Source organism: Anaerobacillus alkalidiazotrophicus (genome assembly GCF_001866055.1).
On sequence record NZ_MLQS01000031.1, the window covers coordinates 1 to 57,671 of the forward strand.

56 protein-coding genes (1 of these 56 running past the window's edge) are annotated in these 57,671 nt (G+C 34.1%); 45 read left to right on the forward strand and 11 right to left on the reverse strand.

What is annotated here, in order from left to right; all coding sequences use genetic code 11:
* Positions 1 to 128, forward strand: a 128-nt coding sequence (locus tag BKP45_RS21860) for a transposase (protein WP_139193860.1), incomplete at its 5' end; no start/stop codon positions are given.
* A 163-nt stretch (positions 129 to 291) separates the two neighbouring features.
* Here BKP45_RS21860 and BKP45_RS19155 read toward each other — a convergent pair.
* Both BKP45_RS19155 and BKP45_RS19160 read right to left on the reverse strand, forming a co-directional pair.
* The gene (locus tag BKP45_RS19155) at positions 292 to 675 is read right to left on the reverse strand and encodes a hypothetical protein (protein ID WP_071390785.1); all 384 of its coding nucleotides are present in this window, start codon (positions 673 to 675) and stop codon (positions 292 to 294) included.
* Between the two features lie 377 nt (positions 676 to 1,052).
* Positions 1,053 to 2,555 carry a glycine betaine uptake BCCT transporter gene (locus BKP45_RS19160; protein WP_071390786.1) on the reverse strand — a complete coding sequence of 501 codons (1,503 nt, stop codon included), beginning with the start codon at positions 2,553 to 2,555 and terminating at the stop codon, positions 1,053 to 1,055.
* 429 nt (positions 2,556 to 2,984) lie between these two features.
* Here BKP45_RS19160 and BKP45_RS19165 point away from each other — a divergent pair, with 429 nt between their 5' ends.
* The 4 genes from BKP45_RS19165 (at position 2,985) to BKP45_RS19180 (ending at position 6,309) form a co-directional block, all read left to right on the forward strand.
* Complete coding sequence (locus BKP45_RS19165) at positions 2,985 to 3,836, forward strand: polysaccharide deacetylase family protein (RefSeq protein ID WP_071390787.1); 852 nt, start codon at positions 2,985 to 2,987, stop codon at positions 3,834 to 3,836.
* A 133-nt stretch (positions 3,837 to 3,969) separates the two neighbouring features.
* Positions 3,970 to 5,046, forward strand: coding sequence for a M23 family metallopeptidase (locus BKP45_RS19170; protein WP_071390788.1), 1,077 nt, complete (start codon positions 3,970 to 3,972; stop codon positions 5,044 to 5,046).
* A gap of 302 nt (positions 5,047 to 5,348) precedes the next feature.
* The gene (locus tag BKP45_RS19175) at positions 5,349 to 5,813 is read left to right on the forward strand and encodes a hypothetical protein (RefSeq protein WP_071390789.1); all 465 of its coding nucleotides are present in this window, start codon (positions 5,349 to 5,351) and stop codon (positions 5,811 to 5,813) included.
* A 199-nt stretch (positions 5,814 to 6,012) separates the two neighbouring features.
* Entirely contained in the window at positions 6,013 to 6,309 is a 297-nt protein-coding gene (locus BKP45_RS19180; protein ID WP_071390790.1) for a DUF3055 domain-containing protein, read from the forward strand.
* A gap of 86 nt (positions 6,310 to 6,395) precedes the next feature.
* Here BKP45_RS19180 and BKP45_RS19185 read toward each other — a convergent pair whose 3' ends face one another.
* Positions 6,396 to 7,874: an aminotransferase class I/II-fold pyridoxal phosphate-dependent enzyme gene (locus BKP45_RS19185; RefSeq protein WP_071390791.1), complete on the reverse strand. Its 1,479-nt coding sequence runs from the start codon at positions 7,872 to 7,874 to the stop codon at positions 6,396 to 6,398.
* Between the two features lie 245 nt (positions 7,875 to 8,119).
* Between BKP45_RS19185 and BKP45_RS19190 the strand changes: the two genes are divergently transcribed.
* Positions 8,120 to 8,428: a UPF0223 family protein gene (locus tag BKP45_RS19190; protein WP_245747560.1), complete on the forward strand. Its 309-nt coding sequence runs from the start codon at positions 8,120 to 8,122 to the stop codon at positions 8,426 to 8,428.
* A gap of 264 nt (positions 8,429 to 8,692) precedes the next feature.
* Here BKP45_RS19190 and BKP45_RS19195 read toward each other — a convergent pair whose 3' ends face one another.
* Positions 8,693 to 9,322, reverse strand: a complete 630-nt coding sequence (locus tag BKP45_RS19195; protein WP_071390793.1) for a YktB family protein — start codon at positions 9,320 to 9,322, stop codon at positions 8,693 to 8,695.
* Positions 9,323 to 9,827: 505 nt separating this feature from the next.
* On the opposite strand from BKP45_RS19195, the gene BKP45_RS19200 reads away from it, so the two are divergent.
* A complete protein-coding gene (locus tag BKP45_RS19200) occupies positions 9,828 to 10,016 on the forward strand; it encodes a hypothetical protein (protein ID WP_071390794.1) in 189 nt (62 codons plus the stop codon).
* 232 nt (positions 10,017 to 10,248) lie between these two features.
* A complete protein-coding gene (locus BKP45_RS19205; RefSeq protein ID WP_071390795.1) occupies positions 10,249 to 11,043 on the forward strand; it encodes an inositol monophosphatase family protein in 795 nt (264 codons plus the stop codon).
* 168 nt (positions 11,044 to 11,211) lie between these two features.
* Here BKP45_RS19205 and BKP45_RS19210 read toward each other — a convergent pair whose 3' ends face one another.
* Positions 11,212 to 11,397 carry a DUF5325 family protein gene (locus BKP45_RS19210; RefSeq protein WP_071390796.1) on the reverse strand — a complete coding sequence of 62 codons (186 nt, stop codon included), beginning with the start codon at positions 11,395 to 11,397 and terminating at the stop codon, positions 11,212 to 11,214.
* A 347-nt stretch (positions 11,398 to 11,744) separates the two neighbouring features.
* Here BKP45_RS19210 and typA point away from each other — a divergent pair, with 347 nt between their 5' ends.
* Positions 11,745 to 13,589 carry a translational GTPase TypA gene (gene typA, locus BKP45_RS19215; RefSeq protein ID WP_071390797.1) on the forward strand — a complete coding sequence of 615 codons (1,845 nt, stop codon included), beginning with the start codon at positions 11,745 to 11,747 and terminating at the stop codon, positions 13,587 to 13,589.
* A gap of 177 nt (positions 13,590 to 13,766) precedes the next feature.
* Here typA and BKP45_RS19220 read toward each other — a convergent pair whose 3' ends face one another.
* Positions 13,767 to 13,967, reverse strand: a complete 201-nt coding sequence (locus BKP45_RS19220; protein WP_071390798.1) for a YlaI family protein — start codon at positions 13,965 to 13,967, stop codon at positions 13,767 to 13,769.
* A 305-nt stretch (positions 13,968 to 14,272) separates the two neighbouring features.
* On the opposite strand from BKP45_RS19220, the gene BKP45_RS19225 reads away from it, so the two are divergent.
* Entirely contained in the window at positions 14,273 to 14,728 is a 456-nt protein-coding gene (locus BKP45_RS19225; RefSeq protein ID WP_071309896.1) for a pyridoxamine 5'-phosphate oxidase family protein, read from the forward strand.
* A 75-nt stretch (positions 14,729 to 14,803) separates the two neighbouring features.
* Here the strand turns inward: BKP45_RS19225 and BKP45_RS19230 are convergent, their stop codons facing one another.
* Positions 14,804 to 15,451, reverse strand: coding sequence for a YhcN/YlaJ family sporulation lipoprotein (locus BKP45_RS19230; RefSeq protein WP_071390799.1), 648 nt, complete (start codon positions 15,449 to 15,451; stop codon positions 14,804 to 14,806).
* Between the two features lie 397 nt (positions 15,452 to 15,848).
* On the opposite strand from BKP45_RS19230, the gene BKP45_RS19235 reads away from it, so the two are divergent.
* The 6 genes from BKP45_RS19235 to BKP45_RS19260 all read left to right on the forward strand — a co-directional run bounded on the left by BKP45_RS19235 (position 15,849) and on the right by BKP45_RS19260 (position 25,164).
* Positions 15,849 to 17,177: a PhoH family protein gene (locus tag BKP45_RS19235; RefSeq protein ID WP_071390800.1), complete on the forward strand. Its 1,329-nt coding sequence runs from the start codon at positions 15,849 to 15,851 to the stop codon at positions 17,175 to 17,177.
* A gap of 374 nt (positions 17,178 to 17,551) precedes the next feature.
* Entirely contained in the window at positions 17,552 to 18,484 is a 933-nt protein-coding gene (gene glsA, locus BKP45_RS19240) for a glutaminase A (RefSeq protein ID WP_071390801.1), read from the forward strand.
* A gap of 364 nt (positions 18,485 to 18,848) precedes the next feature.
* Positions 18,849 to 19,133 (forward strand): YlaN family protein, encoded by a 285-nt coding sequence (locus BKP45_RS19245; protein ID WP_071390802.1) that lies wholly within the window; start codon positions 18,849 to 18,851, stop codon positions 19,131 to 19,133.
* Between the two features lie 315 nt (positions 19,134 to 19,448).
* A complete protein-coding gene (gene pyc, locus BKP45_RS19250) occupies positions 19,449 to 22,901 on the forward strand; it encodes a pyruvate carboxylase (RefSeq protein ID WP_071390803.1) in 3,453 nt (1,150 codons plus the stop codon).
* Positions 22,902 to 23,381: 480 nt separating this feature from the next.
* Positions 23,382 to 24,323, forward strand: a complete 942-nt coding sequence (gene cyoE / locus BKP45_RS19255; RefSeq protein WP_407639607.1) for a heme o synthase — start codon at positions 23,382 to 23,384, stop codon at positions 24,321 to 24,323.
* Positions 24,324 to 24,711: 388 nt separating this feature from the next.
* Entirely contained in the window at positions 24,712 to 25,164 is a 453-nt protein-coding gene (locus BKP45_RS19260) for a DUF420 domain-containing protein (RefSeq protein ID WP_071390805.1), read from the forward strand.
* 198 nt (positions 25,165 to 25,362) lie between these two features.
* Here the strand turns inward: BKP45_RS19260 and ytvI are convergent, their stop codons facing one another.
* The gene (ytvI, locus tag BKP45_RS19265) at positions 25,363 to 26,421 is read right to left on the reverse strand and encodes a sporulation integral membrane protein YtvI (protein ID WP_071390806.1); all 1,059 of its coding nucleotides are present in this window, start codon (positions 26,419 to 26,421) and stop codon (positions 25,363 to 25,365) included.
* A gap of 141 nt (positions 26,422 to 26,562) precedes the next feature.
* On the opposite strand from ytvI, the gene BKP45_RS19270 reads away from it, so the two are divergent.
* From BKP45_RS19270 to coaD, 15 genes are all read left to right on the forward strand, one after another.
* Positions 26,563 to 26,907 carry an Asp23/Gls24 family envelope stress response protein gene (locus BKP45_RS19270; protein ID WP_071390807.1) on the forward strand — a complete coding sequence of 115 codons (345 nt, stop codon included), beginning with the start codon at positions 26,563 to 26,565 and terminating at the stop codon, positions 26,905 to 26,907.
* 153 nt (positions 26,908 to 27,060) lie between these two features.
* Entirely contained in the window at positions 27,061 to 28,230 is a 1,170-nt protein-coding gene (locus tag BKP45_RS19275) for an alanyl-tRNA editing protein (RefSeq protein ID WP_071390808.1), read from the forward strand.
* 111 nt (positions 28,231 to 28,341) lie between these two features.
* Positions 28,342 to 28,968 (forward strand): CAP domain-containing protein, encoded by a 627-nt coding sequence (locus tag BKP45_RS19280; RefSeq protein WP_071390809.1) that lies wholly within the window; start codon positions 28,342 to 28,344, stop codon positions 28,966 to 28,968.
* A gap of 92 nt (positions 28,969 to 29,060) precedes the next feature.
* A complete protein-coding gene (locus BKP45_RS19285) occupies positions 29,061 to 29,489 on the forward strand; it encodes a CBS domain-containing protein (RefSeq protein WP_071309883.1) in 429 nt (142 codons plus the stop codon).
* 321 nt (positions 29,490 to 29,810) lie between these two features.
* Positions 29,811 to 30,896 carry a CAP domain-containing protein gene (locus tag BKP45_RS19290; RefSeq protein ID WP_245747562.1) on the forward strand — a complete coding sequence of 362 codons (1,086 nt, stop codon included), beginning with the start codon at positions 29,811 to 29,813 and terminating at the stop codon, positions 30,894 to 30,896.
* Between the two features lie 114 nt (positions 30,897 to 31,010).
* Positions 31,011 to 31,490 (forward strand): spore coat protein YlbD, encoded by a 480-nt coding sequence (ylbD, locus tag BKP45_RS19295; protein ID WP_071390810.1) that lies wholly within the window; start codon positions 31,011 to 31,013, stop codon positions 31,488 to 31,490.
* 78 nt (positions 31,491 to 31,568) lie between these two features.
* Complete coding sequence (locus BKP45_RS19300; protein WP_071390811.1) at positions 31,569 to 31,808, forward strand: YlbE-like family protein; 240 nt, start codon at positions 31,569 to 31,571, stop codon at positions 31,806 to 31,808.
* 122 nt (positions 31,809 to 31,930) lie between these two features.
* The gene (locus BKP45_RS19305; RefSeq protein ID WP_071390812.1) at positions 31,931 to 32,344 is read left to right on the forward strand and encodes a hypothetical protein; all 414 of its coding nucleotides are present in this window, start codon (positions 31,931 to 31,933) and stop codon (positions 32,342 to 32,344) included.
* A gap of 24 nt (positions 32,345 to 32,368) precedes the next feature.
* Positions 32,369 to 34,033: a DNA repair helicase XPB gene (locus tag BKP45_RS19310; protein WP_071390813.1), complete on the forward strand. Its 1,665-nt coding sequence runs from the start codon at positions 32,369 to 32,371 to the stop codon at positions 34,031 to 34,033.
* On the forward strand, positions 34,015 to 35,709 hold the full coding sequence (locus BKP45_RS19315; RefSeq protein WP_071390814.1) for a hypothetical protein: 1,695 nt from the start codon (positions 34,015 to 34,017) through the stop codon (positions 35,707 to 35,709). The genes BKP45_RS19310 and BKP45_RS19315 overlap by 19 nt, the downstream gene beginning before the upstream one ends.
* Positions 35,710 to 35,746: 37 nt before the next feature.
* The gene (uvsE, locus tag BKP45_RS19320) at positions 35,747 to 36,709 is read left to right on the forward strand and encodes a UV DNA damage repair endonuclease UvsE (RefSeq protein ID WP_071390815.1); all 963 of its coding nucleotides are present in this window, start codon (positions 35,747 to 35,749) and stop codon (positions 36,707 to 36,709) included.
* 57 nt (positions 36,710 to 36,766) lie between these two features.
* Entirely contained in the window at positions 36,767 to 37,207 is a 441-nt protein-coding gene (locus BKP45_RS19325; RefSeq protein ID WP_071390816.1) for a YlbF family regulator, read from the forward strand.
* An 82-nt stretch (positions 37,208 to 37,289) separates the two neighbouring features.
* Positions 37,290 to 37,565, forward strand: coding sequence for a YlbG family protein (locus BKP45_RS19330; RefSeq protein ID WP_071390817.1), 276 nt, complete (start codon positions 37,290 to 37,292; stop codon positions 37,563 to 37,565).
* Between the two features lie 637 nt (positions 37,566 to 38,202).
* Positions 38,203 to 38,754 carry a 16S rRNA (guanine(966)-N(2))-methyltransferase RsmD gene (gene rsmD, locus BKP45_RS19335; protein ID WP_071390818.1) on the forward strand — a complete coding sequence of 184 codons (552 nt, stop codon included), beginning with the start codon at positions 38,203 to 38,205 and terminating at the stop codon, positions 38,752 to 38,754.
* Between the two features lie 166 nt (positions 38,755 to 38,920).
* Positions 38,921 to 39,409 carry a pantetheine-phosphate adenylyltransferase gene (gene coaD, locus BKP45_RS19340; protein WP_071309873.1) on the forward strand — a complete coding sequence of 163 codons (489 nt, stop codon included), beginning with the start codon at positions 38,921 to 38,923 and terminating at the stop codon, positions 39,407 to 39,409.
* A 358-nt stretch (positions 39,410 to 39,767) separates the two neighbouring features.
* Here the strand turns inward: coaD and ylbJ are convergent, their stop codons facing one another.
* Positions 39,768 to 40,988: a sporulation integral membrane protein YlbJ gene (gene ylbJ, locus BKP45_RS19345; protein WP_139193864.1), complete on the reverse strand. Its 1,221-nt coding sequence runs from the start codon at positions 40,986 to 40,988 to the stop codon at positions 39,768 to 39,770.
* Positions 40,989 to 41,175: 187 nt separating this feature from the next.
* Here ylbJ and BKP45_RS19350 point away from each other — a divergent pair, with 187 nt between their 5' ends.
* Positions 41,176 to 41,958 (forward strand): patatin-like phospholipase family protein, encoded by a 783-nt coding sequence (locus tag BKP45_RS19350; RefSeq protein WP_071390819.1) that lies wholly within the window; start codon positions 41,176 to 41,178, stop codon positions 41,956 to 41,958.
* A gap of 1 nt (position 41,959) precedes the next feature.
* The gene (locus BKP45_RS19355; RefSeq protein ID WP_084788069.1) at positions 41,960 to 43,006 is read left to right on the forward strand and encodes a SepM family pheromone-processing serine protease; all 1,047 of its coding nucleotides are present in this window, start codon (positions 41,960 to 41,962) and stop codon (positions 43,004 to 43,006) included.
* Between the two features lie 256 nt (positions 43,007 to 43,262).
* On the opposite strand, the gene BKP45_RS19360 is transcribed toward BKP45_RS19355, so the two are convergent.
* Entirely contained in the window at positions 43,263 to 44,474 is a 1,212-nt protein-coding gene (locus tag BKP45_RS19360; RefSeq protein ID WP_071390820.1) for a nucleotidyltransferase, read from the reverse strand.
* A 261-nt stretch (positions 44,475 to 44,735) separates the two neighbouring features.
* Here BKP45_RS19360 and BKP45_RS19365 point away from each other — a divergent pair, with 261 nt between their 5' ends.
* From BKP45_RS19365 to BKP45_RS19375, 3 genes are all read left to right on the forward strand, one after another.
* On the forward strand, positions 44,736 to 45,242 hold the full coding sequence (locus tag BKP45_RS19365) for a YceD family protein (protein ID WP_071390821.1): 507 nt from the start codon (positions 44,736 to 44,738) through the stop codon (positions 45,240 to 45,242).
* Between the two features lie 78 nt (positions 45,243 to 45,320).
* A complete protein-coding gene (gene rpmF, locus BKP45_RS19370) occupies positions 45,321 to 45,494 on the forward strand; it encodes a 50S ribosomal protein L32 (protein WP_071309869.1) in 174 nt (57 codons plus the stop codon).
* Between the two features lie 375 nt (positions 45,495 to 45,869).
* A complete protein-coding gene (locus BKP45_RS19375) occupies positions 45,870 to 46,454 on the forward strand; it encodes an RsfA family transcriptional regulator (protein WP_071390822.1) in 585 nt (194 codons plus the stop codon).
* Positions 46,455 to 46,777: 323 nt separating this feature from the next.
* Here BKP45_RS19375 and BKP45_RS19380 read toward each other — a convergent pair whose 3' ends face one another.
* A complete protein-coding gene (locus BKP45_RS19380) occupies positions 46,778 to 47,248 on the reverse strand; it encodes an N-acetyltransferase (protein WP_071390823.1) in 471 nt (156 codons plus the stop codon).
* Between the two features lie 275 nt (positions 47,249 to 47,523).
* On the opposite strand from BKP45_RS19380, the gene BKP45_RS19385 reads away from it, so the two are divergent.
* The 9 genes from BKP45_RS19385 to BKP45_RS19425 all read left to right on the forward strand — a co-directional run.
* Positions 47,524 to 48,441, forward strand: coding sequence for a 2-dehydropantoate 2-reductase (locus BKP45_RS19385; RefSeq protein ID WP_071390824.1), 918 nt, complete (start codon positions 47,524 to 47,526; stop codon positions 48,439 to 48,441).
* Complete coding sequence (locus BKP45_RS19390; RefSeq protein WP_071390825.1) at positions 48,438 to 48,824, forward strand: DUF3397 domain-containing protein; 387 nt, start codon at positions 48,438 to 48,440, stop codon at positions 48,822 to 48,824. Before BKP45_RS19385 ends, BKP45_RS19390 begins: the two co-directional genes overlap by 4 nt.
* Positions 48,825 to 48,915: 91 nt before the next feature.
* Positions 48,916 to 50,544 (forward strand): bacillithiol biosynthesis cysteine-adding enzyme BshC, encoded by a 1,629-nt coding sequence (bshC, locus tag BKP45_RS19395; protein WP_071390826.1) that lies wholly within the window; start codon positions 48,916 to 48,918, stop codon positions 50,542 to 50,544.
* 163 nt (positions 50,545 to 50,707) lie between these two features.
* Positions 50,708 to 51,139, forward strand: a complete 432-nt coding sequence (gene mraZ, locus BKP45_RS19400; protein WP_071309946.1) for a division/cell wall cluster transcriptional repressor MraZ — start codon at positions 50,708 to 50,710, stop codon at positions 51,137 to 51,139.
* 102 nt (positions 51,140 to 51,241) lie between these two features.
* Positions 51,242 to 52,195 carry a 16S rRNA (cytosine(1402)-N(4))-methyltransferase RsmH gene (gene rsmH, locus BKP45_RS19405; protein WP_071390827.1) on the forward strand — a complete coding sequence of 318 codons (954 nt, stop codon included), beginning with the start codon at positions 51,242 to 51,244 and terminating at the stop codon, positions 52,193 to 52,195.
* Complete coding sequence (gene ftsL / locus BKP45_RS19410; protein WP_071390828.1) at positions 52,188 to 52,553, forward strand: cell division protein FtsL; 366 nt, start codon at positions 52,188 to 52,190, stop codon at positions 52,551 to 52,553. Before rsmH ends, ftsL begins: the two co-directional genes overlap by 8 nt.
* A gap of 290 nt (positions 52,554 to 52,843) precedes the next feature.
* The gene (locus BKP45_RS19415) at positions 52,844 to 55,054 is read left to right on the forward strand and encodes a penicillin-binding protein (protein WP_245747565.1); all 2,211 of its coding nucleotides are present in this window, start codon (positions 52,844 to 52,846) and stop codon (positions 55,052 to 55,054) included.
* An 80-nt stretch (positions 55,055 to 55,134) separates the two neighbouring features.
* Complete coding sequence (locus tag BKP45_RS19420; RefSeq protein WP_071390829.1) at positions 55,135 to 57,069, forward strand: stage V sporulation protein D; 1,935 nt, start codon at positions 55,135 to 55,137, stop codon at positions 57,067 to 57,069.
* A 359-nt stretch (positions 57,070 to 57,428) separates the two neighbouring features.
* Positions 57,429 to 57,671: the 5' end (the start) of a UDP-N-acetylmuramoyl-L-alanyl-D-glutamate--2,6-diaminopimelate ligase gene (locus BKP45_RS19425; protein WP_071391041.1), read on the forward strand. The gene runs 1,236 nt beyond the window's last position; the window shows 243 of its 1,479 coding nt (coding positions 1-243); it begins with the start codon at positions 57,429 to 57,431; its stop codon lies off the right edge, out of view.

Below are 57,671 nucleotides of genomic sequence, written 5' to 3' on the forward strand. Positions count from 1 at the left end.
GGGAAGGGATAAATAATTCTACAAAAGTCTTAAAAAGAAATGCTTTTGGCTTTAGAAATTTTGATCGGTTCCGAGCGAAAATATTATTGTCACATCAGTATAAAAGAATAGGGTCTCATGTCGGATAGTAGGCTTTAGTATAAAACCCTTATCATTTTTCGAGGGAATTCCCTCGAAAAATGATAAGGCCACCAAGCGTAGCGCGGTAGCCTAAGATCTATCTACCCCAACATTTGACGTAGAACCAAAAAACAAGAGGTACCATTTTATTTACGGTAACCTCTTGTTTTTTTAATTTAATAACTCTTGTTCGAGCGTTTGTAATATTTCATGTTTTTTTAAAGCGCCCGCAACTCGAATTTTAATATCATCGTTATGTAAGATTATTAAGGTTGGAAATTCAGTTATTTCGTAATGTGTAACTAAAACTCTATCAGAAGAATCGATAATATTTAAAGATCGTAATTTATCAGGATAACGTCTCTTAATGTCTAATAGAGCATCATAATATTTTCCTTCTTCATTGATAAAAAGTTCATCTGAAAAAAGTATTGTTATATTTTCATCTTTTTTTTGCAAAAATGGATAGTTAATGGAGACTTCTTTGTTAGTAGAACAGTTAGTTAATAATAGTAGGAAGATAGGTATGAAAGATATAGTTAACCTTTTTTTCATAACGATAGCATTCACTTCCTTTTTATGTTTCGTATGTAACTAAAATAATTTTACCATGTATAAGCTATGATTTATCATTCGTAATAAAACTGTTACATAAATGATATAAAGCTGCATCTAAAGTCACATAGTCAAAATAATAAATAGTTTGAATTTGTCTTTTAAACTTAAGATGATTAAAGCTATAAATGAAAAAACGTAAAGTTAAAGGTATCTTTACGTTTTCTAACACGTTATAAAATTTATCCTACTCTTTGCTTGAGGTCCTTCGTCTATTAGTTTCATGCAGTTTTGTTCCTGCGATTACTCGTCACACGAACCGCTTTTAAATGATCATTTATTTCATTCATAACCTTTCATAATTTTACCATTTACTTTTAAGAAACTTTCACTCTTTTTACTTTCTTTTCTTTATTTAACGCTTTAACTAATGAAAAAATCATCACAATCATAATTATTGCAAACGGGAATGCTGCGATAATTGAGGCTGTCTGTAAAGCGGCTAACCCCCCAGACCATAGTAATACGGCCGCGGCAGCTGATTGAATAATCCCCCAAACAAATTTAACAGAATTTGGTGGATTTAGACTCCCGTTTGTTGTTTGCATTGCAAGTACATAAGTTGCAGAGTCTGCAGACGTGATGAAAAAAGATCCAATTAAGAGAATTGCAATCAAAGACATAGTCTTACCGAAATTAAAGGTTTGTAAGACTGCAAAAAGTGCTATTTCCATTCCTTGTTCATTGATTATATCCATAATTCCCATGTTGTGAAATAAATCTAGGGAGATAGCTGTTCCACCAAAAATGGTAAACCAAAGAGCTCCGAATAAAGTCGGTACAGCTAGTACACCGATGACAAACTCTCTAATCGTACGTCCTTTTGATACGCGAGCAATAAAAGATCCCACAAAAGGGGCCCAAGCAATCCACCAAGCCCAATAGAAAACTGTCCAAGATTGGACCCAATTTGTTTCTGTATTAAATGGGTCAAGGCGAAAGCTCATTCCTACTAAGTTTTGAATATATGTACCGACGGTCTGGGTGAAAGCATCCATAATGAAATTAGTTGGTCCCGAAAAAAGCATAAATAGCATTAAGCCAATAGCTAAATAGACATTTGTTTTACTTAAAATTTTTATTCCGCGATCTAATCCGGTTTGCGACGATAGCATATATAAAAATGTTATCACGATAATGATAATTATTTGGGTCCCAAATGTATTTTCGATTGTCGTTAAATGAGAAATCCCACCTGCAATTTGTGCAGTACCGAATCCTAATGAAGTGGCTACACCGAAAATTGTGGCAAAAACTGCAATTACATCAGTGGTTTTGCCTAGTGCTCCATGTACTTTCTCGCCGAACAACGGCTCGAGTGTTGCGCTAATAACACCAGGAGCCCCAATGCGAAATTTGAAATAAGCTAATGTCAAACCAACAATTGTATATATAGCCCATGGGTGGAAGCCCCAATGAAAAAAAGAATAACGAAGTGCTACACCGGCAGCTGAAGGGGTTTGTGGATCACCAGTTGGCGGTGTGTAAAAATGGTACATAGGCTCTGCAACACCCCAAAAAACGAGACCGATTCCCATGCCAGCAGTGAATAAAAAGGCAAACCAAGTTAAATAGTTATATTCTGGTTCATCTTCGTCTTTTCCTAACTTTATTTTGCCATAACGGCTGAAAATTAAATAAATGCAAAACAACAAAAAACCAGAGGCTGCTAATAAGTAAAACCACCCAAATTGTTCGGTAATAAAAGTCTGTATTTCGGATGTGTTTTCAGCTAAATTTTTCGGGCTAATAACACCCCACAAAATAAATGCAAATGCGATAGTGACTGATATGATAAAAACTGTAGTTAATTTTTTCAATTTTGTACCTACTTTCAAAATATATTTAAACTTTTACTTTTTTGTAATAGTCATTATTATTTATTTTCGTTTCTTTTTTTGTAAGTTCGTTTGATTTTAGTTGATGTAATTTATATTCCTAATATGAGAAATCAGTTTTTGTAAAATTTTTAGGAGAAAAGAAAAAGATCTTTCTTCATATTCATTTTTTCTACGATAACTCCATTCGGCCATCTGGTGTTGACTAAGTTGTCCTACTAATTTAAAAGCTTTCATTTGATTTCACCCTTTAAAAACATAAGGGTAGTATTTGAACGTATTGGAAAGAATATGCATAAACTTTTGGTTCATAAATATAAGGTTGAGGGATATAGTATAGTAATTATCCGCAATAACTAGAGTTGTTTTACAATTGCTTTAGCCAAATAAAGATTAAAAGGTGGTAAAAGTATGAAAAAATATCCAATGATGATAGTTATTTCGATCCTTCTTTTGGTGTTTACTGGTTGCACAACTGAAGTTCAAGAGAACCAAAAAATTAATTATGATAGAGAAATGGAAATTAAGGAATATAATGGAGGTGAGATCGTAGAAGCTGATGAAAACCTAATTGAAGAGGAAATAGGTACTGAGGTTAATGAAATTGAAGAACATAGTGAGAAAAAAGATGAGCCACTTTATATTTTGAATGATGATCATACGGTTTCCCCTATGACCGAAAATGTTGATGAACGCGTAGTTCTATTAACCATTGATGATGCACCCGACCACTACTCCTTGGAAATGGCTCGTTTTTTAAAGGAGAAAGAAATAAATGCTATCTTTTTTGTGAATGGTCATTTTATTAATAATGAAAAAGGTAGGGAAAAACTATTAGAAATTTATGAACTTGGTTTTGCTATTGGAAATCATACGATGACTCACCCGAATTTAAAAGATTTACCAGAAGAAAAGCAAAGGGAACAGATTGTTCAGTTGAATGATATGATCGAAGAAATAATTGGAGAAAGACCACGATTTTTTCGAGCTCCTTTTGGTGTTAATACAGAAATCTCCCGTAAAGTAGTAGAAAAAGAGAATATGCAATGGATGAACTGGACCTATGGTTACGATTATTTTAGTGAGTACATGGAAAAGGAACCGTTAGTAGACATAATGATTAATACTGAACTACTTAGACCCGGTGCCAATTTACTCATGCATGACCGTAAATGGACTTTAGAAGCTTTACCTGGAATTATCGAGGGATTAGAGGAAAGGGGTTATGGGTTTGTTAATCCTCACACAATAAGTAAGCGTTAATGTTGTCCAATAATAAATGAACGTAAGAAATGAATATATATATTACCTTGAATTAGTTTAATAAAGGTTATTCCTGGTCAAACTGAAAGTTAATCGAGAAATTTTATATTAACTAGAAGTTGCAGGTGATCTCATGAAACGTTCGTTTATATTATTTGGCATTTTTATGCTTTTATTAATAATCTCTTGTAATACAAATAAGGAAGAAGAACCTGGTTCTCATGAAGGAAGTTTAGATCAGATAACAAATGAAACTTTAAAAGAACTCCAGCTCAAGAGAATAGGTGAAAACACCGTATTTCATGTTTATGATTTATTCGAAGTGGTTGAAGGAGAATTTAACTTCGATGAGCTGCATCGATCATTAACAATGAAACTTAACGATCAAACATATAAACTTGTAGATGGGATCCCGGTTGTTGAACAAAATGGAATTTATTTACCTACTGATGAAATCTTTATTGTTATGGATAATGAAAAAGTTTATTTACCGAAAGCATTCTTGGATATTGTGTTAGGTTTAGAGGTTGATGTTAATGATAACAAGGTTGTTTTTCAATGGACTGGTGAGACACTACCTACTAGCTCTATTCAAACAACTAGCTTGGTCGATGAAGAGTGGGACGTTGATAAAATGGTTGATTATTTATCATTCCTAAAAAAACCGATACAAAAAGCCGAAGTGAGTACGATTCCTAATCATCTACCTGGTGCAAAAAGAGCTTATCGCAACGGCCATCATGAAGGTATAGATTGGTATGGTTATGCTACAGGGCAGCATATTTCTTTTGATACAGCGGTGTTGGCTATGGCTGAAGGAGTTGTTGTACGAGTCGACCATGACTATGAAGAATATACAACAGCACAAGTAAGAAATAAAGATTTATCACTTACGGCAGAACTAGGTGAAACTCCTCAATATATTTTTGATCGATTACGTGGGAGACAGGTATGGATTCAATATGAAAAAGGGGTTATGAATCGTTTTGCGCATCTCGATGCCATTCCCGAGACTTTACATGTTGGAGATGTAGTTAATAGTGAAACTATTATTGGATATGTAGGTAATTCTGGTACAAGTGGAGCTGTGAATGGTGATGGATCTGAACTTCATTTGCACCAAGATCTTTTAATTTATGGTGAATTGTTTTGGAAACCGTTCACCCTTGATGAAGTAAAGGAAATTTTAATACGAGTGTTTAATGATTAATGAATATAGTTTACCGAATTTCATAATATAGATATTACGCGGCAGCAAACTAAACTAGTTGAATGATGAGTTTTCAATTAGATTGAGTTTGCTGTCGCTCATTAGTGAGAATATATAATTTACTTATGATACATTAAAAATTCGTTAATGAAGGACAGAAGTTGACAGAATTTGCGATTCCCTAGTGTTATACTAATAGGTACATTTATAACTAATTAGATAATGAGCTGATAGCCATATCTAAAATTATTAAAAAGTAAAATCATTAGTTGTACTGGGTCTGTTTTTGAAGGAGGGGTTTGGTGAATAAGTCAGATAAATTAGATGAACTAAGACTTGAAATCGGCATGATTGCTGATCAAGTCAATTCACGTCATGAATTTTATTTAGGTATAATTACAACCATTGCTAGGCACATACCGGAGTATTTTGGGGTTGCGATATACCAATGTATAGATAATTATTATTCGATTTTTGCGAGCTATGGGAATATTTCGGAGAATTTAAACGTGAAATTTGGAGATGGAATGTTTAGTATTTGTAGTATTCGGGGTAAAGTTACTATACATAATGAACTTTGTGCAACAAGAGCGTATGCTCCTTTTTATAATGGGCAGCACGTAATTGGTGTGTTGTATGTTGAAGTTCATAATGTTAAATATGAAGTGACAGATGAAGATCGAATTTTTCTTCAAGAAGTTACTAGGTATATAGAAGTGAGGGGAAGACAATATGAGAATTCTGTAGTTGATAATAATGACGTCTAATTGATAATGATTGTTAGGTTTAGAAGCAGTCCCTGTTCAAATGAATTTTGCTAGTTGTAGGAAAAACTAGGGTTTGTCTATTCATAACTTTGTCAATTTTATCGTTTAGTTTAGGTGAGGGTCATACTTTGTTCATTTGACGATTAGAATTAGTTTAGATATAATAAAATTCAGAATACTATAAAAGGAGGCGTTTCGGGTGAACTTATTTGAAAGACTCTATGATGAGCAGGAAGATGTTAAAGTGCAGTTTATCGGATTTACGACTGAAAAAGCTCGATATGATTTTGGGATTGTTTACACAAATATGTTCTTTGGAAAGCCTCTAGTAGTATGCATGCAGACGGGACGCTCGACGTTGATGTGTGCTGAAGAGGCAGAAAATGTAGAGGATATCATGAAGGTTTTCCAAATTCATTGTGAAGATGAAGCAAAAGATCTCTCATTGTTTTTCTCGAAAAAATTGCCGACAATGAGCTTTGAAGCTCAATATTAACACATAAACTTAAAATGTTCGTACTAAAATTACAACTATTTATCTTATAGAAAAGGTAGACAATGAATTTTGTCTACCTTTTCTTATTAAATGAAAGGCTTGTGCTCTTTGATTACACGTATTGTTTTAAAAGTTGCATCCTCTGGTCCTTGTACTGGTAATCCAACATCAATATTCTCTTGGATATAATCGATATTTTCTTGGGTTATAATTTCACCAGGAATAAAAATTGGTATTCCTGGTGGGTATACCATGACGAATTCTGCGATCACGCGTCCAGCCGATTTTTTAAAAGGAATTACTTCAGTTTCTGAGTAAAAGGCATCTCTTGGAGAAAGTGCTAAGGTTGGAATGTCAGGTACATGTACGGAAATAACCTTTTTTTCAACGATATGAGATGTATCCAGAAATTTTTCAGCTAATTCTCTTAAGGCATTAACTAGTATTCCTGTCGTTTCTTTTGTGTCACCAATGGATATGATACATAGGATATTATAAAGGTCAGAAAGTTCAACTTCGATATTATAATTTTTTCGTAACCAAACTTCAACTTCATATCCAGTAATACCTAAGTTTCTTACAGAGATTATCATTTTTGTTGGATCGAAATCATATGTTGCTTTCGTTCCAAGAATTTCAGGACCTACACAGTAGAGACCAGGTATAGTGTTGATTTCACTTCTTGTTGAATTAGCTAAACCTATTGTTTTATCAATTAGTTCGCGCCCTTTTGTGGCTAACTGTTTTCTAGCTACATCAAGAGATGCTAAAAGTAAATAAGATGTGGACGTTGTTGTTAACATGCTAATAATGGATTTAACCCTTTTAGGTGATACAAAATTTCCTCTAATATTTAAAACTGAGCTTTGCGTCAATGAACCACCTAGTTTATGCACACTTGTTGCAGCCATATCAGCACCTGCTTGCATTGCTGATAGGGGTAGGTCATCATGGAAGTGTATATGCACACCGTGAGCTTCGTCAACTAATACCGGTACGTTGTAGCTATGTGCAATTTCAACTATTTTTTCTAAGTTTGCAGAAATTCCAAAATAAGTAGGGTTAATCACTAAAACCCCTTTTGCATCAGGGTGTGCTTTCAAAGCTTTTTCAACGGCATCTATAGTAATTCCGTGAGAAATACCTAGGTTAGGATCGATAATCGGATGAATAAAAATAGGGGTTGCCCCTGAGAAAATAATTGCTGACATGATTGATTTATGTACATTTCTTGGAACAATAATCTTGTCACCAGGACTACATACGCTCATTATCATTGTCATAATTGCACCGCTTGTCCCTTGTACTGAGAAAAATGTTTGGTCAGCTCCAAAAGCCTCAGCAGCTAACTGTTGCGCTTCCTTTATCATCCCGTGTGGATGATGTAAATCATCTAAGGGTCCGATATTAATTAAATCAATTGATAAGGCGTTATCCCCTATAAAGTTTCTAAATTCAGGATCCATACCTGTACCTTTTTTGTGGCCAGGAATGTGAAATTGTACTGGATTTTTTTTTACATGTTCAAGTAGTCCGCTAAATAGCGGGGTTTGTTGTTGGGACATAATAGAAATTCACCTCGAAATAATAGATATACCAAATAACCTATTTGAATAGGTTGCAGCTTTCGACAAATTAATTAGAAATATAAAACAAAATTGAGTATATCAAATAAGGTAATAAAATCAAAGTAAAATATTTAAAACCTTTAAAAGGAGTTTTCTACATTTATCATGAAAATATGAATAATTGTTTAGAATGTATTATATAATTGCTTCGATACCAATTAATTATGTTGGTGAAGCTAATTATGAAACTACAAGGGGGCTTAATGATGAATATAAATATTCCAATTTCTCTAGATTGGACAAAAGATGAAGTAATTGATGTTGTTCAATTTTTTTATTGTATTGAAAAGGCTTATGAAACTGGGGTTGATAGGCAAGAAGTTCTACAATCGTACAGACGCTTTAAAGAAATTGTTCCGAGTAAAAGTGAAGAGAAACAGCTTTTTAGACAATTTGACCAAGAATCTAATTATTCTTGTTATCAAGTAGTCAAAGAAGTAACAAGCAAAGATGTAAATGGAAAACAAACAATAAAGCTTGGTACTAAGTAATGTACCAAGCTTTATTGTTGATTTTAAGTTTATCCCACTCTTAAGGGGCAAGTAAGACCCCCACCTCAAAACTTAAGGAAATCGAGAAGATTAGGTGGGGGATAAACTGCCCCTAAAGGTCCGATATAGAATAACTTTCATCAGTGAAGCTGATGATTAGTTATTCTTATGCCCGTGGTATAAGTTGAACTAACAATCAGTGGGGGATGAAGGAAAACCCCCACTGATTGAAGTTCAGCTTTATTAGATCGCAGTTGGGGATTATTACACATTTCTAAAAGCTAATTTGTAAAGTGGCATAAGTGTTTCCATCGTGTTCTTTGCTGTTTGAAGAAATGCTTCCCCGTTATTTAAAGTAGGATCATTTTTATCAAGGTGACGGCCAACGAGAAACTCAGCTTTTTTAACATCTCTAAAACGAACAAGCATACTCTCTAATTCACTCGAATCTATATCAGAGACATTTGTCGCTTGCTTTTTCATATGGTCTAAGGAAATCACGTAATCGTTCGGGATTATTTGAGAAATAGTATCAAGTTCATTTAATAAGTTCGATGCAATTTGTTGTTTATTAGGAACTTCATATATAAGTGCGTACCAAATAAATACATGATCATCAAATAGCCCAACTTGAAAGTGAGGATGTTTTTTATATCCACGTTTATCATGACATATCGCAAGCCACGTATCTTTAGGAGGGTTAACGGTTCTCCGAGCATGCTTTGCAATGTGTAGAAACATTTCATTCCCACTGACTGCCGCAAGATCTCCACATAGTGTCTCTCCGATTTCTTTAAATTTTGGTTGTATTCTAGTTTTAATAGCTTCCATACGTTCTTCTAATCCTTCAATGTGAAACGTGTCAAAGTCATTATTTGTAAAGCCTGAAAACATATAAATCAATTCCTTTCTGTTTCTATACCCATTTTAGGACTAGTTTATCATAAGTTAAAGTGAAGTAATAAAAAATAGCTTGTACTAGTAAAAAAAGGGGTGTATACCTAGATAAACTAATAATCAAAGATGTTAAAATGAAGATAATCCCAGTAAAAGTATTTTTAATATCTTTAATGTTTAATGATTTCATATTTCCATTTTTAAGTGACATAATGATATATCGAGTTGAAAACGTAACGTTATAATTAGCTATCGTGGTTTGTGTCGAGTTTAGTTATATTTAAATAGTATTTTAAAAAGAGAAAAAGGCCCCATAGAAAATTCATTCAGAAAAGTTTTCAGATTATTAAACATATTCTTAGAAACATCTAATGGACACAAACATATGTTATAATAAACAATTTAAAATCAGAAGATTCCGTCAATTAATTCTCCTTCATTGTTGTTTTTCAATAGTACTATGTAAACTGAAAAGACTAAATAAAAAGGAGTGTAGGTTACCATGGAACAAGTTATTCAAACATTTAAGAGAAATGATGGTGAAAAACGAATTGCTGTTCTAAGGTTGGAAATCGATTATGAGTTGGCGACTCTACACGAAGCAATGATTGCAAAAGATATTAATAAGATGAATAATTGTAAAAAAAATCTTGAGAAATTTCGCCAAGAGCTTGTGCGCTTAGAAGTTTAACGAGGAAAGTATTATATTAAGGATGATACAATAGGGTTTTAATCCAAAGGTATCATCCTTTTGTTGTTTTATGAAAATTATCCTACTATACCTTACTCTATATCGGAAAACGACTTTGGGACTTTGTCAAAGGTTTTAAAAACCCAACTATGAATGAAGTTAAGCTTTATAAAACGATTTACAATATGTCATAATATAGAATAATAGTAATGAAAGAGAGTGGGTTTTAATTATGTCTGATACATATTGGGATAGGGTTTCAATTATCGCGAATGATCTAGTTAGAGAAGCTGCTAAAATAATTAAAAATTCTTTTGAAAAAGAGCTCATTGTGGAATTTAAATCGAATCCTAATGATTTAGTGACAGAAATGGATAGGAATATCGAAAAATTTTTTAAAGAAGAAATAAAAAAAGCTTTTCCGGATCACTTAGTTTTAGGTGAAGAAGGTACAGGTAAAGAAATTAAAACTCTTGATGGAATTGTCTGGATTATTGACCCAATCGATGGGACAACAAATTTCGTACACCAACAACGTCACTTTGCTATATCAGTTGGAATTTATGAGAATGGCACTGGGAAGGTTGGAATTATTTACGATGTTATGGCGAATGAATTTTTTTATGCCAAACAAGGACAAGGTGCGTATTTAAATGGTGTTAAGTTACCTGAATTAAAAGAAGCAAGTGTGCAAGAAGCTTTAATAGCTGTTAATCCAGGTTGGCTATTAAAGGAAGAGGCCTTAATGAAGTTAGTGAAGGATTGCCGTGGAGCCCGTAGTATTGGGGCGGCTGCAATTGAGCTAGCCGCCGTTGCTGCTAATCGGATGGACGGATATATTAGTCTTAGACTTTCTCCGTGGGATTTTGCTGGTGGTTTGATTATACTTGAAGAAGTGGGTGCGAAAGTAACTACCCTTGAAGGGAAAAAGTTGAATTTATTAGAAGGAAGTTCTATTTTTGTTGCAAAAAATAGATTGTTTGAAGAAATTCAAGAGGAATATTTAAGTAAATCAAAGAAAAAATAAATTTTTACACGCTAGGAAATTTCAAAGTGAAGGATTTTTAATGTCTGAAAATTCAAGTACGAAGTTTATGTGAAAATAAGGCTCGGCTCTTAAGCTCACCAAAGAGAGAAATAATTTCTCAATGGTGAGCTTAAAGTGTATCGAAATGTGAGGGACGCTTGATCTTGTTTAATTCGATGATTCTTGAGTCAACTTTTTTCTTAATGAAAAACCAACTCCGCAACAAATGGTTGCAATAAAGATGGATAAACTAAAGACAAGAGTACTTCCTAATGAAATTGAAATACCGATCCCGACAATTGCAATAGTTGTGAATATAGCACAAAGTAAAAAGATTAACTGTTCCTTTTTCATTTTAATTCCCCCTTAATTAACAAGTGTACATTTTTTGTGTGAAAATGAAAACTAATCTAACTTTATCCCGATCTTAAGAAACAGTAAGAATCCACTTTTAAATTTAAGAAAATGGAAAAAGTGAGTTGGGGATTAACTGTCCGTAAAGATCGGGGAGTTAAAAAAAATTAATTTGGAAAAAAGGACAACCTCACTCAATGAAATTCAAATAACTAGAAGGTAAATAAAACGGTTGTTTTTGCAATTGAAAATTAAAAATAGTATTACTTTAATAAAATTGTGCTATAATGGAGCAGTTATATACCAAACAGAAAATTATTTACTAAATTTAAGGAGAGACTCTATAGATGAAACATCGAATGGATATTCGTAATATAGCAATTATCGCTCACGTAGACCATGGGAAGACGACATTAGTTGATCAGCTGTTACACCAGTCTGGTACGTTTCGATCAAATGAACAAGTAGAAGAAAGAGCCATGGATTCAAATGCACTTGAAAAAGAAAGAGGAATAACAATTTTAGCCAAAAACACAGCCATTCAATATGGTGAGAAAAGAATTAATATTTTAGATACACCTGGCCACGCTGACTTCGGAGGAGAAGTTGAGCGTATTATGAAAATGGTTGATGGTGTTTTACTAGTTGTTGATTCATACGAAGGCTGTATGCCACAAACTCGTTTTGTATTAAAAAAAGCTCTTGAGCAAAAACTTACACCAATTGTTGTAGTAAACAAAATTGATAAGCCTGCAGCTAGACCACTTGAAGTTGTTGATGAAGTTGTCGATTTATTAATCGATTTAGGTGCTGACGAGGACCAATTAGAATTTCCAGTAATTTACGCTTCGGCTATTAACGGAACTGCGAGTACTGATGCTGATCCACAAAAACAAAACGAAAATATGGATGATCTGTTCGACGCAATTATTGAGCATATCCCAGCGCCGATTGATAATAGTGAAGAAGGCCTTCAATTTCAAGTAACAATGTTAGACTATAATGATTACTTAGGTCGCGTTGGAGTTGGGCGAGTTTTTCGTGGGAGCATTAAAGTAGGTCAACCAGTTGCATTGATGAAGCTTGATGGTTCAGTTAAGCAATTTCGCGTAACGAAGCTATTTGGTTTCTTAGGTTTAAAGCGTGTTGAAATAGAAGAAGCAATTTCTGGAGACATCATCGCTGTTTCTGGTATGGAAGAGATTAATGTTGGAGAAACGGTATGTCCAGTAGATCAGCAAGAACCACTACCAATTTTGCGTATTGATGAGCCTACTCTACAAATGACATTCTCTGTAAATAATAGTCCTTTTGCAGGCCGTGAAGGAAAATTCGTAACAAGTAGAAAAATTGAAGAACGACTTAAAGCGCAACTTGAAACAGACGTTAGCTTACGAGTTGATAATACAGATTCTCCTGAAGCGTGGATCGTTTCTGGTCGTGGAGAGCTTCACTTATCAATTTTAATAGAAAATATGAGAAGAGAAGGTTATGAGTTACAGGTTTCTAAACCAGAAGTAATCGTAAAGGAAATTGATGGTGTACGTTCTGAACCAGTAGAACGTGTAATAATTGATGTTCCAGAAGAATATACGGGTACAATTATGGAATCTGTTGGGGAACGTAAAGGTGAAATGTTAAATATGGTTAACAACGGAACCGGACAAGTACGACTAGAATTCCTTGTTCCAGCTCGTGGATTAATTGGTTATTCAACAGAGTTTATGACTCAAACAAGAGGTTACGGAATTATCAACCATACTTTTGATAGTTATCAGCCAATGCTAGAAGGCAGAGTTGGTGGTAGACGTCAAGGAGTACTTGTTTCGATGGAAAATGGAAAAGCAAGCCAGTATGGAATTATGCAAGTTGAAGATCGAGGAATAATCTTTGTTGATCCAGGAACTGAAGTATACGAAGGTATGATTGTTGGAGAATATACAAGAGAAAACGATATCACAGTTAATCTTACAAAAGTGAAACAAATGACAAATATGCGTTCAGCAAATAAAGATCAAACTGTTACTATGAAAAAACCGAAAATTATGACACTAGAAGAATCTTTAGAGTATCTAAATGATGATGAATTGTGTGAAATTACCCCTACTTCAATTCGTTTAAGAAAGAAAGTGTTGGATAAGAATGAACGTGAACGTATTGAGAAGAAAAAGAAATTAGCGGCAAAAGTATAATTTAAACGACAAAAAAACTGACTGAGAAAATCTCAGTCAGTTTTTTATATAGGTTAATGAATCTTTTAATACAGATTTTACGCTACGCTAGTGCATTAACAACTAGTTTTAGCTTGTGTTGCTGACGGAAAAATAAATTGTTGAAATTCATTTAGTGAATAATCTTAATCTTAATTCCTACCAGTCATCTTCATTCAGTACAGGCTTGTTTATTCTAAATTTTCCTGTAGCTAAACGTACTTTTGTACGTTCAGTGATACGGTCATAACAGTTTTTACAAGTATATGTATGTATTGGTCTATTTCTTAAGCGCTTAGCAACAAAAGAATCATTGTCTATCGTTTCGATTTGGTCGCAAATTACACATTTAACTCTCACTTTTTTCACCTCTCTACATTACCCTATTAGCTAACTTTCTAATTTGGTTTATACAAGCATTATAGATGAAATTATTATTAATGTGAAGGTTGTACTGTTTGGCAAAATGACAACATCTACTTATTTACAATTATTTCATTCGTTAAGCATATCTGTTTTAATATTAGGTAAAAAAAGGTATAGTATATTAGTAGCAGTTATTTTTTTCTTTGTTTTTGCGTTGATAACGATGTAATTGGAAAAGATAACGACAGAAAACAATATTATTATTTCTTTTCTTTAATTTCCTAAAGGAGGTTTCCGCTTTGGCAAATCAAGTAGAACCAATTTTAACAGAAGAATTATTTCAATTTTTACAAAAAGAACGTTTTGTCACAATTGCAACAGTTGATCATGAGACGACTGGACCAAATGTAAGTGCTATATCGTGGGTTTATGCTCCAAAGAAAGAAACAGTTCGTTTTGCAGTCGATAATCGTTCACGTATTATTGAAAATATTAAAGCGAATTCACAAGTAGTCCTTAACGTAATTGCAAATGAATCTACTTATTCAATTAGTGGCTCAGCCGTATTAAAGGTAGAGAAAATGGATGAAGTACCATTAAAGTTAGCTCTTGTAGAAATTCATATTAAAGAAGTGCGGGATGTAATGTTTTATGGATCAAGAATTTCTGTAGAACCAGCTTATGAAAAAACGTATGATAAAGATGCTGCAGATAGACTTGACTTACAAGTAATGACTGCAATGAAAAAAGCCTAGTCGATGACTAGGCTTTACGCATATTCATTATAGATTAGCCAATTCTTCTGGTTATTTTCCTTTTTTCATATCCTTCTATTCTCTTTGTCCATTCGGATGTTCTGGTCGTTGCTTTGTTTGTTCATCATCCATATTTCGTTTACCATATTCTTCTTGAATGTTTTCAAGGTCTTCGTCTTGACCTTCATCTAACCGTTCTTCATTTGCATCGGTTGGTTCTGGTTCTGCTTTACGATGTTCTGGACCTGGGACAACTGGTATAAGTCGACCTACAATTGCCGCTAATTCATTCATTACACCAGCGATTGGATGACCAGCTTCAATTTCCCGTCTCATTTGATGTAATCGTTCGTTAATATCTGGATCAGCACTGATAAAGGCGTAGGCACCGTGTGGATCATCCTTTAGCGCTTCAGCTACTTCATATTTAACGACTCCTACATCAGAACGATCTAGTTCAGCATTTACATCAATCCCAACCACAGCTAAATCTCCTAAAATTAAGGCAGTTGCATTATTTACATCTGGTACTCTTTGTGCGAGATGTACTAAATGTTCAGCTACTTCTCCCCCATTTTCGATTTGATTTTCCCTTGGGTCTGTTGCTTGCTCTGCTACTTCAAAGGGTTTTTGTTTACCTTCGTTTTCTCTTGTCGTATTTGTTTGACAAGCTATCAGTGAGAAAGCCAGTAAGGCATATATACAAAAGTGAAATAGTTTCATTTTTCATTCATCCCTTTCCTTGTAAATATTTATAATTATTGTTCGTTTCTTCGTCTAACTTTATTCTGATGTACATACATTTATAATAAATCCTTTTCTCACCTTAAAATTGATTGTGAATAGTACCTATTCATTTTTTAAAACTTTCTTTTCTGAAATAAAAGTTTTCTTTTGCTATTTTGAATGAATTTCGCAATTTCTTTAATCGAACATTGTCAAAATATGTCTGGTTGAAAACTCGCTAATTCAACAAGATGTAGTAACTTGGTCGTGGAATATTGTATTAAGAAATTTATTAAATTTATTCAAATTCCATTTTGTTATCTCAAAAATAATTTCAATGCATACCTTAATAATAAGATACCTATCCCATTACTTTAGTCAAGGAGGCGTGACGTTGAATAAAATCTACGTCTTAGATACGAACGTATTACTACAAGATCCTTTCGCAATATTTGCATTTGAGGATAATGAAGTTGTAATTCCAGCAATTGTATTGGAAGAGGTTGACTCAAAAAAACGTTATATGGATGAAATTGGGAGGAATGCTAGGCAAGTAGCAAAAATCATGGACCAATTTCGGGATAAAGGAAAACTTCATGAAAAAGTGAAGTTGGAAAACGGTGGAGAGTTAAGAGTTGAACTTAATCATCGTTCTTTTGAAAAACTGAAAGGAACTTTTGATGAAAAAACTAATGATAATCGAATTTTGGCAGTGGCTTTAAATTTGTCAATAGAAGAAAAACAAAAGCCAATATCTAAGCCTGTTATTTTAGTATCTAAGGATACACTGATGCGAGTGAAAGCAGATGCAATTGGTATTCAAGCGGAAGACTTCCTGAGTGATAGAGTGATAACTTCCGATCATATTTACTCAGGTTACATTGAAGCCTACGTTAGTTTAGATGTATTAAATAAATTCTATTCTTCACAAAAAATCAATGTCGATGAACTAAATTATCAAACTGTTTATCCAAATCAGTTTGTTATACTAAAGGATGAGTTAGGGAGTTCGAGTTCAGCTATAGGAAAAATAGATAAAGATTGCCGAATGGTTCGTCCGTTTCAGGTAGAACCTGATCACGTGTGGGGGATTAAACCGCGTAATGTTCAACAAAAAATGGCCTTTGAACTGCTTTTACGAGATGATGTTCAATTAGTAACGTTAATAGGAAAAGCTGGAACTGGAAAAACGTTACTTTCGTTAGCGGCGGGACTCTTCCAAACTGAAGATCTTCATAAATATATGAAATTGTTAGTAGCGCGGCCAGTGGTGCCAGTAGGAAAGGATATTGGATTTTTACCAGGAGAAAAAGAGGAGAAGCTTAGACCGTGGATGCAACCAATTTACGATAATTTAGAGTTTTTATTTAACACAAAAAAACCAGGGGAAATAGATCAAATTTTAGCTGGAATGGGGTCAATTCAGGTCGAAGCGTTAACGTATATTCGTGGACGAAGTATTCCGGAGCAGTTTATCATTATTGATGAAGCGCAAAATTTGACCAAACATGAAGTTAAAACAATTATAACAAGAGTAGGTGAAGGGAGTAAGATTGTTTTAATGGGAGATCCTCAACAAATTGATCACCCGTATCTAGATGAATTTAATAACGGTCTAACTTATGTAGTTGAGAAGTTTAAGGGTCAGAAAATAAGTGGACATGTAAAACTAGAAAAAGGAGAGCGTTCGGGTCTTGCGCAGCTAGCGGCAGATTTACTCTAGTATAGAAGAGTGAAGATAAAGTAGTACTACTTAAAAAATGATAGGGGTAGAGGTAAACATCTAGACGGTGTTTATTTCTAGCTCTTTTTATTCCACTATTAAGGGGCAGTATGGACCCCAACCTCAAAATTTAAGAAAATTGAGAAGTTTAGGTGGGGGATTAACTGCTTCTAAAGGTCCGAAATAGAATAACTTTCATCGGAAAAAGCTGATGATTAGTTATTCTTATTCCCGTGGTATAAGTTGAACTAACAATCAATGGGGGGTGAAGGAAAACCCCCACTGATTGAAGTTCAGCTTTTTTTGACTTGCTCTCATGTTTTAAAAGGAGATGCTCATTCTAATGATAGGATGGTAAAGGGAGTGTGTGAAAAATGGCAGAATGTACATACCAGAAAACATTATCTGAACTAGTTGATGAAGTAAAGAAGTATACGAAATTTGGTCGTGTGGCAGATTATATTCCTGTGTTAGGTGAAGCAGACCCTAATGCTCTTTCTGTAGCCATTTATAAAGGTAAAGGTTCATGTATAGCGGCAGGGTGTATCGAGGAAAAATTTACATTACAAAGTATTTCGAAAGTATTAGCATTAGCTTTAGCAATTATGGATCGAGGAGAGGAATATGTTTTTTCAAGAGTTGGAATGGAACCAACAGGTGATCCGTTTAATTCGATCGCAAAATTAGAGTCGAATAGTCCCTCTAAACCATTGAACCCGATGATTAATGCAGGTGCTTTAGCTGTAACTAATATGATTATTGGGAAAAACACAAATGAAAAGCTTGAACGAATTTTAGCGCTTATTCATGAAATGACAAGTAATACGGATATCGGTTATTGTAACCGAGTTGCGCATTCAGAATTTGAGACAGCTTTTCTTAACCGTTCTTTATGTTACTTTATGAAACAACATAAAGTTATTGAAGGCGATATTGAAGAGCTATTAGAATTATATACAAAGCAATGTGCTATTTTAGTAAATTGCCATGATTTATCAAAAATAGGTTATGTCATTGCTAATGAAGGTCGAAATCCCCAAACAAGAAAACAAGTTATTCCACAACATATTGTTAGAATAGTGAATACATTTATGGTAACTTGTGGAATGTATAATTCTTCAGGTGAGTTCGCGATTCGAGTTGGTATCCCAGCGAAAAGTGGGGTGTCAGGTGGAATTATGGGAGCTGTTCCTCATGGAATTGGAATAGGAATTTACGGACCTGCTTTAGATGAGCGTGGTAATAGTTATGCTGGTATGAAATTGCTAGAAAGTTTATCAATAAAGTACGATTTAAGTATATTTTAATATAATAAGAATTTATAAATTTTTAACTTAGAAACTGTCTAGCGCAAGCAGCCTACGAGCTTGGTCACTTCAGGCCTTTTCGGAAGCCAAAGAGCGGCTTCTGTCAAAGGCCGCCCCAGTGAAGCTACTACTTGGATTACTTCGAAGCTGCTTTGCTCTTGAGCAAACGGAGTGGCACAGGAGCAGCTGCTCGTGACCAAGGCGCTTGCGCTTTTCTAAATATAGCACTTATAGTATTGTAGCCGTTAATAGAGAATATTTCTAAGCTTGAATTCCTATAAAAACTTTTAAAATATTGCATTTTCTTACTATTAAGGCTATCATAGGGTAATAAGGGACAGTGACTCGTATGGGAGGGAAAGAAATGTCTAATGAAGCGGTAAAAGGACATCATGAAAAAGCGTACGCCCTTCTAAAAGCGGATGCAAATAAAATATTAAAGCTCATTGAAGTTCAAATGGCGAATTTAACAATGCCTCAATGCCCTCTGTATGAAGAGGTGTTAGATACACAAATGTTTGGTTTGTCTAGGGAAATTGACTTTGCCATTCGACTAGAGTTAATTGATGAAGAAGTGGGTAAGCAATTGTTAGCACAACTCGAGCGAGAGCTTGCAACTCTTCATGAAGCATCAACAAAAAGATTATAAGAAGACGACTCTAGGAGAACTTTTCTCCTTAAAAAGAAAAGCAAAAACTTACTTTTTAAGGAGATGTATACTTCCTATGGGTCGTTTTTTATTTATTTTATTTATAACAAATTTGAGAAGTTAGTGTGATGTTTAGTTTCAGTTTTTTTGAGCACGTTCTTTTCGTAAAGTGGTGAAAGTCCACCTAATAAACGGAAAAAAGTAAGAGTATTAACATTCTAAGCTTTTATAAAATTCGGTCTTAACTAATAATGAAACTACTTTTATTATAAAGAAAAATAATGATATGATAGTTATTAAATAAGGAGGAGTTTGATGAATAGGTTGACTAAAATCAAAAAAGTATTGGTAGCAAATCGTGGTGAAATAGCGATTCGTATTTTCCGGGCATGTACAGAACTACATATACGCACAGTGGCTATTTATTCAAAAGAAGACACTGGTTCATACCACAGATACAAAGCTGATGAAGCATACTTAGTTGGAGAAGGCAAAAAACCAATCGATGCATACTTAGACATTGAGGGTATTATTGAGATTGCTAAACGAAACGACGTTGATGCCATTCATCCAGGTTATGGTTTTCTTTCAGAAAATATTCAATTTGCAAAACGCTGTGAGGAAGAAGGCTTACTATTCATCGGTCCAACATCTGAACATTTAAATATGTTTGGTGATAAAGTACAAGCAAGAAAGCAAGCTATTAATGCAGGTTTACCAGTTATTCCAGGTAGTGATGGTCCGGTTCAATCTGTTAACGATGTTGAATTATTTGCCAATGAACATGGATTTCCGTTTATTATAAAAGCTTCCTTAGGCGGTGGTGGCCGAGGAATGAGAATTGTTCGAACTAAGGACGAATTAAAAGAGGCGTATGATCGTGCAAAATCAGAGGCGAAATCTGCTTTTGGTAATGATGAAGTATATGTTGAAAAGTTTGTTGAGAATCCAAAGCATATTGAAATTCAAATCTTAGGAGATGAAAAAGGGAATATTATCCACCTTTATGATCGTGATTGTTCCGTACAACGAAGACACCAAAAAGTTGTTGAAATTGCACCAAGTGTTTCGCTAACAGAAGAAGTTCGTCTTAAAATCTGTAAAGCTGCAGTAAAATTAATGAGAAATGTCAATTACATAAATGCAGGAACTGTTGAGTTTTTAGTAACGGAAACAGGTGAATTTTATTTTATCGAAGTAAACCCTAGGGTTCAAGTAGAACATACAATTACAGAAATGGTTACTGGTATTGATATTGTTCAATCACAAATTTTTATTACTGATGGAGAAGAACTTCATGGTAATAACATGAATATACCTATCCAGGAAAAAATAATGTGTCATGGATATGCCATTCAATCACGGGTAACGACGGAAGATCCAAGTAATAACTTTATGCCTGATACTGGAAAAATTACTGTTTATCGTTCAGGGGGGGGCTTTGGTGTTCGTTTAGATGCAGGTAATGGATTTCAAGGTTCAGTAATATCTCCTTACTATGATTCACTTTTAGTTAAATTATCTACTTGGGCCTTAAACTTTGAAGATGCTGCATCGAAAATGTTAAGAAATTTACGGGAATTTCGTATTCGAGGTATCAAAACAAATATTGCATTTTTAGAAAATGTTGTACAGCATGAGAAGTTTTTAAACGGTCATTACAATACATCTTTTATTGATACTACTCCTGAATTGTTCGTTTTTCCGAAGAGGAAAGACCGTGGTACGAAGATGTTAAGCTTTATTGGTGAAACAACAATAAATGGGTATCCAGGGTTAGAAAAGAAGAAGAAGCCAGTATTTGATCATCCACAAATTCCTAAATTAAGGCTGTTAGATCCTATTCCGAATGGTACAAAACAACTATTAGAGGAAAGAGGGGCAGAAGGTGTTGCAAAATGGGTAAAAGAACAAAAGGAAGTTCTTTTAACAGATACAACATTTCGTGATGCTCATCAATCCCTATTGGCGACTCGTGTGAGAACACATGATTTAAAGCGAATTGCTGAACCTACATCAAGAATGCTTCCTAATCTATTTTCATCGGAAATGTGGGGAGGGGCTACCTTTGATGTTGCAATGAGATTTTTACATGAAGATCCATGGGAAAGATTATTGACATTAAGGAAACAAATGCCGAACCTTCTACTTCAAATGTTATTACGTTCATCTAATGCTGTGGGTTATACAAACTATCCAGATAATTTAATTAAGGAGTTTGTTCAAAAGTCTGCAGTTGCAGGCATTGACGTTTTCCGTATTTTCGATAGTTTAAACTGGGTGAAAGGTATGACGTTAACGATTGATGCTGTCCGTGAATCTGGAAAGATTGCAGAGGCAACAATGTGTTATACAGGAGACATCTTAAATCCTAATCGCTCGAAATACGATTTGAATTATTATAAAAACTTAGCAAAAGAGTTAGAACAATCTGGTGCTCATATTTTAGGCATTAAAGATATGGCTGGGTTATTAAAGCCTCAAGCGGCATACACCCTTGTTTCTGCATTAAAAGAAACCATTGACATTCCGATACACCTACATACTCATGATACGAGTGGGAATGGTATATTTACTTATGCTAAGGCGATCGAAGCTGGTGTAGATATTGTTGATGTAGCAGTTGGTTCAATGGCAGGACTTACATCTCAACCAAGTGCAAATTCTTTATATTATGCTCTAGAAGGAAGCGAAAGAAAACCAAATATTGATATTAAGTCACTTGAAAAATTAGGGATATTCTGGGAGGATACTCGCAAATTCTATCAAGGTTTTGAAAGTGGTATGATGGCTCCTCATTCTGAGGTATATGAGCATGAAATGCCAGGTGGTCAATATAGTAACCTACAACAACAAGCAAAAGCAGTTGGTTTAAAAGATAGATGGGATGAAGTGAAAAAAATGTATCGAACTGTAAATGATATGTTCGGTGATGTTGTAAAGGTAACCCCTTCGTCGAAAATTGTTGGAGACATGGCATTATTTATGGTTCAAAATAATTTAACGGAAAAAGAAATAATGGAACATGGTGCCTCATTAGATTTCCCTGATTCGGTTGTTGAGTTTTTCCAAGGGTATTTAGGCCAACCTTACAAAGGTTTTCCAGAGAAATTACAAAAAATTATTCTTAAAGGTCAAGAAGCCATTACGGAAAGACCAGGAGAATTACTCCCACCCGTTGATTTTGAAGCACTAAAGAAAGAGTTATTCGGAATATTAAATCGTCAAGTTACCGATTTTGATATCATTTCGTATGCTCTTTATCCAAAAATTTATTTAGAGCAACAAAGGTTTTGCGAATCATTTGGGGATGTTTCTGTTATCGATACACCAACGTTTTTATATGGGCTTCGTTTAGGTGAAGAGGTTGAGGTAGAAATTGAAAAAGGGAAAACTCTTATCGTAAAACTTGTATCAATTGGTGAAGCTCAAAAAGACGGTACGCGTGTCATTTATTTTGAATTAAATGGTCAACCTCGTGAAGTAGTTATTAAAGATCAAAATGTAGAGACTACTATAGTAGCAAAAACGAAAGCTGACAAAACTAACCCGAATCATATTGGGGCAACTATGCCTGGTACAGTAGTTAAAACATTAGTTGAAAATGGAGACAAAGTAAAAAAAGGTGATCATTTAATGATTACAGAAGCGATGAAGATGGAGACGACCGTACAGGCACCGTTCGACGGCTTTGTGAAACGCATCTATGTTCATAGCGGTGAAGCAATTCAAACCGGAGATTTATTGATCGACCTAAGTAATAATTAATAAAAAATGCAAGGGCAATTGCCTTTGCATTTTTTGGTTTGTTTCGTATTAGACTATTAATAACAGATTGATGATTTTATATTTATTATTCTCGCTATTTCTAACTGGTGAACTGTTCGTTATTGGTAATTATGAAATTTACTCAGTCAAAGCTGAACTTCAATCAGTGGGGGGTTCCTTCATCCCCCACCTAAACTTTTCGATTTTCTTAAGTTTTGAGATGGGGGTTTTACTTGCCCCTTAAGAGAGGGATAAATAAAGATTCCAAAAAATCGCAAGTGAATATAATTTCATTAACACTATACTAATGTTATAATCTTAATGTAGTTAAAAACAAAAGTGATGAAAATCACTGCGTATTTGTATATAATATGTTTGATAAATTTATTTACACTAAGAATATGTTAGTTACTTCTTGCGTAACAAATAATATGCTGAAAAACTTAATGTATATAAATTAAATAGATTAATAGATGTGGGGTGAATGATTTGAACAAAACTATTCTCGAAAGTACAAATGTACTAAAACATCCAACGACAACTAACAGCAGTGGCAATGGCACATGGAGAGATTTTCTTTCTTTAACAAAAATGGGTATCGTTATGTCAAATATGATAACAGCTTTTGCCGGACTGTATTTAGCTGCATATTATACGGATATTTCTTTAATTTCAAATATACATCTTGTAATTTTGGGGTTATTAGGGTCTGCCCTAGTTATGGCGGGTGGATGTAGTTTAAATAACTATATTGATAGAGATATAGACCATTTAATGGAACGAACGAGCGGGCGACCGACAGTCACTGGGAAAATTTCAGATAATCAAGTTTTGATCTTTGGCCTTGCATTATCGGCATTAGGTATGGTTTTATTATTATTAACAACATCAGTAGCTGCGGTTTTAGGTTTAGTTGGTCTAGTTTTTTACGTTGTCATTTACACAATGTGGACAAAAAGAACAACATCACTAAATACTATTGTTGGTAGTGTTTCAGGAGCAGTACCGCCACTTATAGGATGGGCGGTTATAGACCCGAGTTTACATCCGATTGCTTGGATATTGTTTTTAATTATGTTTATTTGGCAACCACCTCATTTTTTAGCGTTAGCAATGAAACGTTGTGAGGAGTACAGAAAAGCTGGTATTCCTATGCTTCCTGTAGTATCGGGATTTCAAGTTACTAAACGACAGATGGTTTTATATGTTGCTATTCTTATTCCAGTTTCATTGATGGTTTCACCTATGTTTGGTCCAGTTTATACTGTTATTACAGGCATGTTAGGAGCTGGGTGGCTTGTACTTGGTATAAGAGGCTTTTTTATGAGAGATGATATGAAATGGGCTAAATTAATGTTTGTCTATTCATTGAATTACTTAACAATTATTTTTGTATTAATGGTTGTTCTTCACATTGTTTAAATTCTATAATTATAAGTAATAAGTGCTAAATACTCTTAGGGGGATTATTTTTCAATTTGGAGTGTAATGGTTCGTAAAATTCTCTTAAATCGAAGTGTTTTAGGTAGAAGATAATCTGCAATCTTTAAAAATTCGGATAAAGCTAAAACACAACAAGCAGTAGGGGATGAAGGGAAATCTCTTACTGCTATATTTTATCCCGCTCTTAAGGGGCAGTAAGAATCCCACCTCAAAGCTAAAGAAAATCGAAAAGTTGAGGTGGGTGATTAACTCCTCCTAAAGGTCCAATATAGAATAACTAATCATTAGAGAAAGCTGATGATTAGTTCTGCATTATTTGTTAGTGGGATTTAGTAAAAAGAAATAACATTAGAAAGGAGATCTATGCATGAATATAGCTTTAATAAATGCAATTTTTATTGCAATTAGTGCAATTTTTGTAGCAGTTGGATGGTTTGTGGTCGCAAATGGCAATAAAGAATTACATAAGAAAATGATGTTTCTAGGTGCATTATTCGCAACGATATTTTTTGTTACTTATGTTTCAAAAACGATACTTGTTGGAAGTACAGCTTTTGGTGGACCAGAGGAGGTAAAGATATACTATACTCTTTTCTTAATTTTTCATATTATATTGGCAATGTCAGCTGCGGTGTTAGGAATTATAACTCTAGTATCAGGGTACAAAAACAATATGAGGCTACACCGAAAATTAGGGCCGATTACATCCATCATTTGGTTTTGTGGTGCATCAACAGGAATTATCGTGTATTTACTGCTTTACGTTATTTATCCACCGGGAGAAGTAACAAATGTGTTTCGAGCTATCTGGGGTTTTTAATTTATATCATAGGTAATATAAAACTGGTGGCCTATTAGGCCACCAGTTTATCTTTGTACTTTAAGAAAGTTTAACTTCGCTATAGGACTTGGCGATAAGCCAAGTTTTTCTAACATAATCAGAATTTATAAATTTCTAATTTAAAAGTAGTAACGGCGTCTAGCTCCATACGCCTTGCGCTCTTCTTTCTTTCTAAAATTAAATTTTAAAGTTAGCTTTTATTATTCCAGCTTCTTTCGCTGATGTAAAGAGGATTACCACTAGAGGACCGACGATAAAACCAATGACTCCTAAAAGCATTAATCCAATATACATGGCAATTAATGTTGCTAATGGAGAAAGACCAATTTGTTGCCCCATAACTTTAGGTTCTACCGTTCTTCTAATAATTAATAAAATACCAGCTAATACAAGTAATTTCGTTGCTATTGCCATATTACCTGCAATTAAATGGTAAATTGCCCAGGGGGCTAAAATCGCTATAGAACCAATAATTGGAATGAAATCAATGATCCATATGATAAAAGCCATTAATAAGGCTACTTCAGGAACAATTAATAAAAGTCCAATTAGAGAAACGATAAAAATAATAATACTAACCAAAAATTGGGCTTTGATAAAGCCGAAAATAACAAAGGAAAGTCTAGATGACATAAACTGAACTTTATCTTTTGTTTTTTCAGATAAATGTGTGAATATTTTCTCCTTTATCTTTGGAAGTTCTAATAAAAATAGATAGAGAGCTATAAGGTAAACGAGAAAGGTTACTAAGTAACTAGGTATCTTCGTTAGAATTGATGTTATATCGCTAAAGAAGTTTCGGCTACTTACAGTGCTTCTTAAACCACTTAGAGTGTCTTGAACATAGCTATCAATTTCGCGAACAAGTTCAGTAGGTAGGTCTTCAAACTTATCATTTAAATTGCTTTGCATATCCATCCATGCATAATTAATTTCCGTAATATATGAAGGTAAATTTTTAACAAAATAATCCGCTTGTGTTATAGCTTTTGTAGTTATAAAGTAACCAATCAAGCCTATAAAGCATAGAAATATCATAAAGACTATAAAAACTGCTAAGTTTCTTTTCACTTTCGTTCCCTTTTGTATTACACGAACTATAGGAGTAAGAAGCATCGCAGTAATTAGTGCAGCTATTATAGGCATTGATACAGGTAATATAAAATACCCTAATATGATAATTATTATTATTGTAGTAATGATTATAAGGTTCTTTTTGGAAAATATTGCAGACATTTCAAACTCCTCTCATTGTGGACACCATATAACTATTATAGTATGTATTCGCTTAGAATTACAATGAATTATGTATCAATGAACAAGAATGTAATTGAAATGTATTGTTTTTGACTCCAAAACGAAAAGGAGTGATTTATGATGTTACAAAAACATCTCGATAAAGGGGACTTGTATATTTTTGATGATGTAATTAAATATATAACAAGTATTGCTTTTTCGGAAATTGATGGAGTTGAGTGTAGTTCAACTACGATTAGAAGCAAGTTGCTTGATACAATTATAGGAAACCCGAGTAATATTAATATTAAAACGACCAAAGAAGAGGTTTCTGTGCAATTAAAGGTAAGCATTAGGTTAGGAAAAAATATACCGGATACAATTTATGAACTGCAAAGCGTGGTAAAAAATCATGTCGAGTTATTTACTGGATTTACAGTATCAGAAGTAAATGTACTTGTAGATGGGATCATTATAGATGAATGAAGCGTTTGGGCATTTACTCATTCGCTTTTATTTTTCGTTAACTTTGAATATAAACAAGCTAATTTCCAATAAATGTGATAGTATGAAAACGATAAGCTTAATTTCAATTTGATTTATTTTTATACGATGAAATTTTATAAGAGGATGAAATTGATGACAAAAAGAATTTATGAAGTTGATCCTTATCTGAAGGAATGTACGGCTTTAGTTCAAAATACTAAAATTATCAATGATGAGTACTGGGTGAAGCTTGATCAAACGATTTTTTACCCAGAAAGTGGTGGACAACCTTATGATGTAGGTTTTATTGATAATATTCCTGTATTAGAAGTCCAATACTTTGATAATGGATTATATCATAAGGTAAATGAGTACTTTGAGAAAACGAGGGTAAAATTAACGGTTGATTATAAGCGAAGGTTTGATCATATGCAGCAACATACTGGTCAACACCTTTTATCGGCAGTATGGGTTGAGCTATATCAAATTAAAACGGTATCCTTTCATTTAGGGAAAGATGTTTGTACGATCGATTTAGCAACAACAGAATTGAGTAATGAACAAATTGATACGGTAGAAAATAAGATAGCTCATTACATAAGTGAAAACCGTTCCGTTGAAAATTATATACTGCCGTATGATGAAGTCGATGATGATCGTCTAATTAAACTTAAAGAAAGACCCGAGTTCGTCCGGTTTATTGAAATCGAAGGAATAGATTCGTCAACATGCTGCGGTACTCATGTAAGTATGTTAGGTGAAATTAATATGATAAAAATCCTTGGTTGGGAAAAATACAAACAACGTATCCGTTTAACTTTTATTTGTGGCTTAAGGGCTACTAAATATTTTCAAGAAGTTACAAAATCGGTTTATGAAGTTAGTAAAAAGTTAAATGTGTCTCCTTTAACAGTAAAAGATAGGTTTCTTGAATTTTATCAAAAGTACCAATTGCTAAAGAAAAATTATCAAAAGCTATATGAAAGAGACTTGCATCATGAGGCGAAGATATTGATGGACAAGGCAAAGGCAAATGTTATTGAAGTATCGTGGGAAGAAAAACCAATTCAAGAAATGAAAGACTTAGCAAAAATTATTATTGAATCAGGAGATAAAGTTGTGTTTTTTCAGAATCAAAACCAAAAAACATGGATCTTTGCCTCTTCATCATCACAATTATTTAATGTATCAACATGTATTCAAACATTAAAGGATTTGATAGGTGGAAATGGTGGCGGTAACCCTGTTTTCGGGCAATGGACAGGCAATATAGACACGGAAACTTGGGAAACAATAAAAAAACAATTAAAAATATTAACGTAAATTGCTTTAGGGTTGAAGTGGAACATAGAAAAAAGTTCATCAGGAAATGATGAACTTTTTTCTTTTTGGGTCAAACTATTCTTGAATGAGTTATGTTAGGAGGAGATAGAATTGAGAAGAAAAAATGGCGTTGTTTTTGTTATTTTTATACTTTTCTTTTTTATTTTTATTCCAAGTGCTTCCTTTGCTGAGGATAATACTAAAACCTATATTGTACAACCTGGAAATTCATTATGGAATATTTCTATGCTTTTTGACGTTGGCTTAACTGAACTAATAGAATTAAATCCACAAATTTCAAATCCAAATTTGATTTATCCAAATCAGAGGCTAAAGATTCCCTATTATGATCAGATTAAAAAAATTGAACATAAAGTAATCCAGTTAACTAATCAAGAACGAGCAAAATTTGGCTTGGCTCCACTAAAACCTAATTTGGAATTGTCTCGAGTTGCTCGAAATAAATCAAATGATATGAGAGATAATGATTATTTTTCACATGTTTCTCCTACTTATGGCTCTCCATTTGATATGATTAGAGATTTTGGCATTACATTTGATGGTGGAGCGGAAAATATTGCTCAAGGGCAAACGACTCCAGATGTTGTATTAAAAAGCTGGATGAACAGCCCAGGTCACCGACAAAATATTTTAAATAAAGAAATGACGACAATTGGAGTAGGTTACGCAAAAGGAGGAACTGGTAGACATTATTGGACGCAAATGTTTATTCAATGAATAAATACTTTTTAAAATATTTTAGTTAACTAAATGATAATGTTAATGCAAATGGACATACTATAACTGAATTTTTAAAAGGAGGTAATATTTTGGAACATATTCGTGATGTAATGACAACAGATGTTGATTTTTGTACACCTTTAGATAATGTGTATGAAGTTGCTGTGAAAATGAAACAGTTAGATGTAGGTGCAATTCCTATTTGTGAAAATGAACATTTACTAGGAATGATTACGGATAGAGATATTGTAATTAGAGGAGTTGCAGAAAAACGTCCAAACTCTACTAGAGTAACGGATATTATGAGTGAAAACTTAATTACTGCAGATCCGGGAATGAGTATTGATGATGCTGCTAATTTAATGGCTAAACATCAAATTAGACGACTTCCAATCGTTGAAAATAATCGTCTTGTAGGGATATGCTCATTAGGTGATTTAGCGATACATGATGGTACTGATGATGAAGCTGGCTATGCCTTATCTGAGATCTCTGAAAGTCCTCAAGTTCATCATTAATATTTTTTAAAGTCTGTTAATCCCAAAATAAGGATTAGCAGACTTTTTTTACGATATACCTTGAGATAGCCCCTACATCTAACCTAACAATATTTATTACAAAGAGGCGTATATATACAATTTTTAGCACTCCAACGAGACGTATTAACTTTCTATGACGAAAGTTTAGAATTTCTATAATAATTTGTCATAATCATTTAACAGGAAAATAGATATAAAAGAAGAAGATATTTTTAGAACAAAAAGTTTGCGGAAAAGGGCTATAAAAAACCGCTAATTATTTAAGATATAAACGAAATGTAAATGTGAAAGGAGAGTTTTATGAAAAAATTAGGATTTGGCATTGTTATTATAGTTTCTTTTATAGGAATAACATTTTATTTTTCTTTTTTAGTGGACAACCTTCTAGGTAACGATAAGGATCAATATATGGAAGAGAGTAATAGTGTTGCGGTCGTAGATAAAAATTTTGAAGTCAGTAGTACGACCAATCAAATAGCTAGTTATCCTAAGATTCTTGAAGAAAATGGATTACATACGTTAATTGGAAAAGGTAGTAACTTCATTTTAGAAAAATATGGGGAACCAGAACGGACCGACTTATCTTCTTATGGTTATGAATGGTGGATTTATCCGAAAGTCTATTCAACAGGGTATTTACAAGTAGGTATTGAGAACGAAAAAGTAGTTACTATTTACGGGATTGGAGAAGAGTTACCTACTGCTCCCTATCGATTAAATGTATCTTATAGTGAACTAGAGTCCATCGTTCCATTTACCAAAGAGGTTTCTTTAAATATAATGAACAACTCTTATCAATTTTCATTAACAGATGAAGAATTACGAACAAGGCCATTAATTTCAGTAGATGGAATTTTCATACAGTTGTATTTTGACTTATTTACCAATCAGTTGTCTAGTATTCGTTATCTTGATGCAACTGCTCTTGTAAAACACCGACCATATTCTGTTGTTTATCGTGGAGAGTTAATCGAACCTGAACCATTAACATCAGACGAATGGAGAGAAGTAGAAGTAGGTTCAGCTTTACAAATTTTGCAGATAACTAATGAAATTAGAAAAAGGAATAATCTTACAAAATTGAGATGGGATGATGAAACTGCGATTGTTGCTTATAACCATAGTAAGGATATGAAAAAAAATGACTTTTTCTCCCATACTTCACCAAATGAGGGAGAGTTGAAAGACCGGTTGAAAAAGCAGGGAATATTATTTCAGTTGGCTGGAGAAAACATAGCGGCTAATTATATTGATGCTATCGCTGCTGTTGAAGGTTGGTTAAATAGTGAAGGCCATCGGGTAAATTTGCTTCATGAGGATTTTACCCATCTAGGTGTGGGTGTTTATGAACGGTATTATACTCAAAATTTTATGACACCATGGTAATACTATCCTAAAAAGGTACTTGTTCTTCAGCCTAAAAAATGGGCGCACATATCGTTGGGCACATTTGTATGATGTAATAGAGCAACTGTAATTGCAAAAGAGGAGGTGTCCCTTTTGAGTAAAACAAAGAAATTACATCCATCTGTCCAACAGTTTAAACAATTTGTAAAGAAACATCCATTACTGTTAAAAGAAGTGAAAAAAGGGAAGAAGTCGCTACAGGATTTTTATGAGGAATGGACCATTCTAGGTGAAAAAGATCAACTTTGGGAAAAGTATAAAAAAACCACAGATGAGGATACAGCGGAAATAAAAGACGAAGTTGAAGATGAAGCAAAAACTGAGACAGAAAATGAAGATAAACCTGAGAAGGAAGGCTCTCAAATAGGAGATTTATTAGCTCTGTTAAAATCGGTAAATTTAAATGATATTCAAGGCCATATCCAAAACATTAGTGGAATGGTTGCTTCTATTCAAGGTTTATTACAATCATTTCAATCGAATTCCTCTAGCAAACAATCGAATTCTTCACATGGCGAGCAAATGCAGCAAAATCATCCAGGGCAACATCCATTTAATTTCAGACATTTTTAGAGTGGTTTATTTTTCAGCGTAAAAATATGGTTAGATCGTTTATTAATAGGTAATCTGAGAAAAGGGGCTGTCATAGTTATGAGACAAGAAGTACGGTTATATTTAAACCAACGCCCAGAATTAAAACAATATGTAAGAATTCATCCGGTATGGTATCGGTATTTATCCAGAGATCCGCAAGCGTTACTTCAACTTGAAAGCGAAGTTAAACAATTTTATGGTAGAACCTTTCCTCAAAAGTTAGAACGGTTTCATTCAAATTTAAATATGGCAATGATGCTTTTAGAAATGGCAAGAGGATTTGGAGCGTCAAAGTAGGGTAAGTGAAGGGCTCACTTACCTTTATCATTTAAAGGATAGTAAAATACCATTTCTTAATGGATAATCGCAACTATTTAGGTAAAACTTTAGCTATGATTAATTTTTAGGAAGTGGTGTATTTGATTAACTTATTTTTAGCAATTTTAGTAGTGGCGGGGGGGCTTACATACGAAAGTTTATCGCATAACTCTTCACAGGAATATATTATTCAAAATGGAAATGAACACTTTTTAATAGAAAAAGATCAAGAGGATAAACGATTTAGTGTTCATTATGAATTGAAAGAAAAAGATATTTATATTGAGTGTAAAGTAAAAGATTTTTCATTTAATAAAGATGATATTGGAACGATAAAAAAAGAAGGAGAGGGGCATATCCAGCTTTACATTAACGAGCATAAAGTAGATTCTGTTTTCCAATCATCTTTTGTAATTAAATCCTTACCTAGTGGAACGTATAAAATAAGGCTAGAACTCATACACAATGATTATACGCCGTATGGAGTTCATGAAGAATTTGAAATAACATTGTAAATATGTCGAAAGAGGGGCGAGGAGATGCTTTTTAATTATGAAAATCCATTAGTTGTTCAGAGTGATGGAACAATCATTGTTGAAGCAAACCATAAACAACTACCAATCATTCAACCTATATTATCGCAAATGGCAACATTAGAGAAAGCAACGCTTTCAACGCATACGTATAAACTATCTCCGTATTCAATTTGGTCAGCTGCGTCCCAAGGACTTCAAGTTACTGAAATTATTAATTTCTTGAATGAATACTGTAAATATCCATTAGCACAAAAAGTTGTGAAGTATGTAGAAGATCATTATTATCGGTCAAATTCCATTCGTATAGAGAAAATAGATGACGATTGTGTACTCACTTTTTCTTATCAAAAAGATGAAGATTTATTGTTACAAACTTCAAGTCTTAGATCTTTACTAAAGAAATATGGTAGTAAAAAAAATCAATATGTTTTTAATGAGCAGCACCGAGGAAATATTAAATCTATATGCTTATCAAATGGATATTTTGTTAATGATACCATAGGGTTTGATAAAGGTGAGGACTTAAAGATTGACATGTTACATTCGATAAATTTACGTCCTTATCAAAAAGAAGCAGTTAAGCACTTCTATAAAGATGGGATGAAAATAGGTGGAAACGGTATTGTTGTTATGCCTTGTGGGTCAGGTAAAACAATAGTAGGTTTAGGAATTATTGAAAAAGTAAAAGAAGAAGTTTTAATTATTACATCTAGTGAAACTTCAATGAAACAGTGGCAGAGGGAGCTAATAGAAAAAACCAACATCTCTAAGGCTGATATTGGAGTTTATTCCAGTTCGCGTAAAGAAGTAAAACCAATTACAATTGCGTCCTACCAGATGATGGTTTATAAAGATCATGAAACAGGAGAGTTTATTCACTTACCTTTATTTAATAAACGGAATTGGGGATTAATCATTTATGATGAAGTTCATCTCCTTCCAGCACCAGTTTTTCGGACGACAGCTAGTATTCAAGGGAAACGTAGGCTAGGTTTGACAGCAACTCTTGTGCGAGAAGATGGTAAAGAAGAGGAAGTGTATAGCCTAATTGGCCCAAAATATTATGAAGTTGCGTGGAAAGGCCTTGAAAATCATGGCTGGATTGCACGAACTGCATGTAAAGAAATTCGAATTGATTTTTCTGAGGATGAATTACAAAAATATGTCATAAGTAACCAGCAACAACAATTTAAAATTGCAGCAATAAATCCGTTAAAAATTAAAGTTATTAACAAATTGTTATTAAAACACAAAGAACAACCAACAATTATTATTGGACAATATATTGATCAGCTAACAAATGTGGCTAAGGTGCTTGACTTACCTATGGTTACTGGAAAGACCCCACAAAAGGAAAGAGAGATATTATACGATAGTTTCCGTAGTGGGGATATACCTGTACTTATTGTGAGCAAAGTGGCAAATTTTGCTGTAGATTTACCAGATGCCCAAGTAGCTATACAAATATCCGGGGCATTTGGATCTAGACAAGAAGAGGCGCAACGAGTCGGTAGAGTATTACGGCCAAAAAAGAACACGAACGAAGCTCACTTTTATTCTATTGTAACGCGAAATACGAAAGAAGAGGAATGCTCTAGTCGACGTCAACTTTTTATGTTAGAGCAAGGATACACATATGAGGTGGAAGAGTGGTTATCATTACATTAGAACAATGCTTAAAACAATTAAGTAGTAGTGTTAAAAACAATATAATTAAAAAGCAAGATGAAATTCTAATCGGAATTACAACAACAAATAACTTGGATCAACGTTTGCTGAATCAGGAATATAGAAGAAAATTGTTAAATTCATGTAGTGACCTTGAAAAGAAATATATGATTTCTTTCATCAATAAGTACAATGCATATTTGTGTACTATCGAAAAAGAAGAGCAAACAGCTGAAGAGAAGCTTGCTCTTCTTTTGTTACGCCAAAAAGGTTTATTGTTTAAAGTTGACATAAAAAAGCATGAACAAAGCTTTGTCATGCCAATTGAAGTTGTTGAAAGTTACTTTGAGAGTACATTCCAAAACGCGGGTGATATTGTATATTCAAAAAGTACCTTAAGTACGAAAAAATACCTTTATTACATATTGGAATTGTTATTATTGATCAAGGAAAAAAAGGTGAAACGGTTAGCGGACTTACATAGCTTACAAAAACAAAAATTTAAAGGCGTGGATTTGGCACTACTACTTGGTTTTATTGAGGATGAATGTTTAGTGAAAAAAGGAAATAATCAGTACTTCATTATAGAAGATAGTTGTACACGTTTTTTTAAACAAGCAAATGTGGAGATTAAGCAGAAAATTGCTCATTTTTTCATTATGTCAATACTTAAAAATCCATTTAGTGCAATGTTTATAAACTGGGTTATCTTTCGTTATCCTAACGAGAAAGGTATCCCTATTCGTGAAATAGTTTCATACTTAAAACAAAGTGATATTCAAATTGATGATAGCATTTATGATGTGATAGAGCAGTTAAAGTTATTTCAGGTTATTACGGTTGATGACGGTGAAATATATTTGTCAAATGATGACATCGGTCATAATAGTGATTTGAAGGGGATCGAAAGTGGAATACTGCAGTTTCTTATACCTATTTACGTAAATAACAGTGACCTTTGGACATTTTGTTATTGGGGGGAAATTCGAAATTGGGAGTCAATGGCTGAAATTATTTTTAATAAAGAAACAATACGTCATTCCTTACAAGAAGAAAGGGATATTGAAGTTCTCGTTAAGTGTTTACAAAAGTATCTACCAAAAATGACAGTTGAAAGCTGGAGACGTTTTTTTGTGGAATGGAAAGAAAAAGAGAAACTAGTGAACAAAAAGGAAAATATTATCTTTTATGCGGTAACCGAAAAGCTCTATCAGAGTTATATTACAAAAAAATGGTCTGATTGGATCCTTTTAACTAAAGAGGGGATCCTTATAGAAAAGGATTTGGAAGTGAAATTTGAAAATTTATTAAAAGAATTATCGGTAATGATTGTGAATTTAAATAAAAGAAAACCAACATATAGTGAGAAAAAAGAGTTGGTTATAATAAATGAATTTCCACAAATGAATACTACCCTACCTGAAATAGAGAAATTACCTAAGCAATGGTTTAGATTAACTGCTTACGAAGAAAGAGTTTTACAAAGGATTGTAAAACAAGCGATCGTTTTACAATTACCAATACAAATACAATTAACAAATGAGGATAAAATAAAACTATTTCCAATGAAACTTTGTATCAAGAATGGAGCTTATGAAATTAAATCAAATGCAAATGATTATGTAAGCCTTTCTTCTATTTCTAAACTAGCAATTGTCCATCCACTAGAACTTTGATTAGAGATACACTTATTATTAAAAGGTGGTTTTTGATGTGTACGTAAGATTTGGATATGTAGCAATGAGTGTGCAATTAAAAAATGCTTCGCCATCCCAAACAATGACTGTAAAGCAATTTGAACAAATTAAAGATAAAGATGCAGCCATTCGAAAACTAGAAAGAATTGCGATATCAAACCTTGAAAATTGTATACGGCTACTAAAACATAATTTATCTCTAGATATTACCTTTTTTCGCTTATCTTCAAAGCTTGTCCCATTAGTTAACCACCCTAATACACAAGGATGGAAATTTGAAAAAGCCATACTACCAATGTTAAAAGAATTAGGTGACTTTGTACATAAATATGATATGAGGTTAGATTTTCATCCTGACCATTTTGTTGTACTTAATAATTTAGATGAGGAGCTTCTGAAACGGTCTCTCGAAACATTACTATATCACTATAAATTATTAAAGGGCATGAATATTAACCCTGTTCATCGTTGTGTTCTTCACATAGGTGGAGCAAAAGATGGGAAAGTTAACGGCTTAGAAGATTTTATACAAAACTTCGAAAAAATACCTAAAATTTTGCAACAGATGCTTATCATTGAAAATGATGATACCGTTTATCATATAGAAGATGCTCTGTACTTAGGTGAGAAATTGCAAATCCCTGTTGTGTTAGATCTTCATCATCATGATATCAATCAACCAGAATCTTTTTCTTTCCTTGAAATTTGGGACCGTGTTGTTCAAACTTGGGAACATAGCCCACTTCCTTTAAAAATTCATATATCTTCACCAAAAGAAAATGAAAATGACAAACGTCATCACGATTATATTAATATAGAAAGATTAATGAGATTTTTAAATGAGATAAAAGGAAGTGTAGAACACATCGATGTAATGATTGAAGCGAAGAAGAAAGATGAAGCACTTATACAATTGATGAAAGACCTAGAAGAGCGTGATGATTGTACATTAATAAACCAAGCTTGTATTAAGATGTAGTCTTATTCGCTTTCAATTATGAAACGTGTTATAATCTAATCTTTGAGGAGGGTTGTTATGTTAAAAGTTGCTACACATACAGAAATAATTACTGACTCAATGACTTTAGCAGATATGATCTTACAATCAGAACAGTATCACAAGTACAAATCAACAAAAAAAGCTCTCCAAATGGATTTTACTGCAGAAGAAATGATCTGGGAGTTTAATAAGCTAAAAGATAAATTTGAAGAAGTACAACGCTTTGGTAAGTATCATCCAGATTACGCCAATGTATCAAAAGAAGTACGAGAAATGAAACGGAAATTAGACTTATACGATCCAATTGCAAGCTTTAAAAAAGCTGAAAAGCAGCTTGAGGAGCTATTAAATGAAATTAGTTTGATAATCGCGCATGCTGTTTCAGATAAAATAAAAGTGCCTACAGGAAACCCATTTTTTGACTCGATGTCTTGTGGAGGTGGTTGTGGCGCAGGTGGTAGTTGTGGTTGTAAGTAGGAAATATGTAAGATAATGTTGAAGTAATAAAGGAGTCATGTTAGACTAAAATTGGTTGATGTGAAAAAAAGGAGTAATGGAAATGACAGGAAACCGAATCGGTCTAGCAGTCTGGCTACACTCATTAAAATACGTAAGGCAAATGAGAAAATATGGAAATGTGCACTATGCATCTAAACGCATGAAGTATGTTGTTTTATATTGTGATGAGTCGACAATCGATGATACGATTGAACGTCTTCAGTCGCTCCATTATGTTAAATTAGTTAGTAAATCGATGCGGCCATATTTAAAAACTGAGTTTCAAAATGCCCGACCTGATAAAGCAAAAGAATACGATTATAAAATGGGTATTTAATATATTAGAAAAGAGACTGGCCAGAAGTAGTGGCAGTCTCTATTTGTTTAGCAGTTGGCGTAGGTGTTATCACCTATCTAACTATTTTTTACGTTTAATGCTTGAGAGCTAAACACCTTTCCAACTTCAAAAATTTTATGCTTTCCTATCTTACAAGAAAAGCGCAAGCGCCTTGGTCACGAGCGATAGGCGCTGAAGCTAGACAGTTCCCAAGTTAGGAATTTATAAATTCTGATTATATAAAAAAATCCTCGTAGGATTACCTACGAGGTGCCTAATGGCAAAACAAAAAACAGCTATTGAATTTTGTTTTTGCACAAGGCTATGGGAGAGGAGAAACCGGAGGAAGAACTTATGGGGAAACGTAAGTCTTCTCCGCGGTTGTCAGCAACATGAGTTAATCACGTTGCTAATTTTATTATGACCAATAGGAATTGTTATATACCTCCAATAAATTTATTTGCAATTTTCTTTCAATTGAGTGTATATCATAATTCCAAATATGAGCTACATAATGTTGTTTCTGTTTCGTACTGTTCAACGCAAATGATTAAAATTTTGTTAAGCTTTTTCATCTTTTATGTTAGGATGGGGAAAGATATGGTAAAACGTAAGTGTATAAGGTGTGTGAATTTCATTGAGAGTAATATCTGGTACATGTAAAGGAAGACCTTTAAAAGCGGTTCCTGGAACCTTGACGAGGCCTACCACAGACAAAGTGAAAGAATCTATTTTTAATATCATAGGCCCTTACTTTAAAGGTGGACAGGCTCTTGATTTATATGCAGGTAGTGGTGGATTAGGAATTGAAGCACTAAGTCGTGGGATTGATAACGTTATTTTTGTTGATCATAATCCAAAAGCAGTTGAAATTATTAAGCTTAACTTAAAAAATTGTCGGTTTGAAGATAAAGTAGAGGTTTATCGAAATGAATCTATGAGAGCGCTGAAGGCAATCGCCAAAAGAAAACTAAAGTTTGACCTCATCTTCCTAGATCCCCCTTATGCGAAGCAACGTCTAGAAGATGAAATCGACTTTATTGTCAAAAATGATTTATTATCTCAGGACGGGATCATTGTTACTGAACATGATGCTAATGTATCTATTAGTTCATCAATTGATAATCTCTCATGTTATCGACAGGAGCATTATGGAGACACAGGTATTACTATCTATAAAATGATGTAAGTTTGGCCATGTAGTTTATAATACTAATTTATTTGCAGCCAAATTTTATTGCGTTGGAAGTCTCGCCTCAAAACTTATGAAAGAAATGGGAACTTAGGTGGAGGAGAACTGCCTTAAAAGGTCAAATATTAAATAACAGATAAAATAATATAAAGGGGTTACTAAGATGGCTAGTATTGCAGTATGTCCTGGGAGTTTTGACCCGGTTACACTGGGGCACCTAGATATTATAACCAGAGGTGCAAAGGTTTTCGATAAAGTAATTGTAGCTGTACTAAATAATCGTAGTAAACAACCGTTATTTACGGTAGATGAAAGAGTACAGTTATTGAAAGAAGTGACTAAGGATATTGAGAATGTAGAGGTCGATTCTTTCTACGGTCTTTTAATTGATTATGTTAAGGAGAAGGAAGCTAGTGCGATCATTAAAGGGTTACGGGCTGTTTCTGACTTTGAATATGAAATGCAAATGGCTTCAATTAATAGACAGCTCGATAAGAGTGTTGAAACTTTTTTCATGATGACTAATAACAAATACTCGTATTTAAGTTCAAGTATCGTTAAAGAGATTGCAAAGTATCATGCACCGGTAGGAGACTTAGTTCCTGAGGTTGTTGAAAATGCGTTGAAGGAAAAATACATAACTATAAAATAATTTAGTAAGTGAAGATTCCATTATCCGTCACTAATTGGTAGTTTAACTTGTCCGACCTTTAGGTTAGTTATTTCCTCACCTAAAGGAATTGGTGTCTTCGTTTTGAGGTGGGGCATATTCTACCTTTTAGAGTGGGATACTATAAATTTAGATAACCGAGTAAAGTGCTAAATTTATTATAAAAAATATTATAAAAAAGCAGGCGGAATTTATTATAGAAAATTTTGCCTGCTTTTTTACGCCCCTAAGGAAGTTAAATTCTAAAGTGGGAAAGTTGTCTTGTGAAGCTCCCACGAGGTCGTTCGCTTCATACCTTATCGGAAGGTGAAGAACGCCTCTTTTATCATAGTGAGATTGACTATACTTTTTGTAGTAATTTTTTACCGGTAAGCAGGATATAAACCATTAACATAAACAGGGTAAATAGTGAACCATATTGGACGATTAACTCCCAACCTTTATTTAAGGATGAATACGTTTCTGTTTGTAGGAAAACAGGGATTGCATGACTATCTAGTTTAGCTTGTTGATTGACATATAATGTTTCCCATAACATAACCGTGAAAAAAGCAGCAAAAGTCCCATGGAACAGCCTTGCGATAAAAAAAGGTTTAAAACGAATATCTGTTTCAGCAAGAATACTCGCAACTTGCGCTTGAACAGAAAAACCACTAAAAGCTAAAATGAAACTTGTAACAACTACTTGCTGAAAAAGTGTTGCTTGCGTTGTTTGGCTAGACATTTGACTTCCTAATGTGATTTCAAAAATACCTGAAATAAACGGTAAGCTAAGTTCGCTTGGAAGTTGGAAAAAAGTAAAAATAACGGTAATGAATATTGATAAAAATGCTGTAATATCCAACAGTGATAGTAACTGATTAAGTACAGAAAATAAGATGATAAAACCACCAATCATTAATAAGGTGGAAACGGATGATTGAACCGCATCCCCTAAAATTTTGCCGATTGGTCGTCCGTCTTTTAAACGTTCTTGATGTAGTAAATGGAAAGCAGTCCTCAAAGGATGTTTATTGGCTGTTTGTTTCGTAATTTTTTTTTCTTTACTTCTGCCATGAAACCTCATTAATAGACCTACGCAGAAGTTGCCTAAATAGTGAGAAATTGCTAATAAAATCCCTAAAGCAGGGTTTTTAAAAAAACCAACGGCTATCGCGCCAAAAATGAACAATGGGTTTGATGAATTTGTAAACGATACTAGTCTCTCTGCTTCAATGGCTGTAAGTTTATTTTCCTGTCTAAGTCTAGCTGTCAGTTTTGCACCAGCAGGGTAACCTGACGCTAGGCCCATGGCCCAAACAAACCCTCCTACACCTGGAACTCTAAAAAGAGGACGCATTAGAGGCTCGAGTAAGCTCCCGATAAAGCTAACTACTCCAAAGCCTATTAAAAATTCTGAAACAATAAAAAAAGGTAGTAAAGATGGGAAAACCACATCCCACCACATGGTAAGTCCTCGAATGGATGCTTCTAATGATTCTTTTGGAAAAGCCATTAAAGACGCAGCCATAATGGATGCACTCATTGCTAGGATAATAGTTTTTAACTTTGAGGCGTTCAACGGCCTTGCCTCCCTTTATTTTTTACGTTCGTACATGTCCTATTATTCAATATACGTATAGGAGATTAATTTAGACCATATGATTTTAAAAGATAATTTTTAATTTCATAAATACTGATTATGTGAAAATAAGAAGAAATAATCATTTAATAATAAATGCTTTTTGGAGAGATTGGAGGAAAGGAAATTGGCCGAGCCGAAAATTGGTTTAGCATTGGGTTCAGGTGGTGCTAGAGGCTTCGCTCATATAGGAGTCCTTCAAGTATTTGAAGAAGCGAAAGTGCCAATACATTGTATTTCGGGGAGTAGTATGGGGGCATTAGTGGGGGTTTTTTACGGATGTGGTTACACCCCTCAACAAATGGCCAAAATGGCCCTTCATTTCAGAAGAAAATATTATGTAGACTTTACTGTTCCGAAAATGGGTCTTATTTCTGGGGATAAAGTAAAACAATTAATTAGAATTTTAACGAAAGGTAAAGTACTTGAAGAGCTTACACCACCTTTACGAATTGTTGCCACTGATTTATTAAAGGGGGAGAAAGTTGTGTTTGCTCATGGTGATATTTCTGAGGCGGTAAGAGCAAGTATCTCCATTCCAGGTATTTTTGTTCCGGAAAAAAGTAATGGTAGATTGTTAGTTGATGGGGCGGTAGTAGATAGAGTTCCAGTAACGGAAGTAAAAAAAATGGATGCAGACATTACTATTGCTGTCGATGTATCTTTTTTAGAAGTTGAGCCTGAAATAACCTCTATTTTCGATGTAATCATGAGAAGTATGGAAATAATGGAGCAAGAAATGATTCGCATTAATGAAATAGATAGTGATATTATGATAAAACCAATGATAAATCAATATAGTTCTACAGCTTTCACAAATGTTGATCAAATTATTCAAGAAGGTGTGGAAGCTGCAAAAACGAAACTCCCTGAAATTCAATTGTTGATAGAGAACTGGAAGGAGAAATAATATGTCAACCTTTAATAAAACCCCCCTCATAAAAAAAAGATGGATTATTATTTTGTTTTTACTACTTTTTATAAATCTTTACCATTTGCCATATTACTTTTCAAAACCTGGTGATGCAAACGTACTAAATACAATTATTGAAGTAGAGGGTGGATATGAAGATGAAGGGACTTTTATGCTGACAACTGTACGTATGGGGAAAGCAAATATAGTAAATTATTTGTTGGCTCAAATAAGCGATACTAGAGAGTTGATTCATGAGGAATATATCCTTAGAAGTGGTGAAACAGATCAGGAATATCACCAAAGACAATTATTGATGATGAGTTCTTCACAAGATATTGCGACGATTGTAGCTTATCAACAGGCAGGTAAAGAAGCTTACTTTCAAAATTATGGTGTTTTAGTAACCGGGATGATTGAAGATATGCCTGCTTATGACCTTTTAGAATTAGGGGATTTAATTGTCACTGTTAATGATACCCAGGTTAAGACCGTTGATGAATTGCTTGCACAACTTGGTGATCAACAACAAAATAATAAAGTATCATTATCCATTATTCGGGATGAACAAAAATCTGAAGTTGAACTATTTGTTACTTCATTTCCTGAGGAAGTAGATCCAACAGGAAAAAGGATGGGAATTGGGATCACAAGCCCTATTACAAAAAGAGAACTAATTATTAGTCCAAATGTTACGATAGATACTAAAAAAATTGGTGGTCCGTCTGCTGGGCTCATGTTTAGTCTAGAGATTTACAATCAATTAGTTGAAGAAGATTTAACAAAAGGCTATAACATCGCGGGAACTGGAACAATTAATGAAGAAGGGGAAGTTGGTCGTATCGGTGGAGTAAAACAAAAAGTGATTGCAGCCGAGCGTGTAGGTGCTGATTTTTTCTTTGCACCTAATGAATTTAACTCAAAGACTTCTAATTATCAAGAAGCACTAGAAGCATCTGAATTAATAAATGGTAAAATGGAAATCGTACCTATTGACTCATTTGAGGATGCTATCACATTCTTAGAAAATCTTGAGCCGAAATAAGAGAACTTGTTCTAGCTTCGCTAAAACATCCGAAATTCAGATGGAGACTCAACCCCACCTGATGGAAGTTCTCCCTTACGCTGGGGATCTTTGACCCTTAAGTTCAAATCAGTTTGATTAATAAAGAGCCTAGAGTTGAAATAAACGTTGAAAAGTTTATTTCAATACTCTAGGCTCTTTATTCTAAATAATAAGAAAGCATAAATAAAATTTTTGAAGTTAGAGATCGTGCTAGCTAAAGGCGTTTTGCGCTTTTTTAAATAATGACAGGAGGGTGGGCATATTCCTCTTTTATTAATTTTGCTTGGATAATCGGGCTATAACCAAGTGAGTAGCAAGAAGTCGCTCTTTTTTCAATATTGATAAAAGGGTGATTTATCTTTGAAATTGTTGATATTAATGGTAGCTCTAGATACTTCTTTTGGTTGTTAATATATTTTCTCCCTTTTTGATTCATGCCTAATACGCGTATATAAGGTGTAGTATCATTAATGGCACTCATTTCTTCTTTGGTCGAATTTGTTAGCGTATGTAAACAGAAGCGTTGTAGTCTGGTCCATGTATAGCGTTTTGTTTTTATTTTTTCCATGAGGCTTTGAAAGCTTGTTGCTTCATTTATGGTCTGTGATAATCGGTTTTCAAGGCCTTCCTCTGCTTCGTATATGTTAGCCAAAGCGATGGGTGAAGATGTAAGTACTTTATACTTTAAATAAGGAAATAGTCGTTCCCAGTCTTGAAAGTTATGATACATTTTACGATATTGAACTAATTCATCGTAAGTAGTTGAAGGGACAACATGATTAATAGAATTAAGGTGATCTTGTTCTTTTACTAGCTTCTTTCTAATACTAGTGGCACTGGCAATAGATTGTTTTGGAATTTCTTTATCATGATATTGTGCTTCTTTTCTTTTGATAGTAAATGGTTTTATATTTGCTTTTTGTTCATAAATGGCTTTCACGTACTGGTAACCTAAAATATTGTTGGGAAGTGATAAGTCTAAAACCTGATTGTGATTTTTTAACTTTTTAAATGCGAAGGATAAGGCCTTGGGGTAACTAACCCCTTTTTTTAATGCGTCGCGAATAGATTCTCTATATGTAGTTTCGTTCTCATTAATAAATTTAATAAGTCTATGAAAATCTTTTATATCTCCAGATTCACTACCAAAACAGACAGAGTTAGCGCCAAATCCATTTAATATTGATATCGCGCCGTTAGCAAATAATTCAGCATGCTGAGTAGCATAAACATATGGAAGCTCCAAAACAATATCTACCCCTTGATTCAATGCCATTTTCGTTCGCGCCCATTTAGATATAAGTGCAGGTTCTCCCCTCTGTAAAAAGTTCCCACTCATTATTGCTACAATTAGGTCTGCATCGGTAATTTGTTTTGTTTCATTTATATGAAGCTTATGACCGTTATGGAAGGGATTATATTCAACTACAACACCAGTAACATTCATTCTTACACCCCTTTCTTATTTTGTTTAAAATTATACAAAAATAAATAGTATAAAGCTAATACCTTATAAAAAAAATGAACTATAGAAATTAAAATAAGTCTTAAAAATTGTAGTATAATATGATAAAATTCTCGTTAGTGGTTTTTCTGTATAATTTACAGAAAAAAATATAATAAATAAAGAGAAGTAGTGTAAAGAAGAAAGGTTGACAAAATACTTTTCGAAGGCTATAATTACCTTTGTTGTCTTGAGGTGAGAATGATGAAATGGTCAGTTCAGCAACTGAACACGTTAAAGAATAAGGGTATAAATATCGATGAAATGGTTGACGTTAGTGATTTAAAAAAGACTAATAACGATATTCAAGATATTTCACTCGTACATGTTAAAGGTGAAGGGAATTTTTCTAATCATTCGATTACTTTTTCTCTATCAATTAAAGGAGAGATGGTTTTACCTTGTTCAAGAACACTTGCAGATGTACCTTTTCCTTTTCAAGTTGAAACAATCGAAACATTTAAGTTACACGATTGGATAGGATTCGAAGGTGACGACGATGTGCATGATCTTGAGAATGATATAGTTGACTTATTACCTTACATCAAACAAGCGATCCTTTTAGAGATACCTTTACAAATTTTTAGTGAAGATTTAAAAGGAGATGCCCCACAATCAGGGAATGATTGGGAGCTTTTAACAGAAGAAAACAAAAAAGAACGGATTGATCCGCGTTTAGCAGATTTAGCCAAGTTCTTTGACGACAAGTAATGTGTTTAAAAAAGAAGTATCCGGCAATTCCGGCCTTCGTTTTAACATATTTAATAACAGTTTAAGGAGGTGGGAATAATGGCAGTACCTTTTCGTAGAACATCAAAAACTCGTAAAAACAAGCGTCGTACTCACTTTAAATTAGAAGTACCTGGAATGGTAAAATGCCCAGAGTGCGGTGAATTAAAACTTGCTCACCGTGTATGTAAAGAATGTGGGTCTTATAAAGGAAATGAAGTTGTAAGTAAATAATAAGTTTATGTGAACAAATGTAAAACTTATTTACGCTACGATAAAAGACAGGAAGGAGTCCCTTCCTGTCTTTTTACTGTTAATCAATAGTTGAGCTATAAAGCTGAACTTCAATCAGTAGGGGTTTTCCATCATCCCCCACCTAAACTTTTTGATTTTCTTACGTTTTAAGTGGGGATCTTACTGACCCTTAAGAGTGGGATAAATAAATTGGAATATGATAACGATTTAATACTCGTATTTAGAGCGGAATCCCTTCTGAATAAATGCCGTTAAATAGGTAATAATTCTTTAATAGGTAAAAAGGTAAAAGAGTCTATCTTATCTAGTATTTGCATAAAGATAGTAAAAAGGATTTTTTATTGGAGGGATTCGATGTCTATCGTTCGTCAAGACGCCTGGACTAATGATGAGGATTTAGTGTTAGCTGAAGTCGTTTTAAGGCATATTCGTGAAGGTAGTACCCAATTGGCTGCTTTTGAAGAAGTAGGAGAGCGATTATCTAGAACTGCTGCTGCTTGTGGTTTTAGATGGAATTCAAGTATTCGAAAGAAATATGAGGCTGCTATCGCCATTGCAAAAAAACAAAGAAAAAGTTTAAAGAAAAATAAATTAGAGGATAGTATCCAAGAATTCAGTGAAGAAATATCAACTGGAATTTCTGATGTGCCGGTGTCTGAATTTGAAAGTGAGGCACAAGAGGTTGTGCCACAACCTTTAAGTATGAGTATGGAAGATGTTATTGAATTTCTAGCTTCACATAAAGGGGCACTCGAATCAAATCAAAGTTTGGCTGAAGAAAATAAAAAGTTGAAGGAAAAGATAACTGAGCTAGCTAGTGAAAATGAAAGAATTACGAGGGAGTTATCAAAACTTGTAAGTGATTATGATGTAATGAAACAAGATTACAAGCTATTAATTGGTATTATGGATCGTGCGAAAAAAATGTCAGTTACTTGAAATTTAGAAAAGAATCATTTTAAATAGTTGGAATTTTTTAGCTTTAGGCGTTTAGTAGCTCTGTCGTTTAGTCGAGGTACTAATTTTTCGTTTGCTAATTGAAAAAGCTCCTTGGAGTATCACATGCATTATTGCTTCTGCGGTTCGCACGGAAAAACTGCTCCTGATCAAAGTGCTTGTCGTATAAAAACATGAAACAAGGATGACGTTAAAATGGTCATCCTTGTTTCATGTTTTTATTAAAAGGAAAAGTATAAAATTCGGATGTTAGAAAGAAGGGTAGCTCAATTGCCCTAATGACTTTAAACTCTCTTCGTCCCCTCTTATTGTTCTGAAACACCTTTTGGGAACCAAACGTAAGGATTTTCTCCTCGGTCTCTTTCCTCGTTATATGTTAGAGGTTGGAAATCCATTTTTACCCAAAATTCATCAGAACGTTGGCGGGCATTAGTTTTGACTGGTAAATTTAAACTCTTTACATAGTTCACTAAAATTTTTCCTAGCCCCCTACCTCGATATGGCTCAAGAACTTCAAGTTTCCATAACTCTAAATAATCTTGAGCTGGTTTGAAATAACGGTTATATTTTTGGTCTATACGATAAACGCTCATTCTCGCTACAAGTTTTTTTCCGTAATAAATACCGTAAAATGGAGATTCGCTATCGTTCTCAATGATATTAGCTCTTAAATCTTCTTTCATTGATAATTCTTGGGACCCATATTCTCTAAAGTTTTCAAACTCCTCTAATGTTTTATAGTTGATGAGTAAACGTTTAACTTCAATGTGCTCCATGCTTAACTCCCTCCATAACATTTTAAGATTTACTGTAGAAAAACTTGACCTTCTTGATTTACAATAGAGTGAGGTATTAGTTAATGAAGTTCATAGAACTAATTCATCCCATCAAAGTGTAGTTTAATTTGGCTAAGTGAATGGAATAGTTTTATTCACTCGTTTTCCCTTGTAAAAAATATATTAATATATCAGAAAAATCATGTCATTTTCTTTCGGTTCTTGATAGTCAATATGCTAATATTGAGATATTACATCAATAAGGTGGAGATTCTTTGGAGAAAGTAGGAATTGTTGGTGGTGGATCGGTAGGGCTGCTTTTGGCCAGTTACTTATCAAAAAGTGGTTTTCATGTGACAATCTATACAAAAACAGATGAACAGGCAAACAAGATAAATAAAATGGGGATTACTCTCGAAAGTGGAATGAGTCTGACGAGGGTTAGGGTAAAAAGTGTTACATTTTCAAAAATAAAGGAATTCAATGATGACATTCTTTTTTTGGCGGTAAAGCAATACAATCTACAAGAAGTTGTGTCTACGCTACAAAATTTACAAGGTAAGGTTAGTACAGTCGTTTTTATGCAAAATGGGATGAGTCATATTAAGTATTTAAATAAACTGATTAGTAAAGCCGATAATGTTTATGTTGGAATTGTTGAGCATGGTGCATTAAAAAGGACTCCGACCGATGTGAAACATACGGGCATAGGAGTTTTGAAAATAGGTTGTTATTTCGAAAATGGAAACCACCCTATACATATTTGGAAAAGGTTATCAGAAGTAGGTTTCCTGACGGAAGTTCATGAGAATTGGATGGATATTATGGAAAAAAAACTTGTTGTAAATGGTGTTATTAATCCTCTTACAGCTATTTATAAAGTAACAAATGGCTCGTTACTTACAAATAATTATTATTTTGAAGCAATGAAATTGTTGTTTGAAGAAATTTCATCAATTTACAATTGCACAGAAGAAGACTGGCAACAAATAATTCAAATTTGTCATAAAACTAGTCAAAACCGCTCTTCTATGCTTAAGGACTTAGAAGGGGGGAGGACAACTGAAATAGAAGCAATTACGGGTGTTATATTAGATAAGGCAAATAAATTAGGTGTTCACCTACCTTATAATCAATTTCTTTATACTGGTATTAAAGGTATGGAATTGCAAAGAGAGGAGGGGGGGCTATGAGTAACGCTTTAGCTTGGATAGTAGCAACTTTTGTTACGTTACCATTACTAGCTTTTTATTTTGTTTATATTGTTTCGGTTAAAACTACCAAAAATAAAAGACGTTCGATAAAATTAGCCGTTGATGTAACGACGATACTATTTATTTTTGCTGTCTACTACATTGCATATGAATTATGGGCTCTTTCTTTATTTTGGTTAATATTAATAGCTATCTTAATAGTTGCAATCATTTTTACTATCATACATTGGAAATTATCTAAAGACATTGAATTGAAGAAGTTGATAAAGGGAATATGGCGATTAAATTTTCTTCTCTTCTTGATCGTATATTTTTTACTTAGCATTTACGGGTTGTTTTCACGCATTTTTATGATTACGTGATATAGAAGGGAAATTATTGGAATAAATGAAAATGGTCTGCTATACTCTAAGTTATTTAAGTAAACTTGCAAAAAAAGGAGGTGTAGGTCCGATGAAAACCACAGAATGTTTATTGCGAAATCAATCAAAGTTAATGGAACAATATCATGAACCTAATGATCAATTTATCCAGACTTTTTTTGACTACTCTTATCAAAATAATCCATATACACAACGGTATAAAGAGTTATCAAAGTTACACTTCCAAAGAGCTTGTCTATTTGAACATTTATTAAAATTTAATAAAAAATATAATTGTTCAAATGAAACTGTTCACAATGCTAAAAAGTTATTAGATCCTAAATCAGTAGTGGTTGTAGGTGGTCAACAGGCAGGGGTATTAACAGGCCCACTATATACGATACATAAAATTATTACTATTATAAAGTTAGCAAAAGAACAGGAAGAAAAACTCTCTGTGCCTGTAGTGCCAATATTTTGGATAGCTGGTGAAGATCATGATTTTGAAGAAATTAATCATATTTTTAGCATTCATGATAGTAAGCTGCACAAGCGTAAAGTAGATCAACAAAATAGTGCAAAAAAGTCGGTTTCTGATTTGTGCCTTGAACAAAGTGAAGTTCTCGCCTTTGTTAAGGAAGTTTTTCTGGATGGTATAGAAACTTCTGTGACAAATACGTTATTATCAGAGCTTAACGAAATTATTGCGAAAAGCAAAAATTACGTAGATTTTTTCAGTTTTCTTATCCATAGATTATTTAAAAATAGTGGAATCGTTTTACTTGATTCTCACAATCCAGAACTTAGAAAGTTAGAAATTCCATATTTGAAACAAATGATTCTGAATAATGAACAGATAAATGATAAGTTTTTACAAAGTGCAAATGCCTTATATAATCAAGGTTTTGGTGAACCTATTGAGCGTGGGGAGAATAGTGCACATTTATTTTACCACTACAACGGGAGTCGCCTATTGTTAGAAAGAATTGATTCTAATATGTTTAGTGATAAAAAAGGGATTTGTCAGTTTTCTAAAGACGATCTTTTGCACCTTGTTGAAAAACAACCAGAAAACTTTAGTAATAATGTGGTGACTAGGCCGCTAATGCAGGAACTCCTTTTGCCTGTATTAGCTTTTGTGGGTGGACCAGGGGAAATTGCTTACTGGGCAACACTAAAAGAAGTTTTTCATTTGTTTGGACTAAAAATGCCACCCGTTGTTCCGCGCCTATCTATGACGATTGTTAGCCCACAAGTAAATAAATTGCTAGAGGAATTTAACATATCTGCAATCGACGCTATTACCTATGGTAGTTCTAAAAGGCGAAATGAATTGGCTCTCTGGGATGAAAAAGATCAAATTAATGAGACTCTTCACGAAGTTTTAGATGAGGTGGAAGATCTTCATCAACCACTAAAGGATCTTGTTAACAGATATGATAAAGGATTAGAAGCTCTTGCACTTAAAAATGAATTAATCATAAAAAGAGAACTTACTTTCTTAGCGAGAAAACTTGAAAAAAGCCTGCAACAAAAATATGAGAATCAATTGCTTAAGTTTGCTCTTATTGATGTTAATCTATTTCCGAATAATGGTTTGCAAGAACGTAGCTTAAACATCTTGCATTATTTAAATGAATATGGTCTTGATTTTGTTGAAAGAATGACAGGATTAACATTAGAGTTGAATGATAAACACAAATTAATCTATTTAAAGTGACAAAAATAGTAGAATTTATTTTGATATGAAAAAATATGACGAAAGAAAATCCTGTAATATAAGCAGGATTTTTTTTTGTTTGAAAGAATTTAAAAATAAAGTGGTAGAAAGTGGGGGGATGTGGTATTTTAGAGGTAGAAAGTGGGGAGAGGAGGAACTTCACATGTTTATGGGAGAATATCATCATACGATAGATGAAAAAGGTAGGATGATAATACCTGTAAAATTCCGTGAAGGTCTAGGCTCCAACTTTGTTATTACCCGAGGGCTAGATCAATGCTTATTTGCTTATCCTGAAAGTGAATGGAAACAACTAGAAGAAAAATTGAAAAGCTTACCATTTACTAAAAAAGACGCTAGAGCATTTACCCGCTTTTTCTTTTCAGGAGCATCTGAATGTGATTTGGATAAACAAGGTAGGGTAAATATTTCTGCCCCACTCCGACAATACGCAAAATTAGAAAAAGAATGTGTTGTAATAGGTGTTTCTAATCGTGTGGAAGTTTGGAGTAAGTCAATTTGGGAAGAATATTTCGCTGAGTCAGAGGAATCTTTTAGTGAAATTGCTGAAGGGATCGTTGATTTTGATTTGTAAACTTCCTACATTAAACAGAAAAATTTAGGTTTCTAGACGATTGGATAAACAGTTCTTATTTGTCACAACCTAAGAAGTACAAAATAGTAAGAAGGTGTTAATATGTTTGAACATATTACGGTATTAAAAGAAGAAGCCGTAGCAGGGTTAAATATAAAAGAAGATGGTGTGTATGTAGATTGTACACTTGGAGGAGCGGGTCATTCGGAATTAATTTTGTCTAAACTTTCAAGTGAAGGACAATTATTTGCTTTTGATCAAGATGAAATTGCAATTAAACATGCAAAAGAGAGACTTAAGAAATATGAAGGTATGTTTACTATTGTTAAAAGTAATTTCCGTCATTTAAAAGAACAGTTGTCGTTGCACGGGGTTTATAAGGTTGATGGTGTATTATTTGATTTAGGTGTATCATCTCCCCAATTAGACGAAGCAGAGCGTGGGTTTAGCTATAATCATGATGCACCGTTAGATATGAGAATGGATCAAACCTCTCCATTAACTGCTGAGGAAATTGTAAATGAATGGTCATTTCATGATTTGATGAGGATTATTTCAAGGTATGGGGAAGAAAAATTCGCTAAACAAATAGCTAGAAAAATTGAAGCCTACCGTCTAAACCGACGTATTAAAACTACTGGAGAGTTAGTAGAAATTATTAAAGATGCTATACCTGCGCCCGCGAGAAGGACGGGAGGCCATCCGGCGAAACGAACATTTCAAGCGATAAGAATTGCCGTTAATGATGAACTACGAGCGTTTGAGGATGCAATAAACAGCGCAATTGAAATTACTGCTAAAGGCGGTAGAATATCAGTAATTACGTTCCATTCTTTAGAAGATCGTATTTGTAAGACGATCTTTAAAGAGGCAAGTACTGGCCCACAATTACCTAGAGATATTCCTGTTATCCCGGAAGGTTATGAACCTATTCTAAAGTTAATGACAAGAAAGCCGATAATTCCATCAGAAGAAGAGGTAGAAATGAATAAACGTTCACGATCTGCTAAACTTCGAATTGCTGAAAAACAAAAGGAGGTAACGTCAAATGAGTAACCTTGCTAGAAAATTAGAAAGAAAAAAGGTATATGATACTACAGAATATCAACAACAAAATCAGCCTCAGATAAAGCGAAAACTACGTATAACATCAGGGGAAAAGTTTTTATATTTTTCGACTGTCGTTGGTTTAGTTTTTGCATCGTACTTAGTTATCTCTACTTTCGCGTCAATCTATATTGTCAATAGCGAAATTCACACTCTTGAAAGGTCTATAAGTGCTCAAGCTACTAATAACGAAGCTCTCCAGTTACAAGTGACAGAGCTTTCAGCTCCAGATCGAATACTATATATTGCTACTAACGAGCTTGGAATGTCTTTAAATGATAAAAATGTAAAGGTTGTGCAAAACTAGTTCGGTATTTTGGACTAGTTTTTCATTTTATTTCACCGATAGTATAATTCCCCTACTTCAATACGAAAACAATGGGGAATTTTAACGGTATCTATAGTTTGATAAGAAATACTTCAATTCGGTAAGGTATAAACACGGTAATGGTGTACTTTTTATATAGTAATAATCAATGGAAAAGATTTCTAATGACGAATCTGTTTTTCATTAGTATTGTTAAATACGTAAAGAAAATATCAAACTAAAGTGACTATCTTGCGCTATAGTTAAATAAGAAAATAAAGGTGATGATCTTGGCTGTAAGTAAATTAAATAAAATGAACGTTCGAGCAGTGGTAGTTTTAATTGTTTTTTTATTGATCTTTTCTGTTATGGTTACAAGGGTCGGATATATACAAATGAAAAAAGCAGTAAATGGGCATGAGCTCGAAGCTATAGCGGAAGATCGATGGACAAGGAAACAAACTATTGAGGGTAAACGGGGTACAATCTATGATCGGTTTGGGGGTGCGCTCGCTGAAGAAATCCCATCCTATACAATCGAAGCAATTTTAGATGTGAATTCAAGAAATCGTGTTGAAGACCCACGGATGACAGCTGAAAAGTTGGCTCCGATTGTAGATAGACCTGTTGTAGAATTAGAGCGACTATTATCTCAAGAAGGGCGTTTTCAAGTAGAGCTTGGTCCTGGGACTAAAAATATAAGTTTAGAGAAAAAAAGAGAAATAGAGAACCTGAATTTACAAGGTATTAATTTTAGAAAAGAGCCACGTCGGTATTATCCGAGCCAAACATTTGCTTCGCATGTAATTGGCTACACTGAGAGGGATATGTCTAAGGCTAGAATGGGTTTAGAAAGTAGTCTAAATAATTATTTAGTAAAAGAAGACGGATTTATTCAGTACTTAAGTGATCGTAAAGGGATTAAACTACCAAATATTGATGAAATAATCGAATTACCGAAGAATGGGTTTGATATATATTTAACACTCGACTCTAATATCCAAATGGCCTTAGAACAAGTGATGTCTCAAGTTGAAGAACAATATGATCCAGAAAGGATAATGGCTGTAGTTGCAGATCCTAAGACTGGTGAAATTCTTGCTATGAGTAATCGTCCAAGTTTTAATCCGAATTTTTACGAAGAAATTACAAATTACACAAATTATACGGTTTCTTCTAGATTTGAGCCTGGCTCGACAATGAAAATTTTCACATTAGCTGCAGCAATTGAAGAAGGGGTTTATGAAGGTGATGAATATTATCAGTCAGGTAGTTATCAGATTGGTGGTAGAAGAGTACGTGACCATAACCAAGGAATGGGATGGGGGCAAATTCAGTTTGATGAAGGCTTCCAACGTTCATCTAACGTAGCCTATTCAATACTCGCGTTAGAAAAATTAGGGCCAGATCGACTTTTTCATTACATTAATGAATTTGGATTCCGTAATACTACCGGAATTGACCTGCCAAATGAAGTAAATAGTCTCATTGCAGATTCTTATTTGATTGATGCTGCAACCACAGCTTTTGGTCAAGGGACAGCTATTACACCTATTCAACAAATTCAAGCAGTAACTGCTATTGCTAATGGTGGGAAAATGATGAAACCTTTCGTTATAGATAGAATTATTGATCCAAATACAGGCGAGGTTATTGAAAGTACTGAGCCTGAAATAGTAGGTGAACCTATTTCAAGTACAACGGCAACTCAAGTACTTGAATTAATGGAATCTGTTGTAGATTCTCCAGCAGGTACAGGTAAACCATACTACATAGAGGGGTTTGAGATAGCAGGGAAAACAGGCACAGCAGAAATTCCTAATCCTAATGGTGGAGGCTATTTAAGTGGGCATGGACAATATATTTATTCTTTTCTGGGGGTAGCACCTAAATCAGATCCTCAATTGATCGTATATGTAGCAGTTGACCGTCCTAAATTAGACCTACATGAGCCGGGAGCGGCTCCAGTATCGCAAATTTTCACAACTATAATGAAACATAGTTTGCAGTACCTAAATATATCTCCTAGTGCTACCGTTAGTCAAGATGATCTCGTTGAGGAAGGTGTCCTTACTAAGAGTTATGTAGGTGAAAGTATCGAAAGTGCAAAGGCGTACTTTCGTGAAATTGGAGTAGAGGCAATTGTGCTAGGATCAGGTGATAAGGTTGAAGAACAACTGCCGATTGGCAGTACTATGCTTATCCCTGGTGAAAAGGTAATGATTGCTACTGATAGTAACACTTATAATATGCCCAATATTAAAGGCTGGTCTCTACGCGATGTAATGAAATTAGCAACCATTTTAGAATTAAATGCGAACTTTATTGGGTCTGGTTTTGTTACGAAACAAAGTATTCCTAGTAATCAAACTGTTGAAAAAGGTGATTACATTGCTATTGAACTTGCGTTACCAAATGGAGTTACTGAAGATGTATTTTTCCATGAGGAAGTTGAACCTGAAAAAATAGAGGGGACTGAAGAGGTAGTTCAAATAGATTAGTGAGATAAAGGTCTAATTATTGACGTACAAGCATACATTGAAACAAGCCTACAAATGTGACCTATAAGGGGGATGTAGTTGTGCGTGTTTCAAATGTTACTGTACGGAGACGATTAGTTTTCGTTTTGACTTTCGGTTTACTATTCTTTTTAGTAATTGTCATCAGACTCGGTTATGTGCAGTTTGCTTTAGGGAATGAATTAACAGATCGTGCAGAGGATTCGTGGAGTAGAAATATTCCTTTTGAAGCGGAGCGTGGAGAAATTTTAGATCGGAATGGCGTGCCCTTAGCGACTAATGTAAGTGCACCGTCAGTATTAATCGTACCAAGGCAAATAAAAAATGCGGTTGAAGATTCTGAAAAGTTAGCAAATGTTTTAAGGATGGATCAAAAAAAGATTTATAGTTTGTTAACAAAAAAAGAATCCATCGTTAGAATAAACCCTGAAGGTAGAAAGATTAGCAATGAACTAGCTAGCGAAGTTAGGAAGTTAGGGATACCAGGGGTTTATATAGCTGAAGATAACAAACGACACTATCCATTTGGAAATTACCTATCTCATGTACTTGGTTTTGCGGGAATTGACAATCAAGGCTTAACTGGAATTGAATTATATTACGATGAAAAACTAAGTGGTCAAAAAGGCTACGTCTCATTTTTTTCTGACGCTAAAGGTAGGAGAATGCCGAATCTAGCTGATGAATATCAAGAACCTGTTGATGGTTTAAACTTAAGATTAACAGTCGATACAAATGTACAAACCATTATTGAGAGGGAACTTGATATAGCTGAAGCTATTTACAATCCGGATGGGGCGATTGCTATTGCTATGAATCCAAATACTGGAGAGATCTTAGGGATGTCAAGTAGGCCTGATTATGACCCGGAAAATTTCCGCAATGTTCCTCCAGAAATATATAACCAAAACAAACCTGTATGGATGCAATATGAACCAGGATCAACCTTTAAAATTATTACCCTTGCTGCGGCACTTGAAGAAGGGGAGGTTGATTTATTGGAAGATTCATTTAATGATCCCGGGTTTATTGAAGTATCTGGTCACAGGTTACGTTGTTGGAAAAAAGGGGGGCATGGACATCAAACTTTCTTAGAAGTCGTACAGAATTCCTGTAACCCAGGATTTGTAGTTTTAGGGGAACGATTGGGTAAAGATCGGCTTTTTGATTATATAGAAAGCTTCGGTTTCGGGGAAAAGACAGGTATAGACCTTCAAGGAGAGGCGAAGGGAATTCTCTTTAACAGGGACCGAGTTGGACCGTTGGAACAAGCTACTACCGCCTTTGGTCAAGGGGTTTCTGTTACACCTTTACAGCAAGTTGCTGCAGTTTCTGCGGCAATAAATGGTGGGTATTTATATACACCATTTATTGCTAAAGAGTGGATTGATCCAGTTACTGGTGTGGCTTTAGATGTAACTGAACCAACAATTAAACGAAGGGTCATTTCTGATGAAACAAGCAAACAAGTTCGTTATGCACTCGAACATGTTGTGGCAAAAGGGACAGGAAAAGGTGCGTTTGTGGATGGTTATCGTGTTGGTGGAAAAACTGGAACAGCTCAAAAAGCCCAAGGTGGTCGTTATTTAGAGAATAATCATATTGTTTCATTTATCGGTTTTGCTCCAGCAGATGATCCGCAAATTGTTGTTTATGTAGCTATTGATAATCCAAAGGGCACTGTTCAGTTTGGTGGAGTTGTTGCGGCACCAATTGTTGGGAAGGTTATCGGAGACAGTTTAAGAGCGATGGACGTAGAAAAAAGACAGGATCAAATTGAAAAAGAACGTCTATGGACCGATGAGCCATTAATTGAGGTTCCGGATCTAGTTGGGAGAACGAGGCAAGATATCAATGCAGCCTATTACGAATTAAGGTTAGATGTAAGCGGAGAAGGAGATATGGTATTAGCACAGTCACCTGATCCAGGTATAAAGGTTAAACAATACTCCACAATACGAATTTTATTAGGTGACAAAACAGGAAGTGAAGATTAAAATAAATCTATGTGTTTATTTATCCTCCACTTTAGGCCAGTAAGACACCTACTTCAAAACGTAAGGTAATCGAAAAGTTTAGGTGGGAGATTAACTGCCCATAAAGGTCGGATAAGTTAAACTAACAATCAGTGGGGATGAAGGAAAACTCTCATCAATAGAAGTACAGCTTTATGATGATAATCAAAAGAGGATGGCTGGTAATGAATTTTACGTTTGCATCCTCTTTAAAAGAAGTTGAATGTTGCATCGTTTATTTTTATAAAAATAAACGATGCAACATCCAAATTGGAAGTTTAAAAATTAGTTTTATATGCTACGCTAGGTAGTAAGTAAACGAATGAGAGGGAATTAAAATGATGAATCTAGATGATCTTATTAGCTGTTTGTATCAATATGAAAAAAACAGTTCACTAAATCCAGTTATCAAATCAGTAGAGATGGACTCCCGACAAGTAAAAAGCGGTAGTCTATTTATTTGTATTGATGGATATACAGTTGACGGACATGATTTTGCTAAGCGATCTGTTGAAAATGGGGCGGTTGCGATTCTAGCCGAGAAGCCACTAGATGTAGATGTGCCAGTAGTACTAGTTAAAGAT

Coding starts and splice junctions, on each gene's coding strand:
- ytvI (WP_071390806.1), bottom strand. CDS start 26,421: ATGTCTGCAATATTTTCCAAAAAGAACCTTATAATCATTACTACAATA.
- BKP45_RS19185 (WP_071390791.1), bottom strand. CDS start 7,874: ATGTCCCAACAACAAACCCCGCTATTTAGCGGACTACTTGAACATGTA.
- coaD (WP_071309873.1), top strand. CDS start 38,921: ATGGCTAGTATTGCAGTATGTCCTGGGAGTTTTGACCCGGTTACACTG.
- BKP45_RS19245 (WP_071390802.1), top strand. CDS start 18,849: ATGTCTAATGAAGCGGTAAAAGGACATCATGAAAAAGCGTACGCCCTT.
- BKP45_RS19390 (WP_071390825.1), top strand. CDS start 48,438: ATGAGTAACGCTTTAGCTTGGATAGTAGCAACTTTTGTTACGTTACCA.
- BKP45_RS19300 (WP_071390811.1), top strand. CDS start 31,569: ATGAGACAAGAAGTACGGTTATATTTAAACCAACGCCCAGAATTAAAA.
- glsA (WP_071390801.1), top strand. CDS start 17,552: ATGGCAGAATGTACATACCAGAAAACATTATCTGAACTAGTTGATGAA.
- rpmF (WP_071309869.1), top strand. CDS start 45,321: ATGGCAGTACCTTTTCGTAGAACATCAAAAACTCGTAAAAACAAGCGT.
- BKP45_RS19165 (WP_071390787.1), top strand. CDS start 2,985: ATGAAAAAATATCCAATGATGATAGTTATTTCGATCCTTCTTTTGGTG.
- BKP45_RS19170 (WP_071390788.1), top strand. CDS start 3,970: ATGAAACGTTCGTTTATATTATTTGGCATTTTTATGCTTTTATTAATA.
- BKP45_RS19275 (WP_071390808.1), top strand. CDS start 27,061: ATGACAAAAAGAATTTATGAAGTTGATCCTTATCTGAAGGAATGTACG.
- bshC (WP_071390826.1), top strand. CDS start 48,916: ATGAAAACCACAGAATGTTTATTGCGAAATCAATCAAAGTTAATGGAA.
- BKP45_RS19380 (WP_071390823.1), bottom strand. CDS start 47,248: ATGGAGCACATTGAAGTTAAACGTTTACTCATCAACTATAAAACATTA.
- BKP45_RS19260 (WP_071390805.1), top strand. CDS start 24,712: ATGAATATAGCTTTAATAAATGCAATTTTTATTGCAATTAGTGCAATT.
- BKP45_RS19310 (WP_071390813.1), top strand. CDS start 32,369: ATGCTTTTTAATTATGAAAATCCATTAGTTGTTCAGAGTGATGGAACA.
- BKP45_RS19325 (WP_071390816.1), top strand. CDS start 36,767: ATGTTAAAAGTTGCTACACATACAGAAATAATTACTGACTCAATGACT.
- BKP45_RS19205 (WP_071390795.1), top strand. CDS start 10,249: ATGTCTGATACATATTGGGATAGGGTTTCAATTATCGCGAATGATCTA.
- mraZ (WP_071309946.1), top strand. CDS start 50,708: ATGTTTATGGGAGAATATCATCATACGATAGATGAAAAAGGTAGGATG.
- BKP45_RS19195 (WP_071390793.1), bottom strand. CDS start 9,322: ATGTTTTCAGGCTTTACAAATAATGACTTTGACACGTTTCACATTGAA.
- BKP45_RS19365 (WP_071390821.1), top strand. CDS start 44,736: ATGAAATGGTCAGTTCAGCAACTGAACACGTTAAAGAATAAGGGTATA.
- typA (WP_071390797.1), top strand. CDS start 11,745: ATGAAACATCGAATGGATATTCGTAATATAGCAATTATCGCTCACGTA.
- BKP45_RS19330 (WP_071390817.1), top strand. CDS start 37,290: ATGACAGGAAACCGAATCGGTCTAGCAGTCTGGCTACACTCATTAAAA.
- BKP45_RS19210 (WP_071390796.1), bottom strand. CDS start 11,397: ATGAAAAAGGAACAGTTAATCTTTTTACTTTGTGCTATATTCACAACT.
- BKP45_RS19190 (WP_245747560.1), top strand. CDS start 8,120: ATGAAACTACAAGGGGGCTTAATGATGAATATAAATATTCCAATTTCT.
- BKP45_RS19230 (WP_071390799.1), bottom strand. CDS start 15,451: ATGAAACTATTTCACTTTTGTATATATGCCTTACTGGCTTTCTCACTG.
- rsmH (WP_071390827.1), top strand. CDS start 51,242: ATGTTTGAACATATTACGGTATTAAAAGAAGAAGCCGTAGCAGGGTTA.
- pyc (WP_071390803.1), top strand. CDS start 19,449: ATGAATAGGTTGACTAAAATCAAAAAAGTATTGGTAGCAAATCGTGGT.
- BKP45_RS19200 (WP_071390794.1), top strand. CDS start 9,828: ATGGAACAAGTTATTCAAACATTTAAGAGAAATGATGGTGAAAAACGA.
- BKP45_RS19270 (WP_071390807.1), top strand. CDS start 26,563: ATGTTACAAAAACATCTCGATAAAGGGGACTTGTATATTTTTGATGAT.
- BKP45_RS19375 (WP_071390822.1), top strand. CDS start 45,870: ATGTCTATCGTTCGTCAAGACGCCTGGACTAATGATGAGGATTTAGTG.
- BKP45_RS19155 (WP_071390785.1), bottom strand. CDS start 675: ATGAAAAAAAGGTTAACTATATCTTTCATACCTATCTTCCTACTATTA.
- BKP45_RS19360 (WP_071390820.1), bottom strand. CDS start 44,474: ATGAATGTTACTGGTGTTGTAGTTGAATATAATCCCTTCCATAACGGT.
- BKP45_RS19290 (WP_245747562.1), top strand. CDS start 29,811: ATGAAAAAATTAGGATTTGGCATTGTTATTATAGTTTCTTTTATAGGA.
- BKP45_RS19355 (WP_084788069.1), top strand. CDS start 41,960: ATGTCAACCTTTAATAAAACCCCCCTCATAAAAAAAAGATGGATTATT.
- ftsL (WP_071390828.1), top strand. CDS start 52,188: ATGAGTAACCTTGCTAGAAAATTAGAAAGAAAAAAGGTATATGATACT.